The 57,671-nt window shown below is 37.7% G+C and carries 41 protein-coding genes and 1 pseudogene (2 of these 42 running past the window's edge); 26 read left to right on the top strand and 16 right to left on the bottom strand.

Going from position 1 to position 57,671, the window contains the following annotated elements:
* The 5 genes and pseudogenes from NMK36_RS12165 to NMK36_RS12145 form a co-directional block, all read left to right on the top strand.
* Positions 1-1,624: the 3' portion of a tetratricopeptide repeat protein gene (locus NMK36_RS12165; protein WP_072721533.1), read on the top strand. It extends 1,142 nt beyond the left edge of the window; 1,624 of the gene's 2,766 nt are visible here — the last part of the coding sequence; the start codon falls outside the window, past its left edge; the stop codon is at positions 1,622-1,624.
* A 138-nt stretch (positions 1,625-1,762) separates the two neighbouring features.
* Complete coding sequence (locus NMK36_RS12160) at positions 1,763-4,291, top strand: tetratricopeptide repeat protein (RefSeq protein WP_254173823.1); 2,529 nt, start codon at positions 1,763-1,765, stop codon at positions 4,289-4,291.
* Positions 4,292-4,503: 212 nt separating this feature from the next.
* A pseudogene (locus NMK36_RS12155) lies at positions 4,504-6,510 on the top strand (glycosyltransferase family 2 protein); the annotation flags it as partial.
* A gap of 101 nt (positions 6,511-6,611) precedes the next feature.
* The gene (locus NMK36_RS12150) at positions 6,612-10,079 is read left to right on the top strand and encodes a tetratricopeptide repeat protein (protein WP_254173821.1); all 3,468 of its coding nucleotides are present in this window, start codon (positions 6,612-6,614) and stop codon (positions 10,077-10,079) included.
* Positions 10,080-10,184: 105 nt separating this feature from the next.
* Entirely contained in the window at positions 10,185-10,961 is a 777-nt protein-coding gene (locus NMK36_RS12145) for a class I SAM-dependent methyltransferase (RefSeq protein ID WP_254173820.1), read from the top strand.
* A 185-nt stretch (positions 10,962-11,146) separates the two neighbouring features.
* On the opposite strand, the gene NMK36_RS12140 is transcribed toward NMK36_RS12145, so the two are convergent.
* Positions 11,147-15,133 carry an FkbM family methyltransferase gene (locus NMK36_RS12140; protein WP_254173819.1) on the bottom strand — a complete coding sequence of 1,329 codons (3,987 nt, stop codon included), beginning with the start codon at positions 15,131-15,133 and terminating at the stop codon, positions 11,147-11,149.
* 373 nt (positions 15,134-15,506) lie between these two features.
* Between NMK36_RS12140 and NMK36_RS12135 the strand changes: the two genes are divergently transcribed.
* Entirely contained in the window at positions 15,507-16,784 is a 1,278-nt protein-coding gene (locus NMK36_RS12135; protein WP_254173818.1) for a tetratricopeptide repeat protein, read from the top strand.
* Positions 16,785-17,245: 461 nt separating this feature from the next.
* Here NMK36_RS12135 and NMK36_RS12130 read toward each other — a convergent pair whose 3' ends face one another.
* Both NMK36_RS12130 and NMK36_RS12125 read right to left on the bottom strand, forming a co-directional pair.
* Positions 17,246-19,450 (bottom strand): sulfotransferase, encoded by a 2,205-nt coding sequence (locus NMK36_RS12130; RefSeq protein WP_254173817.1) that lies wholly within the window; start codon positions 19,448-19,450, stop codon positions 17,246-17,248.
* 42 nt (positions 19,451-19,492) lie between these two features.
* Entirely contained in the window at positions 19,493-20,563 is a 1,071-nt protein-coding gene (locus NMK36_RS12125) for a glycosyltransferase (protein ID WP_254173816.1), read from the bottom strand.
* Between the two features lie 103 nt (positions 20,564-20,666).
* On the opposite strand from NMK36_RS12125, the gene NMK36_RS12120 reads away from it, so the two are divergent.
* Together NMK36_RS12120 and NMK36_RS12115 are read left to right on the top strand one after the other, a co-directional pair.
* Positions 20,667-22,256 (top strand): tetratricopeptide repeat protein, encoded by a 1,590-nt coding sequence (locus NMK36_RS12120; RefSeq protein ID WP_254173815.1) that lies wholly within the window; start codon positions 20,667-20,669, stop codon positions 22,254-22,256.
* A 28-nt stretch (positions 22,257-22,284) separates the two neighbouring features.
* On the top strand, positions 22,285-22,485 hold the full coding sequence (locus tag NMK36_RS12115) for a tetratricopeptide repeat protein (protein WP_072721548.1): 201 nt from the start codon (positions 22,285-22,287) through the stop codon (positions 22,483-22,485).
* A 354-nt stretch (positions 22,486-22,839) separates the two neighbouring features.
* On the opposite strand, the gene NMK36_RS12110 is transcribed toward NMK36_RS12115, so the two are convergent.
* Together NMK36_RS12110 and NMK36_RS12105 are read right to left on the bottom strand one after the other, a co-directional pair.
* On the bottom strand, positions 22,840-24,537 hold the full coding sequence (locus tag NMK36_RS12110; protein ID WP_254173814.1) for a glycosyltransferase family 2 protein: 1,698 nt from the start codon (positions 24,535-24,537) through the stop codon (positions 22,840-22,842).
* A gap of 12 nt (positions 24,538-24,549) precedes the next feature.
* A complete protein-coding gene (locus NMK36_RS12105) occupies positions 24,550-26,229 on the bottom strand; it encodes an FkbM family methyltransferase (protein WP_254173813.1) in 1,680 nt (559 codons plus the stop codon).
* A gap of 164 nt (positions 26,230-26,393) precedes the next feature.
* Between NMK36_RS12105 and NMK36_RS12100 the strand changes: the two genes are divergently transcribed.
* From NMK36_RS12100 to NMK36_RS12090, 3 genes are read left to right on the top strand one after another with little or no spacing between them, the layout of a single operon-like run.
* The gene (locus NMK36_RS12100) at positions 26,394-26,597 is read left to right on the top strand and encodes a hypothetical protein (protein WP_072721552.1); all 204 of its coding nucleotides are present in this window, start codon (positions 26,394-26,396) and stop codon (positions 26,595-26,597) included.
* A complete protein-coding gene (locus NMK36_RS12095; RefSeq protein WP_190521401.1) occupies positions 26,575-26,910 on the top strand; it encodes a type II toxin-antitoxin system PemK/MazF family toxin in 336 nt (111 codons plus the stop codon). The genes NMK36_RS12100 and NMK36_RS12095 overlap by 23 nt, the downstream gene beginning before the upstream one ends.
* 21 nt (positions 26,911-26,931) lie before the next feature.
* The gene (locus NMK36_RS12090) at positions 26,932-27,393 is read left to right on the top strand and encodes a DUF29 domain-containing protein (protein WP_254173812.1); all 462 of its coding nucleotides are present in this window, start codon (positions 26,932-26,934) and stop codon (positions 27,391-27,393) included.
* Between the two features lie 8 nt (positions 27,394-27,401).
* On the opposite strand, the gene NMK36_RS12085 is transcribed toward NMK36_RS12090, so the two are convergent.
* Complete coding sequence (locus tag NMK36_RS12085) at positions 27,402-27,668, bottom strand: type II toxin-antitoxin system HicB family antitoxin (protein ID WP_254173811.1); 267 nt, start codon at positions 27,666-27,668, stop codon at positions 27,402-27,404.
* A gap of 141 nt (positions 27,669-27,809) precedes the next feature.
* Between NMK36_RS12085 and NMK36_RS12080 the strand changes: the two genes are divergently transcribed.
* The 8 genes from NMK36_RS12080 (at position 27,810) to NMK36_RS12045 (ending at position 36,675) form a co-directional block, all read left to right on the top strand.
* Positions 27,810-28,049: a type II toxin-antitoxin system HicB family antitoxin gene (locus NMK36_RS12080; protein ID WP_254173810.1), complete on the top strand. Its 240-nt coding sequence runs from the start codon at positions 27,810-27,812 to the stop codon at positions 28,047-28,049.
* Between the two features lie 77 nt (positions 28,050-28,126).
* Complete coding sequence (locus NMK36_RS12075; RefSeq protein ID WP_254173809.1) at positions 28,127-30,085, top strand: putative capsular polysaccharide synthesis family protein; 1,959 nt, start codon at positions 28,127-28,129, stop codon at positions 30,083-30,085.
* Between the two features lie 303 nt (positions 30,086-30,388).
* Positions 30,389-31,717, top strand: a complete 1,329-nt coding sequence (locus tag NMK36_RS12070; RefSeq protein WP_254173808.1) for a nucleotide sugar dehydrogenase — start codon at positions 30,389-30,391, stop codon at positions 31,715-31,717.
* On the top strand, positions 31,714-32,661 hold the full coding sequence (locus tag NMK36_RS12065; protein WP_254173807.1) for a Gfo/Idh/MocA family protein: 948 nt from the start codon (positions 31,714-31,716) through the stop codon (positions 32,659-32,661). The genes NMK36_RS12070 and NMK36_RS12065 overlap by 4 nt, the downstream gene beginning before the upstream one ends.
* Positions 32,654-33,232, top strand: coding sequence for an acyltransferase (locus tag NMK36_RS12060; RefSeq protein WP_254173806.1), 579 nt, complete (start codon positions 32,654-32,656; stop codon positions 33,230-33,232). The genes NMK36_RS12065 and NMK36_RS12060 overlap by 8 nt, the downstream gene beginning before the upstream one ends.
* A gap of 18 nt (positions 33,233-33,250) precedes the next feature.
* The gene (locus NMK36_RS12055) at positions 33,251-34,354 is read left to right on the top strand and encodes a DegT/DnrJ/EryC1/StrS family aminotransferase (protein WP_254173805.1); all 1,104 of its coding nucleotides are present in this window, start codon (positions 33,251-33,253) and stop codon (positions 34,352-34,354) included.
* Between the two features lie 165 nt (positions 34,355-34,519).
* Positions 34,520-35,155 (top strand): class I SAM-dependent methyltransferase, encoded by a 636-nt coding sequence (locus NMK36_RS12050; RefSeq protein WP_254173804.1) that lies wholly within the window; start codon positions 34,520-34,522, stop codon positions 35,153-35,155.
* An 11-nt stretch (positions 35,156-35,166) separates the two neighbouring features.
* On the top strand, positions 35,167-36,675 hold the full coding sequence (locus NMK36_RS12045; protein ID WP_254173803.1) for a tetratricopeptide repeat protein: 1,509 nt from the start codon (positions 35,167-35,169) through the stop codon (positions 36,673-36,675).
* A 108-nt stretch (positions 36,676-36,783) separates the two neighbouring features.
* Here NMK36_RS12045 and NMK36_RS12040 read toward each other — a convergent pair whose 3' ends face one another.
* The 4 genes from NMK36_RS12040 to NMK36_RS12025 all read right to left on the bottom strand — a co-directional run bounded on the left by NMK36_RS12040 (position 36,784) and on the right by NMK36_RS12025 (position 40,998).
* Positions 36,784-37,380 carry a class I SAM-dependent methyltransferase gene (locus NMK36_RS12040; RefSeq protein WP_254173802.1) on the bottom strand — a complete coding sequence of 199 codons (597 nt, stop codon included), beginning with the start codon at positions 37,378-37,380 and terminating at the stop codon, positions 36,784-36,786.
* Positions 37,355-37,702, bottom strand: coding sequence for a class I SAM-dependent methyltransferase (locus NMK36_RS12035; RefSeq protein WP_254173801.1), 348 nt, complete (start codon positions 37,700-37,702; stop codon positions 37,355-37,357). The genes NMK36_RS12040 and NMK36_RS12035 overlap by 26 nt, the downstream gene beginning before the upstream one ends.
* A 17-nt stretch (positions 37,703-37,719) precedes the next feature.
* Positions 37,720-40,305 carry a tetratricopeptide repeat protein gene (locus tag NMK36_RS12030; protein ID WP_254173800.1) on the bottom strand — a complete coding sequence of 862 codons (2,586 nt, stop codon included), beginning with the start codon at positions 40,303-40,305 and terminating at the stop codon, positions 37,720-37,722.
* A 147-nt stretch (positions 40,306-40,452) separates the two neighbouring features.
* Entirely contained in the window at positions 40,453-40,998 is a 546-nt protein-coding gene (locus NMK36_RS12025; protein ID WP_254173799.1) for a hypothetical protein, read from the bottom strand.
* Positions 40,999-41,221: 223 nt separating this feature from the next.
* Here NMK36_RS12025 and NMK36_RS12020 point away from each other — a divergent pair, with 223 nt between their 5' ends.
* Both NMK36_RS12020 and NMK36_RS12015 read left to right on the top strand, forming a co-directional pair.
* Positions 41,222-41,833, top strand: coding sequence for a retropepsin-like aspartic protease (locus NMK36_RS12020; protein ID WP_254173798.1), 612 nt, complete (start codon positions 41,222-41,224; stop codon positions 41,831-41,833).
* A gap of 40 nt (positions 41,834-41,873) precedes the next feature.
* Positions 41,874-42,323, top strand: coding sequence for a DUF29 domain-containing protein (locus NMK36_RS12015; protein ID WP_254173797.1), 450 nt, complete (start codon positions 41,874-41,876; stop codon positions 42,321-42,323).
* A 144-nt stretch (positions 42,324-42,467) separates the two neighbouring features.
* On the opposite strand, the gene NMK36_RS12010 is transcribed toward NMK36_RS12015, so the two are convergent.
* From NMK36_RS12010 to NMK36_RS11990, 5 genes are all read right to left on the bottom strand, one after another.
* Positions 42,468-42,827, bottom strand: coding sequence for a nucleotidyltransferase family protein (locus NMK36_RS12010; protein WP_254173796.1), 360 nt, complete (start codon positions 42,825-42,827; stop codon positions 42,468-42,470).
* Between the two features lie 26 nt (positions 42,828-42,853).
* A complete protein-coding gene (locus tag NMK36_RS12005) occupies positions 42,854-43,534 on the bottom strand; it encodes a Uma2 family endonuclease (protein WP_254173795.1) in 681 nt (226 codons plus the stop codon).
* Between the two features lie 26 nt (positions 43,535-43,560).
* Entirely contained in the window at positions 43,561-44,523 is a 963-nt protein-coding gene (locus NMK36_RS12000) for a GDP-mannose 4,6-dehydratase (RefSeq protein WP_254173794.1), read from the bottom strand.
* 136 nt (positions 44,524-44,659) lie between these two features.
* Positions 44,660-45,448: a Uma2 family endonuclease gene (locus NMK36_RS11995; RefSeq protein WP_254173793.1), complete on the bottom strand. Its 789-nt coding sequence runs from the start codon at positions 45,446-45,448 to the stop codon at positions 44,660-44,662.
* A gap of 73 nt (positions 45,449-45,521) precedes the next feature.
* Positions 45,522-49,037, bottom strand: a complete 3,516-nt coding sequence (locus tag NMK36_RS11990; protein WP_254173792.1) for a glycosyltransferase — start codon at positions 49,035-49,037, stop codon at positions 45,522-45,524.
* Positions 49,038-49,194: 157 nt separating this feature from the next.
* On the opposite strand from NMK36_RS11990, the gene NMK36_RS11985 reads away from it, so the two are divergent.
* The 5 genes from NMK36_RS11985 to NMK36_RS11965 all read left to right on the top strand — a co-directional run bounded on the left by NMK36_RS11985 (position 49,195) and on the right by NMK36_RS11965 (position 56,230).
* Positions 49,195-49,428, top strand: coding sequence for a hypothetical protein (locus NMK36_RS11985; protein WP_254173791.1), 234 nt, complete (start codon positions 49,195-49,197; stop codon positions 49,426-49,428).
* A 24-nt stretch (positions 49,429-49,452) separates the two neighbouring features.
* Positions 49,453-51,333: a tetratricopeptide repeat protein gene (locus tag NMK36_RS11980; RefSeq protein ID WP_254173790.1), complete on the top strand. Its 1,881-nt coding sequence runs from the start codon at positions 49,453-49,455 to the stop codon at positions 51,331-51,333.
* Positions 51,334-51,409: 76 nt separating this feature from the next.
* Positions 51,410-53,728 carry a tetratricopeptide repeat protein gene (locus NMK36_RS11975; protein ID WP_254173789.1) on the top strand — a complete coding sequence of 773 codons (2,319 nt, stop codon included), beginning with the start codon at positions 51,410-51,412 and terminating at the stop codon, positions 53,726-53,728.
* A gap of 2 nt (positions 53,729-53,730) precedes the next feature.
* Positions 53,731-55,662, top strand: coding sequence for a tetratricopeptide repeat protein (locus NMK36_RS11970; RefSeq protein WP_254173788.1), 1,932 nt, complete (start codon positions 53,731-53,733; stop codon positions 55,660-55,662).
* Positions 55,663-55,753: 91 nt separating this feature from the next.
* Positions 55,754-56,230, top strand: coding sequence for a TspO/MBR family protein (locus NMK36_RS11965; protein ID WP_072721591.1), 477 nt, complete (start codon positions 55,754-55,756; stop codon positions 56,228-56,230).
* Between the two features lie 64 nt (positions 56,231-56,294).
* Here NMK36_RS11965 and infB read toward each other — a convergent pair whose 3' ends face one another.
* Positions 56,295-57,671, bottom strand: the final stretch of a protein-coding gene (infB, locus tag NMK36_RS11960; protein WP_072721593.1) for a translation initiation factor IF-2. 1,749 nt of this gene lie beyond the right edge of the window; only the last 1,377 of its 3,126 coding nucleotides appear in the window; its start codon lies beyond the right edge, outside the window — the gene reads right to left on this strand; it ends in the stop codon at positions 56,295-56,297.

Raw genomic sequence — 57,671 nt, 5'->3', positions numbered from 1 at the left:
AGCGGTCAGTTACTACCAAAAAGCTGCCCAAATTTACCCCCAATCTATTGAAATTTACCTAAAATTAGGCAATTGTTTATTCAAAATTCAGCAACTTAATGCTGCATTAACAGTTTATCAAATCGCTCGAACGTTACTGAAATCGGGGTCAGAGGTTTCCCTTGTTCAGGAGCTTGAAGTTTATTTGCAATTAGGAAGAATTCTGGAAAAACAGGAAGATTGGGACGCGGCGGCAAACTACTACAACACCGTTTTACAGATACAGCAACAGCCCGGTTTTCAATCTTTACTTTCTAACTATCCTTTAACATTAAGGTTACTGCAAGACTGGGCAAGAACTGAAGTAATAAAGCACCCCCAAAAAGTGTGTGATTCAACCTTAATCTGGCTAAAAAACCATAATTTACAGGATAGTCATTATTATTCCCGATTAGGATTATTAGCTTCTGAGGGAAAAAATAGCCCAGGTTTAGAGAATGGGGAGAAAACTCCCTGTAAAATTCCGACACAATGCGGGGGATTAGACTGTCAACCCTGTCTCAAGCGTGTATTTCAATCTTTCCCCTGGAAAAATTTGGGACATGGAATTCAAAAGTGTGGGATATCAGAGAGTAACATTGCTTCAACCTCTTTGTTTGTGGCGATCATTCCTAATGGACGAGCTTGGATTGTTCCCCAAGAAAATTATTGGATGGTTTGCAAAGCGATCGCCATTATCACACCCGATAACCAACTATTAGCGGATGTTTCACGCGAATATCCAGCCCCGCTTCCCGGTTGTCCCAGTTATGATCCGATGCAGCATCAAGTGTTTCAAACCGAACAGTTACCGCCCCTACAGCAAATTGAGGGACGAGTAGCCGTGTTGTCGGGGTTGTCGGGAAATGTCTATTTTCATTGGATGGTAGATATTTTGCCACGGGTGGAATTGTTGCGTCAAAGTGGAATTGATTTCAACACAATTGATTGGTTTTTAGTGAATAGTCAACAAGCCTCTTTTCAACGAGAAACCTTAACTCGTTTGGGGATTCCGGAATTTAAAATCTTAGAAAGTGATCACTTTCCCCATATCCAAGCCCAACAGCTAATTGTTCCCTCATATCCTGGATATATGGGATGGTTACAACCTTGGGCTATTGATACGTTGCGGCGTTGGTTTTTGCCCAGGGGTGATAATCGGAATTATCCTGAACGCATTTATATTAGTCGAGGAGATGCCCGCTATCGTCGGATTTTGAATGAAAACGAAGTGATTGAATTGTTGCATCCCTGGGGGTTTGTTGTGGTGCAACTGGAGTCGATGTCCTTTTCCCAACAAGTGGCTCTGTTTTCTCAAGCTAAAGTGATTATGGGAGCCCATGGAAGCGGTTTAACCAATATTATGTTTTGCCAACCGGGAACCCAAGTCATTGAATGGGTGTCTCCCCACTATAATCGCCATTATTATTGGGTGATTAGTCAATATTTGGGATTAGAACATTATTCTCTAACGGGAGAGGGCTTTTCTTGCTATCCCCTGCGGGAGTTAATGTATCAAAATTCCTTGACGGAGGATATTTGGGTAAATCTCGTTTCTTTAAAACGGTTATTAGAAATGTTATTTGTAGAAAGAAAACAGGTTTAGGGCTGTGGGACAAGGAGTAGAGTGCATCTAACACTCAGAAGTTAACAGTCAATATCAAAAACTTGATATCAAAAACCCAAAACCCAGTAGAATTAGCTTTGGGAAGATCCCGATTGAGTGTCTGAACTGAAACCAACTATGTTACCTAACGAAATTCGCGCCCGCAGTGTACAGTTTCTCCATCAACAAGCAGAAATCTATTTTAATCAAGGACAATTCGAGGATGCGATGAAGGCTTGCAACCAGTTGTTGCAGATTCAGTCTGATTATGCACCCGGTTGTAAACTGATGGCGGATATCTTACTCCGACAAGGGAAACTGCAAGAGGCGCAGCAATGGTATACCCGGACGTTACAAGTTCAACCTAATTGGGCCGAAGTTCATGCTAATTTGGGCAGTCTGTACGCTAAAGCGCAACAATGGCAACAGGCAATTGCGTGTTATGAGAAAGCTGTCACCCTAAAACCGAATTTTGCAGGTGCTTATCGGAATTTAGCCAGAGTTTGGACACAACTCAACGAACCGAAAAAATCAGCACAAGCCCTATATCAAGCCTTGACCTTAGAACCCAATCAAGCAACGGCAGAAGAATATTTTAACCTCGGCCATCAGTTAGGGCAGCACGGTGATGTCAAAGCCGCAGAAGCTTGTTATCGGACAGCAATTCAACTCAATCCTAATTTAACCGCAGCCCATCAAAGTTTGGGAACCCTTCTTCAAGGGCAAGGTAAAGCTCAGGAAGCCACACAAATCTATCGCCAAGCCATTGAGTTAAATACTCCTCAAGCCCCCTCAGACACCTTAGCCGCAGCCACAGCCAGAACAACCGTGACAGTCGCTTCACCTCAAGATACCTTAGCGGGAGCGATGCAACAACCCATGGTGAAAAATGGGACAACACCTGTAAGCAATCATCCTAGTAATCCTCAAACCTATTTAAAGCAAGCTCAAGCTTATTGTGCCTTAAAAGAATGGGATCAAGCGATCGCAGCTTGTCAAAAAGCGTTACGATTAAAACCCGATTTAGCGGAAGCGTATAAAATTCAAGGCAATGCCCTGCAAATTTTAGGGGAAATGTCGGCGGCGGTTCGCTGTTATTCCAAGGCCTTAGAAATTCAACCCCAATATCCTGAAGTTTATGCGAATTTAGGCAGTTTATATGCTCAAGAAGAACGGTTAGAAAAAGCAGCTTCTTATTATCAACAAGCGGTTAATTTAAAACCCGATTTTGCTGGGGTTTATCGCAATTTTGCCAAGGTTTTAACCCAGATGGGGCAGTTAGAACAAGCCTCACAATGCTTGGAAAAAGCCTACAGTTTAGAACCAGAAAAAGCCACACCCGAAGAACATTTTAATTTAGGAAATACCCGCTTTAAACAAGGTCGATTAGACGAAGCGATCGCCGCTTATCAACAAGCCTTGAAATTAAATCCTCAGTTAGCGGGAGCCTATTATCAGTTAGGTCAATTATATTCTACAAAAGCAGAACTAGATGCAGCGATTCAGGCTTACCAAAAAGCCTTAGAATTAGAACCATCCCGCTTAGAATTTTATTATGGGTTTGCGGATTTCTTCAGCCGTCAAGAATGTTGGGATGACGCCATCAGAGTTTATAACCAAATTTTAGGATTAGATGCTAATCAAGCCGTTGCTTATTATAAAGTCGGGGAGATTTTTAATCGTCAGTGGCGGTTAGAGGAAGCCGTTAACCTGTATCAGAAATCCATTGCTTTAAATCCTAAATTAGTATCTTCCTATTATGGATTAGGAAAAGTTTTAGTTAAACAAGAAAATTGGCAAGATGCTGTTCAAGTGTTGCGCCAAGGAATACAAATGAATCCCAGTGGAGATGCAGAAGCTTATAAAGGTTTCGGAGATGCACTTGCCAAAATTGGGGAACGAGAAGAGGCAATTAAAGCTTATCAAAAATCTGCTGAACTTGATAGTAATAATGCCGAAGTTTATCAAAAATTAGGGGATTTACTGCGAGATCAGGAACGATTTGAAGAAGCCATTATTGCTTATAATCGTTCTATTGAAATTGATCCAACTGTGTTTTGGACACAAAACAATTTAGCCGATATTTTCTTTAAACAAGAACGGTGGGAAGATGCAATTGCAGCTTATCAAAATGCGATCGCTTTAGATTCTAGCTATTCGTGGTCATACAATAGTTTAGCCGATGCCTTAGTTAAATTAGAATGCTGCGAAGAGGCAATTCCTGCTTATGAACAAGCCATTAAACTCAATCCTCAGTTTCCTTGGTCTTACTATAATTTAGGGGAAGTTTTAACTCAATTAGAACAGTGGGAAGAAGCAGTTGTAGCTTATCGAGGCGCAATCAAAGTTCAGTCTGATTTACCCAATATTCAGGAAAAACTCGCCGATGCGTTGAGAAATCGAGCTAAATTAGATTTACAGGAATCCTTGGGATATTATTATCAAGTGATTCAAGAAAACCCTGATCACGTTGCTGCTTATCATAAAGCCATTGAGATTAAACCCGATGATCCTCAATTGTATATTCAATTAGCAAATACCTTAGTCAATCATGATCATTTGGATGGGGCTATTGTCTTCTATCAAATGGCATTGCAATTAGAGCCAGAACATCCCGAAGTCTTACAAAAATTAGAGGGAATTGTCGAAAAAAAAAAGCTAGGTTAAATCCTTACTTTTCTTCCTCTCAAACTCAATCTGAATATGAACAACTCTATCAGGCGTGGTTGAAATATAATTCAATTCGTAGTGAGGCGTTCACGCCTCATAGCCCTGAAGGGCTTACTACAAGTAGTGAGGCGTTCACGCCTTATAGCCCTGAAGGGCTTACTACAAGTAGTGAGGCGTTCACGCCTCATAGCCATAGCCCTGAAGGGCTTACTACGAAAGATTTCAAATATCAACCCCTGATTAGTATTATCATGCCTGTTTATAATACCCCGGAAATATTTCTACGGGAAGCCATTCAATCGGTATTAGATCAGGTTTATTCTAATTGGGAATTGTGTATTGCAGATGACGCTTCGACGGCTTCCCATGTCAAACCGATATTAGAAGAATATCAACAGCAAGATAGCAGAATTAAAGTCATTTTTAGAACTGAAAATGGTCATATTTCAGCAACTTCTAATTCAGCCTTAGAGTTAGCAACGGGAGAATTTATCGGGTTATTAGATCATGATGATGTTCTCACTCCCGATGCGTTGTATGAGGTGGTTTCCTTACTGAATCAGCATCCTGAAGCGGATATGATTTATTCCGATGAAGATAAACTGAATGAAAAAGGAGCATTAACAGGACATTTCTTTAAACCAGATTGGTGTCCTGATTCGTTTTTATCTCGAATGTATACCTGTCATTTCGGAGTTTATAGATGGCAAATTATTAATGAAATTGGAGGATTTAGAATCGGATATGAAGGCAGTCAAGATTATGATTTAGTTCTGCGATTTACTGAAAAAACAGATAAGATTTTTCATATTCCTAAAATCCTTTATCATTGGCGAATTCATAGCAGTTCTGCTGCTGGAGGAACAGCCGCGAAACCCTATGCTTATGAAGCAGCAAAACGAGCATTACAAGATGCAATTGACCGCAGAGGAGAACCCGGAATTGTTAAGGATGTTCCGATTTATTTAGGACATTATCAAATCCGCTATAAAATTTTAGATTACAAGCGGGTGAGTATTATTATTCCCACAAGAGATTTAGGAGAAATCTTAAATCGTTGTTTGGAATCTATCTTTACTCTTAGCATTTATCCTGATTATGAAGTGATTGTCATTGATAATGGAAGTACCGAATCAGAAACCCAAGAAATTTTAAAAAAATGGCAACAAAAAGAACCGACTCGGTTTAAATTTTATCGGTTAGATATTCCCTTTAATTTCTCTAAAATTAATAACGATGCTGTACGTCAAGCAACTGGGGATTATTTGCTATTCTTAAATAATGATACTGAAGTGATTCATCCTGATTGGATTGATGCCATGGTTGAACAAGCCCAACGTCCTTCAATTGGTGCTGTTGGCGCGTTATTGCGTTATCCTGATAAAATTGTTCAACACGCTGGTGTTGTGGTGGGAATTGGTCATTTTGCAGCCCATAGTCACCGCATGGCACTTGAAACAGACCCCGGATATTATGGTCAAGTTATTTCTATCAGTAATTATTCAGCAGTTACCGCAGCTTGTTTGATGTGTCGGCGAGAGGTATTTGAACAAGTGGGGGGGTTTGATGAACAGTTAGCCGTTGCTTATAATGATGTAGACTTTTGCTTAAAACTGGTTGAACAAGGCTATCGGAATATTTATCTTCCTCACGTTGTTTTATATCATTATGAATCCAAGAGCCGAGGTTATGATACAACACCGGATAAATTACAGCGATTTATGCAGGAAGTTACTATAATGCGACAAAGATGGCAACGTTATGTTGACCATGATCCCTGCTATAATCCTAATTTAACGTTATCAAGTTCTAATTATGGATTAAGGCAATTTGCTGAGGTAGAAATTAGCGATGTGTCTCTAAAATTTGATGACCAAGTGTTAGACAATTGTTCAATCGATGAACCCGAAATTAAAATTTATACGGGAATTAGTCAAATTCGGTTTAAAGGATGGGTACTTGGACAACAGGAGAAAGTAACGGCTGTTCAAATTATTGGGAATCACGGTCAAGTGATTAAGGAAATTCCCGCTAATTTTTACCGTCCTGATGTTGCTACTCTACATCCTGAAAACCTCCATTCGGAATTTTGTGGTTTTTGTGAAACCCTTGAACTTATAAATCTATCTAACCAGACGGAATTGTTATTTCAAGCTGTTCTAAACGATGGAACTTATGCTAAATTTGGACAAGTGAAGCTAAAAATCAACCCTTAAATGTAGGGTGCGTAAGCGAAAGCGCACGCGCCAAAACAGCTTTAACAGATCATCTAATAAATTAGTTAATTCACATTAGGAATATTAAGGAAATATCAACAATGTTATCTAAATCCAGCAACTTCAAAACGGCTACCCATTTGCTAGAAGAAGCGAATCAATTGAAACAATCCGGTCAGTTACAAGCTGCCATTATTGCTTATCGTCAGGCTGCACAATTAAACCCTAAATTTCATTGGATTTATCATAATTTAGGGGAAGCGTTAGCAGAAAATAATCAACTATTAGAAGCAATACAAGCGTTTCAGCGTGCGATTGAATTAAATCCTGATTCACCTTGGTCACAATACCAATTAGCAGAAGTTTTATTAAAATTGGGTAATTTACCCCAGGCAATTAATGCGTTAAATGTGGCAATTACCATTAATCCCAATGTGACCGAATTTTACAACAGTTTAGGGAAAGCCTTATTTAAACAAGGTGAATTAGAACAAGCCATTACGTCCTATCAAAAAGCTCTTAAACTTAACTCAGAAGATGCCATTGCTTATCAATATTTAGGAGAAACCTTAGCTCAACAGGGTCAACTGGATGAAGCAATAGATTCTTGTCGAAAAGCGATTGATCTCAATCCTAGTTTAGGAAATGCTTATCAAACATTAGGAACAGCATTAGTCAAAAAAGGATTATTTGAAGAAGCATTAAATATTTTATTAGAAGCTATAGAATTTAATCCTAAGTCGCCTGAAATTTATCATGCTTTGGGAGATGTATCCGCTCATTTCCAACAATGGAATAAAGCCATTGACTATTATTCTCAAGCGATTCAGCTTAAACCCAATGTAGCTATCTTTCATCACAATTTAGGGAACGTTTACGCTCAACTCTATCAATGGGAAGATGCGATCGCTGCTTATTCTCAAGCCATCGCCCTCAATCCTGAGTCAGCCGATTGTCATCAAAGTTTTGCAGAGGTTTTAGCTAAATTAGAACGTTGGGATGCTGCGATTTCTTCCTATTCCAAAGCCTTAGAATTAAATCCTGATTTAACCAATATTTATCCGCGTTTAGCAGAAGCATTAAAACAGCGAGGAACCCCCGCCGATTTAGAAAAAGCAAATCAATATTATCAAAAAGCTATTGAATTTAATGCTGATGATCTGGACGCTTATGAAATGCTGCTAAAAACTCAACCCAATAATTTAGAATTGTGTTGGAAATATGCCAATTTGTTATGGAGTAAAAATCAGCGTGAACAAGCTTTGATTTATTATAAAAAAGTCAAAGAAGCTAACCCCCAAGATTTTGAAATGTTAGTAAAATTAGGGGAAGCTTTTGTAAGGATGAGTCAATTTGATGACGCGATCACCACTTACAAAAAAGCATTAGAAATTAACCCTAACTCAGCCGATGTTTACCACCGCTTAGGGGAACCATTAGAAAAAAATGGTCAACTGGAAGAAGCTGCTAAAACTTATCAAAAAGCTATTGAATTAAACCCTCACTTTTTTGGTTCCTACCATAATTTAGGGGATATTTTGCAACGTCAAAAGGAATTTGAACAAGCTGTTTTAGCTTATCAAGAAGCCATTAAATTAAATCCTGGTTTCCATTGGTCTTATCATAATTTAGCGGATACATTAGAAAAACAAGGTAATGCAGAAGAAGCGATCGCAACTTACCGCAAATGCTTAGAAATAAACCCTAATTTTGGTTGGTCACATTGTAACTTAGCAACAGCACTCGCCAAACAAGGGAAAATAGAAGATGCACTCCATCATTATCGACGAGCAGCCGAACTAGATCCCGCATTAGGAATTGATTTGAATGGGTTAAAAGATGCACTGTTAGACCGGATTTTAGTAGAAGATTATATGTATAAACTCTGGCGAGACAAGAATTTTCCCAGAGCAGCAGATTTAATAAAAATGGCAGAAACCATTGAATTATTCCGGTATAAACCCGTATTTAGCGTGATTATGCCTGTTTATAATACCCCGGAAGAATTTCTGCGAGAAGCGATAGAATCGGTAATCAATCAAATTTATCCTTACTGGGAATTTTGTATTGCGGATGATGCGTCTCCCTCTCCTCATGTTAAAGCAATTTTAGAAGAATATAAAGCCAAAGATTCTCGAATTAAAGTGAGTTACAGAACTGAAAATGGTCATATTTCAGCAACGTCTAACTCCGCCCTAGAATTAGCAACGGGAGAATTTATTACGTTACTGGATCATGATGATATCATTACTCCCGATGGGTTGTATGAAGTGGCTTTATTATTAAATCGGAATCCTAATTTAGACATGATTTATTCTGATGAGGATAAAATTAGTCCCAATGGTAACTTAATTAATCCTTACTTCAAACCGGAATGGTGTCCAGAATCCTTTTTATCGCGGATGTATACCTGTCATTTAGGAACCTATCGACGGTCGATTATTGAAGAAATTGGAGGATTTAGAATTGGATATGAAGGCGCACAGGATTATGATTTAGTCTTAAGATTTACCGAAAAAACCCAAAAAATTGCTCATATTCCTAAAGTTTTATATCACTGGCGAATGCACTCCGGCTCAACGGCAGGGGGAAGTGAAGCGAAACCTTATGCTTATGAAGCGTCTAAAAAAGCGATTCAAGATGCCTTAGATAGACGGGGAGAACACGGAATAGTATCCGGGGTTCCTGGGTTCTTAGGACATCATTTAGTTCGTTATGAAATTATCAATTATAAGAAAGTTAGTATTATTATTCCAACGCGAGATTTAGGGGACGTATTAGACCGTTGTTTGGAGTCCGTTTTTACTCAAACAACCTATCCTAATTATGAAGTAATTGTCATTGATAATGGCAGTGTTCAGGATGATACGTTTAAAGTATTTTCTAAGTGGAGTTCTCAGGAACCATCCCGGTTTAAATGTTATCGCTTAGATATTCCCTTCAACTTCTCAAAAATTAATAATTATGGCGTTAGTCAAGCCACAGGGGATTATTTGTTATTCTTAAATAATGATACAGAAGTGATTAATCCCGACTGGATGAATGCAATGGTTGAGCAAGTCCAACGGCCTCAAATTGGTGCAGTGGGAGCATTATTATTATTCCCTGATAATACCATTCAACACGCCGGCGTTGTAATGGGATTAGGGGGTGTTGCAGGTCATGGATATTATGCCATGTCTTCTGATATCCCCGGATATTTTGGCAATGTTGTTGGGTTTAATAATGTTTCTGCGGTTACAGGTGCTTGCTTAATGTGTCGGCGAGAAGTCTTTGAACAAGTCGGAGGGTTTGATGAACAGTTGACGGTTGCTTATAATGATGTAGACTTGTGTTTAAAAATGTTAGATCAAGGCTATCGCAATTTGTATTTACCTCACGTTACCCTTTATCATCATGAATCCAAAAGTCGGGGTTATGAAGATACACCGGAAAAGAAAGAACGTCTAAAGCGAGAATCGAATATTATTGAAGGACGTTGGAAAAAGTATATTGATAATGATCCTTGTTATAGTCCTCACTTGACAAGAGTTTGTCAAAACTTTAGTATTAAAGTTCAGGATAATTAGATAAAATATTGTATAGGGGGAACTCTTTAAAATAAAATCCTCCGAAATATATTTTTTTGATTTCCTAAATTTCACTTTATTATCTTCTTAGTTAAAGGTCTTTTCATGAACATTCTTGATCAGTATATTAAATCTGCACCTAGTGCCCAAAATTGCTTAGATATTTTTAGAGGTGAATGGGCATCTAGGTTCCCAGGAAAATTTTCTTCTCTACAAGCGGGACAAACTCCTCTTTTTGAAGATACTCGAATTACTTGGGCAGTTGAGCAGTTTGGAAAAATTCAAGATCAGAATGTTCTTGAACTGGGCCCACTAGAAGGCGGGCATACTTATATGTTAGAACAGTTCGGTGCAGCTTCTATTACGTCTGTAGAAGCTAATACTCGTGCTTATCTTAAATGTCTAATTACTAAGGAAATTTTGAGTTTAAAAAAAGCTAACTTTATCTGTGGAGATTGTATAGAATATCTTAAAAAAAATCAACGTTTATTTGATATTTGTTTGGCTAGTGGTATTCTCTATCACATGATTAATCCAGTAGAATTGATTGGGTTAATTGCAAAGGCCAGCTATAAAGTTTTTATTTGGACTCATTATTATGATAAAAATATTATTAATAGCCAGCCTAATTTATCTGTTAAATTTACAGATCAGTTTACCCATGAATATCAAGGGTTTTCTCATAGCCTTTATCGTCAAGAATACACGAGAGCTTTAGATTATGCAGGATTTTGTGGTGGAAGTCTGCCCCATAGTCATTGGATGCAGCGTGAAGATATCTTATCGTCCTTAAGATATTTTGGTTTTAAAGATATTAGAATTAATTTTGAAGAACTTAATCATCCTAATGGCCCTTGCATGGCTATTGTTGCGATTCGATAATTTGTACTAATAAAAGCCTCAAACGCTTTCCAACTTATCCTGTATTTGGTGGTGTTGTCATCCTTACTAAAAAAGTTAGAGATGTAAATTATGACAAGTTTTTATGGGATGTAATATTAGATTATAAAAAAACCGTCTGAGCTTAATGTAAACTAGAGACGGTTTTAATCAATCTTCTGAATCTATTAAACTAGAGCAGATTGATCAGCTTTAGATTGTTGGTGCTGATTAAGTTGCCAATGAGCTTCTTCTAATTCTGCTAAAACTTCATCAAATTGAGCTTGTGCTCGCTCTAATTCTTCTCGAATCTGATTCAACTCAGATTGAGCTTGGTTCAACTGGTCTTGGGTTCGCTTTAACTGAGTCTGACTGTTTTCTAATTCTTGTTGGAATAGAACCGAAGACTCGGAATTTAATTCTTGCGTTTGCTTTAGATTATTTTGCCAAAGTTCTAATTCAGTTTGCTTTTTATATAACTCTGTTTTTAAGCGCCATTGCTCTTGCAAAATCTGAGCAATTGGAGATTGGGAGATTACAGACTCAACAGCTTTTTTTAACTCAGGGACAAAACGTTGAATTGTCAAATCTTCTATGTTGTTTTGATCAGCAGCTTCAAACATCCAATTTCGAGGTTGCTCAGTGTCAGAACGTCCTCTAAACATTTTTTCTTTGTATTCTTGCAAAGATTTAATGATGTAATGGTTGATTACTAACTGCTTCGCTGAATGAGAGGGAGAAAACGGCCCGCTCATCGGTTCCTTATTTTCTGTTACCGCTAGTTGGTTATTTACATAGATAAAACAGTGAGGATCTTGAACTTTTAAAGTTTTTTCAGGTTGCACAATTGATTTCACATGGAAATTAACAGTTAACCCATCCTCTCCCCTTCGAGTAAAGTTTTCTACCTGTAAACCTTCGGGTTTAATCTTGTGACCGGAAGAACCAAAAATTAACCAGTTCACTGTTACCCCTGGATAGTCTTGAAAATCTTCTAAGATAGCTTTAATGTCATTCTTTTCTGTAGGAACTAAAAATTCATCCAGATCAATAAAAGCGATCCATTGCGATTCTGTTTTATACTTATCTAAACAATCTTGATAAGCTGGAATTTGCCCAGGACGAATTAGCCACTCATGCCAAATTACTTCTCCTGATTGAATATAAGGTTTAACCAACTCAATAACATGATCGCTGCTGCCGTTGTCATAGAGGTAAAATCTTTCCACACCCACTAATTTATGAAACTCTAACCATTCTATTAAGTATGGAGCTTCATCTTTGAGAATTGCACAAACACTTAGAGTGCATTTTTTTCTACTAATAATTTGATCGGGATTATCTCTTAATAAAGGTTCACTATTCCAGGGGTCATAAGGAATTAACTTTTTATATTTAAGATGAGGACGGAAGAAAAACTTACAGCGTTCATTGAGCATGGAAGCTGCAAAGGAAAAGGTACTATTGGAAATCGCTAAAATGTCACATTGACTTAAAATGTAAAATTCAGGATAAAAAGGTGCTAGGGGTAATTCTACTCCTAAATCTTGAATCGTAACGGGATTATAGTCAACAAAATCACCGACTACATTTTCAATTTCATCACTTGCAATAAACAGTACAGGTTGTTCTAAAGTTTCCCATAAACCCTTTAACCATTCTCGGTACCATTCACTAGGAGCAATACGAAGATAGGGGACATGATGGCAAGCCCAGCTATAATCTCCTCTTCTTAAGTGTAAACCAACAATCGTTTTCCCTTTGGCTCGAAGTCGATTCATGGCTTCTTCCATTTTCTCTGTAATACTGGAAACAGGATGAAACCAAGATCGAAACCAATTCTGATATTTGGAATAATATTGAGTGTGCAGTTGAAAATACCCACGAACATCTACATTTTTCAAGGGAGTTGGTGAGTTCAAAATAAGCATTTCTGAACCTTCAAAAGACTGTTCGTGTTCCACTGCATCTGGAAGTTGCCGCGATATCTGAGATTCTTGATGGCCAAAGAGATAATGACCTACCCATCGAGGAATCTCAAGATGTAAGTCATGGGTTTGAGCATAGATTTTCAGAAAAGCGTAATCAAAGATCTGATTGCCAAATCTCGCTATCTCAAAAGCGGACATGGTAATGACAGGTTTCTTCACATAGAAAGCATCACCCCAATCTGGATGATGAGTTACTGTCTTCACTCGATTAAAACCATAATAATCTAAAAATTCATCTAAATCATCTATCAAGGCAGAACCTTCATAAAGCTGTTTATAATTCACTTCTGTATTAATAGCTTCTATATAAGTGAGCCAGTGAGTTGCACCTTGTAAAGCTAACAGTTCCGCACCTTGAATATCAATATTAAGAATATTAAAATCCGAAGGATTTAATCCTAATTCTTGTAATAAGGTATCTAGGGTTTTAGCCTCTACTGTAACCTGATGAGTTTCTACAATATCTGGATAGATATTTTGATGATGCTTTAAGGGTAAAATTGAGCTACTTTGATCGAATGAAGTAACGCGAAGATTAATCATGCCATTTTGATTGCTAATAGCGCAATTTACAGCTTGCACATTAGGATAGGCAGCAACATTAGCTTGCAAGCGTTCAAATACGGCAGGATTAGCTTCGATAAACAAAACCTTTTGTACTCCCATTGCTTGATAAGAGCTAATTTCTGTTCCTTCATGAGCTCCAACATGAACGACTCCGCGTGGAGTAATAGAATATTGGTGACAAAGTTGCTTCAAATCAAGCATTTGGGCAGCTTGACCTAATAGATTAGCTTGAAACCGTTCGTTAACGGCGAGGAAGTTGCTACCTTCATAGTTTTCATATTCAGGTTTAAAGTTTGGCAGATAATGCAGACGATCAGGTAAGATTTTAAAAATTGAGTATCTAAAACTTTGTAAATAGCTGAAAACTTCTTTTAAAGTTGTTTTTGCATCTAAATAAGTGCCTCCATATTCAAATTGAAGGTAATCTATTTTACCTTTACTTAAATATATTTCTGCTCCTCGCAATACTTCAAGTTCATGTCCGCTTACATCAATTTTGATAAAATTGATTCTCTTAATTTGTTGTTGATAACAGTAATTATCAATTGTGTTTCTCAAGATTTTAATCTCTTGCGGATACTGAAGAATTCCTATATTTTCTACAGATATTCTACGATGAAATGTACTTAAAGCGGGATGATTTAGATAATGGTAAAAGGTTTGTATCCCCGGTTGGCTAGATATCGCAAAACTATTCGGTATTATTCGGCTATTTTTGAATTTACTTGCTAAATTTTTGATTAAAGTATTATAATTGTTAGGCAAAGCCTCAAAAAGATGAATTTCAGGATCGGTAGAGTTCCTTAAAACTTCTTGAGTCCAATGCCCTAAATTAGCCCCAAGATCAAAAACGATAGAACCGGGCTGAATAAATTTTTGAATAACTTGGCTTTCACCACTTTGTTGAAAACTAAAATCAACTTCTTCTACTTCGTCTGCTACTGGTGTTTGTTCTTCTATTAGATTCTGTTCAGGTTGGTTTTCAAATGAGATTGGATAAAAAAGCCTTTTAGGATTTCTCATATATTGTTCCCAGGCTTTTGTATTTCCATTTTGGCAATACTCTGCTAAGACAGTTCTAGCATATTCTGGAACAGAAATAATAGCATCTTCTATAACCACAATATATGGGCTTTGCAAGGAAAGTAACTCTTGAACAATTGTATGAATAGCTGGCCATCTATCTATACCATGAGGGTGGGGTGGTGGAGATAGAAATAACCTAGCATCATCAATAAAAATAAAGTGTTCCCACTGAGAATTCTTAATAATCTTTAGCTCTTCTAATAAGGGACACGGATCTTCTTGACCCGCCGTGATTCCCTCTGACCAATGAGCATCTAACCAAAAAAGACTAGAGCCATTAAGTTGCGGTACTATTGATTTTAAATGTTCTTTGGTATGACCATAACAAAAATTTATATTAGCAATATGTCCATAATTCCTTACAGTGGATTCATAAAGGTGTTGAGATAACTCAATAGTAAATACATTGTTAAAGATTTCAGAAGCCCAAACAGCCGTTGTTCCTTGAAATGTACCTGTTTCAATAAAGGTTTTGATCTGATACTCTTTTTGCAAAAGAGCCATGATATTTTGGCAATTTCCTAAACCCATTTTTTTGATATTCCTCACGAGTGTGTATTGGTTCCAGATGCGATTATACTAGATGAAGAAAAACTTACAACCTAGTAATTATTTTATTACAAAATAACGTTAACGACCTGTTTGATGGATTAAACGTGAATCTTAGTCAGTTATTGCTCATTAAGATGCTTTTAAGCTGGATGGGGTTCCTAGATTAACACAGAACAGGTATAGTAAAAAAAGGTTTTCACCTGCATTAGTAACAAGCCTAGCCAAAGCGCGTGGCAAAAATAGCTCTTAGATACTACAAGTTCAGTAGATCATATCACAGCTAATTCCTGTTACTGCTCAAGTCTGCTAACCTTTAACAGATGTCCATTTTAGACTAAAACAGTAAAATATTATGAATAGTTTTTTACAGCCTAGTCAACAAACATTTATAAGTCATTTTGACCAAGCCAATAAATACAAACAACTTAACCAACTCGATCAAGCTATTACAGCATACACTCAAGCCATCACCGAAAAACCCAACTTTTCCTGGTATCACCACAATTTAGGGGAAACCCTGGCTCAACTGGGTCAGCTTGAGGAGGCGATCGCAAGTTACCAAAAAGCCTGCGAACTCAATCCTAACTCGGCTTGGTCTTACTATAACCTGGGAGAGATCCTAGAGCAACAGGGGAGAATCCCCGAAGCAACGGATGCCTATCGCCGTGCTGTGGAACTCAATCCTGATTTTTATGAGTTTCAGCAAAGCCTGGGAAAATTGCTCTGCCAACAAGGACATTTTTCAGAAGCCATCAGTTCCCTACAAACCGCACTTGAACTGGAACCCGATGCAACCTCCTGTTATCACTATTTATGGGATGCCTTTGCTCGTCAAGGACGGGGAAGCGAAGGCATTGCTTATTTGCGGAAAGCCGTTGAAGTCAGTCCCAACAACTGGGAACTTTATCAACAGTTGGGAGAAGCGTTAGAAGCTCTAAACCAAATTGAGGAAGCCCTTGAGTCTTATCAACAGGTGATTAAACTAAACCCCAAATCATCCTGGACTCATTATAAGTTAGGCTTGATTACCAGAAATCAAGGCAAAATGCAAGAGGCGATTACCGATTTCCGTAAAGCCACAGAAATTGACCCTCAATTCGCCATTTATTATCACTTTCTCGGACATACTTTATCCCTAACCCACCAATGGGAAGAGGCAATTACCTCCTATCATAATGCATTGGAACTGGCACCTGATGCGGCGATTATTTACCAACATTTGGGGGATGCTTTAGCGACGATACAACGGTGGCCACAGGCGGTTACTGCCTATCACCATTCCGTTGAACTTGATCCAAATTCCTTGGAAGCTCAAGATCATTTAGGGTTTGCCCTGGCTCAACTGCAACGTTGGGATGAAGCGGTTGCTGCTTACCGTCGCGCCTTAAATATCAGCGAATCTGATGTTGTTTATCAACATTTGGGGGAAGCGTTGCAAAATCGCTCTCCCTTACAACCTCTTCCCCAAGCTGCTAAAGCGGACTTAGAAGCAGCAGCCCAATGTTATCGCCGAGTCCTTGAATTAAATCCGAACTGGGTATCTACCTACCAGCTATTGGGCGATGTTTTAACTCAACTGGGGGAAACAAAAGAAGCTGAACTTTGTTACCATCGTGTCCAGAAGCCCTAAAACCTGGACTTCAGCCTTAACGTTCCGCCTGGGTAGAGACGTTTCGTCAGCACCCCGCTCTAAAGAGACGGGGCTTCATGCCTCCTCTTTGGATAGCTGACCAGCTATAGTCTTAATTGACTACGTTATCGGCAAGTGTTCAAGAACCCACCAATAGATGCGTAGCTAGTCTGTTGCTCTGGAACTTAAAAGTTAAACAGTTTTACGAGGGGTAAAATAGTGCTTTTGAGATAGTTACCGACCGATAACATTGGCGAAGCTAACATTACCCTAGCAATAGGAGTGGGAGAAATCCCAAAAAAACCGGGAATCGGCAAATAAAACAATTTTTGTCGGTTCCCAATCCAATATTCACGGGGAATAAATTCCCCTGAGTCGTGTTTCCTCTCAGGTCTGAAGACGCTGAGTTTCCACACTCCCATCCTACTTTTATGAAACGTCTCTACGGGAGCAGTCTTAGCTTAATTTAAGTTATGATTTTCTGCCCCACTCAGAGCTATTGGTTCAGATTCAGGCTGTTCTGGAGTGGCTGGATAACTTTTAATGAAAGGTAATGGCATTGTTTTTTTGACCATCATTTGGCGCATTAACTGTTGCCATTCCTCAGAATGGGTTAAGCTTTGGGAATCTAGTTCAAAGCCTTGGGCTAAGGATAATTTAGAAAAGGTTTCTAACCAAGTCAAAATTGTTTCACTTGGAGAGGTTTTAGTTAATTTCAACGCTTGCTGAAGATGCTGTTTCATTAAAGGTAATTTACCATTTCGGTAAGCATTCCAAGCATCCCAAATTAATAAGTTGTAGTTAATTTCGCTTTCTGGTTTGGGATCTTCAGCCATTGTTTGCTCTAAGCGTTGCCGTTCCTGCATTTGTTCTAATTGAGCTTGGGATTGAGCTAATTCAACTTGGAGTTCGTGCAGTTGAGCTTGCGATCGCTTCAAGTCGGTTTGCAGTTGATGAATTTGAGCTTGTTTTTGTTTTAAGTCTCGTTTAGTTTGCTCGTATTGTGACTGAGTTTGAGTCAATTCCGTTTGCACTATTTCTAATTGAGATACCGATTGTTCTAATTGAGAATGGTATAAATCTAACTCTCCTTGCACTTGATACAGTTGGGAATTTGAGCGTTTTAAATCCCGTTTTAGTTGTTTAACTTGATTAGTTGCCTGTTGCAAAGCTGCTTGTTCTTGGTGCAGTTGAGTTGTTTTTTCTTCTAGTTCTTTTACGGTTTGATACAGTTGAATTTGAAAGCGTTCTTCTCGCTTTTGGGTTTGTTGTAACTGCATCATTAATTGACTCAATAAAGCTTCAGCTTCATAAATTTTAGCTTCCGATTCCCCAAGTTGAGTTTTATACCGTGTTAAATCGTCCTGAACTTGAGGCCAGTTTAGTTCATAATATTCTAATTCTTCCTGAGTTTGATGTAATTGGGATTGATACCGCATTACATCAAATTGAGCTTGACTCAGTTGAGTTTTAGCGGTTTCTAATTCAGTCCGAGTTTGGTTGAGTTGAGTATGAGATTGTTGTAAAACAGACTCGGTTCGTTGTAACTGGGTTTGAGATTTTTCTAAAACCGTTTCGGTTTCTGTTAGTTGAGCTTGAGATTTTTGGAAAGCTGTTTCGGTTTCTGTTAGTTGAGCTTGAGATTTTTCTAAAACCGTTTCGGTTTCATGTAATTGCAATTGAGATTGATCTAATAAATTTTCTGCCGTTTTTAATTGAGTTTTTGTTTGCTCTAACTCAGTTTTAATTAATTGAGCTTCTTGGACTTCAGCTTGTTGGTCTTGCAATTGAGCTTTTAAGGATTTATTTTCCTGTTCTAATCGACGCCCATTCGCCCAATCTTGAAAAGCCCAAGAGCGATACAGAGATGGTTTTAATAAGTCTTGCCAAGAAAAGTCTGGTGTTTGTTCAGGATGCCATGCTCTCCCTTCAAGTTCCTGATACAATTCAATGGCTTCAGGAAAATAATAGTCAATTAAAGTCGGTTTCTGACTGTTTGAAGAAATCTCAGTTTTTAATAAAGAAGGATCGTAAGCAGTGGGTGCTGGATAACTTAACTCAACGTTAAACTTTTGATTAATAGTATCAATATAGGCAGTTTGGTTTTGAATAATTGTGTGTAGATTGGTTAGCAAACAACGATGTTGCTCTTGATTATAAAAATTCAGGATTTTTTGATTATAATGCTGCCAATATTTGATGGCTAATTCAGGTTGAGTTTGAAAGATTTCATCCTGTCGCCGATACAGGGAATCTGCCACTTCCCAAGGAGAACGATAAATTAATAAAAATTTTGCTTCGGGTAACAGTTTTGCCCAAAATTCTAAAAATAGAGTAGTTCTAGGTTCTTTCCATCCCCAAACAGAACTTAAAGCATTTTGTTCGATGAGTTCTTTAGCTCGGTCAACAAATTCTTCTTTAATTTCCAAATTGTCCTGTAATGTCCAACCTGCACTACTGGCTCCTTGTGAGTCAAGAATATTCATGTGAAGGTGATAAAAGTCAATATTCTCAAAATGACCTTTTATATTAACGTGATCTGCACCTAATAAATTTCGGCCTATATGAACCCCTGCGCTCTGAAGAATAGATGCGGTTAAGGAAGTTCCTGAACGGTGCATTCCGGTGATAATGAAAGCAGTTTGTTCTGGGTTTTGCTTTTGCATAGATTTCCAATAAATTAAAGGGTGAGAGTTGAGGATTAAGGTTTACCAAATTTCATGAATATTATCGAGAATCTCTAAAAAAGCTTGACGCTCTTTAACGAGATCATGTTCATGAGCGGTTTGTTTAGCATGGGTTAACATTTCCCAAATTTGAGTTTGAGAATATTGTAAGGCTTGTTGGATCGCCTTCAATAAACTTTCTATCGTATACTCAGGACGTAAACAATTTCTACCTGAATGACAAAAGGAACGATTGCCAATACAATCTGGACAAATCACCAGTGTTCCAACAGCCATTCCTTCTAAAGCCGGAAGGTAAAACCCTTCACCTTCTGTTTGGTTCGGAAGAAACAAGGTGATTTTGGCACGGTTTAGCTTTTGTAGATATTCGGTTCTGGGAAGTTGTGTCGTCAGGAGTTCCACGTTCTTCCCTATTTTTTCTAATTCTATCTTTAAGGTTTGTCCCAATTCCGGTTCTTTTAAAGCGGCAATTAAAATTTTATCCTCTTTTTGATGCCAATCTATTCCTTGAGGAATTAAGTTCAGATCCAAGCCACAAGGAATAACAAATATTTCTCCATTCACTTGATCAGTGGCTTCTAAATACGTTTTGATCTCTGTGCTGACACAAATCCGAATCGCTTTATACTTGAGAAAGGGATAACGGGGATTATCAGGATAAGCGTGTCGAACGTGCTGAATTAAATTAATAATCGGAATGGGAGAATTGTTTTTATAGCGTTCATTGAGCAACTGCCAATCTAACCCTTCCATAAAAATTATATCAGAATATTCTAACGGTTGCGATAATATCAATTTTCGCTCTAAATTTAACCAAGGATTACTAGCATCCCAACTGCTTTGAGGCGTAAAATAAATCAAGGGAGAATAGCGTTGGGAAAATTGGACATGATTAAAATAATCCCAAACTTTTAAATGTCCCCCTGTGAACCCTCCATAATCTCGGTAAAATAAAAATGACTGACGTGCAGGTAGAGGCAGAGTTGAGGGAGACTGCCAAGCGTTCATTTTGACTTCAATTTCTTGTAGCCAAGATTGCGATCGCTCTAACTGATATCTAATTTGTTGTAATTTGGAGGAATGAAATTGCATAAATTCCTGTACAATCCAAAACAGGTATTTTATTGTAATTCTTAACTTCCCTGAAGTCGCCCTCAACTCTTATTGAATCTTAAAATTAACCGAGAATACAGGCATGAGTGTTAGCTATTTTGAAACCGCCAATCAACAGTTACGGACAAGTCAGTTTGAACAGGCCATTCAAACCTATGAACAAGCGATACAGGAAAATCCGACATCCCCTTGGAGTTACTATAACTTAGGAGAAGCCCTCAACCAACAGGGAGATGTCCAAAAGGCGATCGCAGCTTACCAAAAAGCCATTGATCTCAACCCCAATTCCCCCTGGTTTTATGACCGCTTAGGCAGTGTGTTGACTCAGCAGGGTAATTATAGCGAAGCAATCACTTGTTTCCACAAAGCCCTCGACCAAGATCCGAGCTTTCATGAATTTTACACGAATTTAGGCGTTGCCTTAACCCAACAAGGCAATTTTACAGAAGCGGTTACTCAATTTCAGAAGGCGTTAGAGCTTAAACCCAACAACGGGGAAACCCACTATTATTTAGCACAAGCTTTTGCTCAACAACATCAATGGCAAGATGCTCTTTCTGCCTATCATCAAGCGTTACAAATTAATCCTTATTGGCCGGAGTGTTATTTGGGTTTAGGTGTGATTCAAGAACAACTACATCAAGCCGATGAAGCCGTGAGTAACTATCGTCGTGCTTGTCAACTGAATCCGAATTTAACCGAAGCTTATCAGCGCTTGCAAGATATTTTAAACAGTCAAGAACAATGGCAAGAACTCATTAATCTTTGTCGTCGCCGTTGTCACGTTAATTCTAACTCGGCGGAAGCTCATTATGATTTAGGCTCGGCATTAGTTCAACAGCAAGAATGGGAAGAAGCAACAGTTGTTTTGCATCGCGCTTGTGAATTGAATCCTAATTTTGCAGACGCTTATCAACAGTTAGGAAAAGCGTTAGCTGCACAAAATCAATGGCAAGAAGCCGTAACAATTTATCGTCGTTGTGTTGAACTGAATCCTGATTCTATTCAAAATCAACAAAGTTTAGCTCAAGCACTGGTTCAAGTTCATCATTTAGAAGAAGCGATTACCGTTTATCGTCAAGCTTGTGATTTAGGAACTGCCTCAGCCGAATTATATGAGCAATTAGCACAAGCTTTAGCCCAATTTTATCAATGGGAAGAAGGGATTTCTGCCTATCGTCAAGCCTTAGAACTGAATCCAGAAAATCAGAGCACTATTGAGTTTGGGTTACAACAACTTTTAGGCAAACAACGCCAATTTGAAGAAGCGATCGCTCAATATCGTCGTACCCAAGAGTTTATTCCTGATTCCTTTGAATCTTATCAAAATTTAGGACAATCTCTCCGACAACAAGGCAACATTGAAAATGCGTTAGTTGCTTTACGTCGCGCTTGTGTTCTTAACCCTGCATCTCCCATTGCTTATCATCTTTTAGGTCATACCTTTGCTATGTTGCAAAAGTGGGATGAAGCGATTAGTTGTTATCGTCGCGCTTGTGAGATTTATGACCAATCACCCGATATTCATTTACACTGGGCAGAGGCTTTAGAACAAAAAGAAAATTATCAAGATGCCCTTGCTTATTTCCAAAAAGCCATTAACCTCAGACCGGATTTTGATCTCGCTTATGAAGGGATTAGCCGTGTAATTTCAAAAAAAAAACAACGTTAATTTAGATCCCCTCTCCCGATATGGAGAGATGTTACAAAATAGTCCCAATAATCCTGAGATTTATCAGGAGTTGGGACAACAATTACATCGTCAAGGCTATTTGAAAGAAGCGATTGATTGTTATCAAAAAGGAATAGAACAACAAGGAGAACCGATTCATTTATGGTTTTATCGGAATTTGGGAGAAGCATTAATCAGTTATCAGTCATCAGTTATCAGTCATCATTGAAGGGGGACTCTGAGACAATTCTTTCCTTCTTCCTATTCCCACGAATTATTCATAAGAATATATTATTATTAATTTATGATTGTTTTGAAATTTAAAACAAAGAGACTCCAACCGGATTTTTTATTGAAAATAATTTTCAAATAGTTGACGAAATCATGGGGGTTGTGGTAAGCTTGAAAAAACACTACCCAAGGGGTTAGTCTGTCTATTTGTAAAAATGACGGCTAGAAGGCTATAACTTCGTTCAAGATTAAGCAAAATTTACAATATTCCGGCTCGATTCTCAATTCCCGATGCACGAGTTTTTGTAACGGAAGATTAAGACAAAATTCGAGACTTGACAAAAACATATTTTTATGCGTTAACCCTGAAAGGTTGGGTCTGGTGAAAATAGCGGTGATAACAATGAATGAATTTTGCCTTTTGGGGTTCATCAGAAATTAAACTGGCTAACCATTGGAAGGTTTGAGTATAAGCGAGACAGTCCAGAGGACGCATCCAAGGTTTAACGGTTGGACGGGAAAAATAGTTCTGGAGGAGTTGCTCAGACTCGGCTGCTATTAAATTAATCTTTTCAACCGTTAACGGTTTAGGCTCCAAACTGCAAATTGTCGGTTGTTCCAAACAAACCGCCGCTGCTCCTCTTGAAGATAAATTTAATAATAGATCAAGGATAGCAGCTTGTTCAGACAGTTGGGGATTAAAGCCACCATAACGCTGTACCCAACTGCGCCGAAATAAAATCGTGCTAGTGCGGATAAATTGCCACAGCGTCGGTAACATCCAGCCATGAACGCCGTGCAAGCCTTCTCGTCCTTGTAATACTGACCCAAAGGCAAGGAGGTTGATGTTGTGATCCCGAAAACTAGACGGGGTTTTCCAAGAACTGAAAACCATTTCTAAAGACCCTGCTTTCTGTTCAAAGCAAGCCACTTGTTGAGCGAGTTTGTTGGGTAAAAACACTTCTGGAGGATGCAAAAATGTGATAAATTCCCCTTCCGCAACTTCCAAACCCTGATTATAAGCGGCTACAATTCCTGAAGACGGTTGATGGATATAACGAATTAAGGGATATTCTCTGGTTAATAGCGATCGCATTTCCCCTATAGAATTATTATCATCAACAACAATAATTTCAAAGTCTGTAAAAGTTTGTTGGTAAACACTATCAATGGTGGCAGGTAGAGACGTGCCATGGCGCGTCTCTACACAGGTGGTGGGAATAATCACACTCACTTTAGGACTAAGGTTAGAAGAAAGGGGAGTCAGGTAAATTGTCGCATCAGCACTATTTCCCGCAAAATGATTTTGAAGAAAAACTTGATTGTGTTGCGCTTCGGTTCCTTGAAACGCTTCTAAACGATGTCCAGGTAGATGATGATAGTCATGATTTTGATGAATTGCAGTAATTATCTGGCTGGCATTAATCACCGGAATATTCTGTTTGAGTCCTTCCCCCACCATCCAGTTATCCCAACCTGCTCGTCCAATGGCAAATTCTGGCAGTTGGGAAAATAAAGGTTTAGGGAAAACGAAATAATCTAATGCACCAACACCACTGAAAGTTCCAGCTTGATGAAGGCGATCTCGTAAATTTCGTTCCCAATTAGGATTATTATAATCGATGGAATCAGTAATATCCAAATTCCAACGTCTTCCTAATATTAAAAATTGCGGGTATTGGCTGACAACTTGTTGAACCGTTGGTATGAAATCCCTCGTTAAAATAATATCCGAATTAACATAAGTCAAAATCGGGTAAGTGGCTTGTTGGGAAGCTTGGAAAAAAATACTATTTAATAGAGGCGTTCCTTGAGCATTAACGTTGATATCAGGAATATAACGTAAACCGAACTCTATGGCCGTTTCTTCAGTTCCCTGATCAGTTCCCAATAAGATAATCTCCGGTTGCGGTTGCAATTGTAACCAACTTTGAATAGCATTCCGTTGAATTATCCGAATCTGACCTCGAAACGGTTTAGGGACTGCAAAAATCGTGATTGTTAACGTGGGTTGAATATTAGGATAAATTGATAAAGGGGTAGCTGTCACAATTGCTCCTGATTAATCTTCAAGGGTTTCTGCAAGAACTTTTGCCAATAATTTAACCATTGCTGCATTATCAGATTTTGATTTTTTAGTAACAGTTATTTCTGGTTTTTGTTGAGCTTGAGTTAAGAGCATTTTAGTTTGTTCGAGTTCGGTTTGCAGTTTAGTGAGTTCTTCTTTCTGTTGATGGAACTGAGCAACATATTGTTCTAACTCAACCTGAACTTCATCGAGTTGAAATTGAGTTAACTCTAATTCTTCTCGAACTTCATGCAGTTCAGAACGGGACTGATCAGATTCTTTTCGGGTTTGTTCGAGTTGAGATTGAGATTGTTTGAGGTCGGTTTGAGATTGTTGGAGTTGAGTTTGTAATTGTTGGTGTTGAGACTGAGATTGTTGGAGTTGAGTTTGTAATTGTTGGTGTTGAGACTGAGATTGTTGGAGTTCCGTTTGTAATTGTTCGAGTTGAGACTGAGATTGTTTGAGGTCAGTTTGAGATTGTTGGAGTTCCGTTTGTAATTGTTCGAGTTCCGTTTGTAATTGTTCGAGTTGAGACTGAGATTGTTTGAGGTCAGTTTGTAATTGTTCCTGTTGAGATTGAGATTGTTTGAGGTCGGTTTGAGATTGTTGGAGTTGAGTTTGTAATTGTTCGAGTTGAGTTTGAGATTGTTTGAGGTCAGTTTGAGATTGTTGGAGTTCCGTTTGAGATTGTTGGAGTTCAGTTTGTAATTGTTTGAGGTCAGTTTGAGATTGTTTGAGGTCAGTTTGTAATTGTTCCTGTTGAGATTGAGATTGTTTGAGGTCGGTTTGAGATTGTTGGAGTTGAGTTTGAGTTTGTTTCAGGTCGGTTTGAGACTGTTCTAACTCGACTAACATTTGATCCCGTTGGGATTGTAACTCAGTTAAATTTTCTGTACTCTGTTGTAGTTGAACTTGAGTCTGCTCCAACGTGACCAAAACCTCTTGGTACTGGGACTGTAAAGTTTCTAGCTGTTCTTGGGTTTCCTGAAGAAGTTGGGAGGTTTGGGATAAAGGTTTAACCGGATTAACTACGTCCTCAGTTTCAAGGGTTTGACGGACATAGAAGGCTTCTCCCCAAGCGGGATGGTAGGGACTGACTTCTGCTACCCGTTGAAATTGATAATCAGCAAGGAACTGATCAACTTGTTCTACTAATGCACCTCCTTCAAATAGTTCCTGATAATGAACAGTGGTATAAACAGCATCCAGGGTATTGAGAAGTTGGTTAGCACCTTCTAACGCCAAAAGTTCAGCGCCTTGGATATCAAGAATCAGGATATTAAAGTCAATGGGAGACAGATGGAGTTCTTCGAGAAGACTATCCAAAGTACGGGAGGGGAGGGTGAGTTGTTGAGTTTCTTTGATATTTGGGTAAATTTCGCTGTACCGTTTCCACAGTAGGATGGAACTGCTAGACTCAAGGGAAGTTAGATGGAGGGTAACGGTGTCATTATGGTTGGCAATAGCAGCTTGGACGACTTGAACATTAGGACTCTCAGCAAAGTTGGTTTGTAGGCGTTCAACAGTGCTGGGGTTGGCATCAATGATCAGGGTTTTAACCGTGTCGGGAAGGTTAAGCCGTTTAAGGGTTTTACCATCGGAAGCACCAATAAAAATAATCCCGCGTGGGGCTATGCTGTGTTGTTGGCAGAGGTTGGAGAAGTCGAGTTTCATGGAGGGGTGGTTGGAGTTGAAAGATGAACGGGTTTTATTGTATCAGGGAGTCGAATAGAACCAACAGAACCCGCTAATAACTGCTTTTATCCTGTTATTTAGAGGTCAAGATATTTTGCGTTCGCGTAGATGTTATCGTGGGGTATGATTTATAAGAGGTAAGTATGTTAAAAACGTTTTGGGGTACAGTTAAACAAGGGAAAATCGAATTGCTAGAGCCATCAGAGTTAGTGGAAGGAACGCAAGTGCTAATAACTCTGATTCCTGATGATGAATCTGAATTTTGGCTTCAAGCAAGTAAGATTTCGTTAAATGCAGTTTGGGATAACGCTGAGGATGATGTTTATGCCGAGTTGCTCAAAAAATGATGTCATTCTGGTTCGCTATCCGTTTTCAGATTTGTCTAATTCAAAGGTCAGACCAGCAGTTGTGGTCAATGCCCCACATCCATCTCAAGATATTTTGATTGTCCCTCTAACAAGCAAAACAGAATCCTTGCTTGATGGGGAGTTTTTGCTTTCTGATTGGTCGGCAGCAGGATTAAATGTACCTACAGTGGTGAAGCGGGGTTTATATACAGTTCATGAAAGCTTAATTATTCAGGCGATTGGCAAGCTATCTGATGAAGATGCAGAACGTTTAGAGCAGTCTTTGCAAGCTTGGTTAGGATTAATTGAATGACTAAATTAAAGGAGCGATGTTATGAATTCTGAAACAGTTTCACAATATGAACAAGATTTTTATGGCTGGACACAGTGGCAAGTCAAAGTATTAGCAGAGAAACAAATATCAGAATTGGACTGGCAAAACTTACAGGAGGAAATAGAAGCTTTAGGGAGACAGGAGTATCGAGAATTGGTCAGCCGTCTCAGTGTCTTGTTAGCTCATCTCCTCAAATGGGAATATCAACCCGAAAACCGTTCTCGCAGTTGGTTTCTGGCCATCAGGGAACAACGCCGCGCAGTTAATCGCCATTTTCATCGTAATCCTAGCTTAAAGTCTCCCATTGTTGATGCTTTAGAAGATGGCTTTGAGGCAGGGGTTGATTTGGCACTACGAGAAACAAACCTGCCATTGAGAACTTTTCCAGCCAAATGCCCATACAAGTTTGAGGAAGTTCTCGCAGATAGTTTTATTTGCGATACTAGCCAAGATTGGGAATAATTAAAGCTTTAAACAAAGGCGGTTGAAACCGCGTCTACACAAACTAGAGTTTCTAGCCACAGGGAATGGTTAGCATCAGCAACGCAGAGATTTAGAGGCAAAGCTCGTCCTAAATCCTCATAAATCTCAACCACAGCAGCTAGAGCATCCTGAACATTGGCCAGAGCTTCCTCAACGGTGTCACCCTCGGTCAGAAGTTCTGGTAATAATGGGGATGTGACCGTAAATCCCCCTTCAGGTTGTGGTGAGAGCAGTAATGGAATCTTATAAAGCATTTTCTGTAGATTCTCCTCTCTCTCAACTCGGGAAATAAACCCCTATTATAATCTATAATTAATTAACAACAAGTTGTGAATTGCTCAAAAAAGGTTGAATTGTAATACTTTGACAGTTAAATTATTAAACAGGTGAGAATAATGACTAATTCAGTTCAAGGGATTTATAACTATACGGTTATTTTTGAAAAAGAACCGGATGGAGGTTATCATGCTTTCTGTCCTGTGTTCAAAGGTTGTCATAGTCAAGGGGATAACTTTGAGGAAGCATTAGTTAATATAACAGAGGCAATGGAATTATATATTGATAGTCTTTTGGCTGATCAAGAACCAATACCCGAAGACAACCTAATTATCAAACCGATCAAGATTTCTGGATGAAGTTGGAATAATGATAAATAGGGATAGGGATGATAAAATTAGGAATATTATTAAATTTTTGAATTCTTTAAGTTACTATGAATCAGTCGCCCTTAACAACTCCTGTCGTTTTGATGCTTTTTAAAAGACCTCATACGACCCAGCAAGTTTTCCAGGTAATTAGACAATTACAACCCCGTCAGTTATTTGTCATTGCTGATGGCCCTAGAGTTGAATATCCTGAAGAAGTTGAAAAATGTGCAGCAACAAGGGCTATTATTGAGCAAGTAGATTGGAATTGTCAGGTTTTCAAAAATTACTCAGATATTAATTTGGGCTGTAAAAAACGGGTTTCTAGTGGGTTAGACTGGGTTTTTGAGCGGGTGGAAGAGGCGATTATATTAGAGGATGATTGTGTACCTGACCTGACATTTTTTTACTTTTGTCAGGAGTTGTTGGAACGATATCAGGATGAGACTCAGGTGATGCAAATTTTAGGCGAAAATACTCACGGTTATCAATCTCAGAAATATAGTTACTATTTGTCCTGCTATACATTTTACTGTGGTTGGGCAACTTGGCGTAGAGCATGGAAATTGTATGATGGCAGTCTGAAGGTTTGGCCGAAACTTCGGGAAACTAAGTGGTTAGATAATTTACTAGGAAATGAACGGGCGGTTCAGTATTGGTCGAAGATATTTGACCTGGTTTATGAGGGGTTTAATTCTTGGGGATGGGCGTGGAGTTTTACTTGCTTTTTGCATCAGGGTTTGTGTGTTGGATCAAATGTTAACTTGATTTCTAATATTGGCTTTGGAGTAGATGCAGCCCATACCACTAACGAGTTTGATGAAATTGCCAATCTGCCGTTAGAAGTTGTTTCGTTCCCCTTAAATCATCCGACTAAATTGGTTCGTGATTCGGAAGCAGAGAGAGTAATAGATCATCATCGATTAAGTGGAAGACAGTATTTTCATGGGATTAGAAAGCAAGCTTTAGAGAAACTGAATACAGGTAATAACATAGAAGCTTTGCAATTGTTTGAACAGTGTATTGCGTTTCGTCCTGATCAAGTCGGGTTATATTACGGAAAGGCTGTTAGTTTGGCGAGGCTGGGTAGAATTAATGATGCAATTACGGCTTTAAAAAGTTTAATAGATATTATTCCTAATCATCACAAGGCAAATCTATTTATTAGAAGAATACAAACCGAAGTATCTGGTTCGGTAATTGATATAAGTCAAGATAAATTATCGGTTTATTTGCAAGATATAGTGACAGTGAGTTTTTCGTATAAGACAGCATTAAACAATAAATTAGCTTCCGTTAATTCACAAAAATGGTTGATTTACACAATGGGAAAAGTAGCATCTACTTCCATTTCAAACTCCTTAAAGAAGTATGTAGGAGATGCCAATGTTTATGATATTCATTTTTTAAACGAAAGTTTTATTAGGAACAACTTAGATAGAGGACATTGCCGAGATAGTTTGTTTGTATTAAATAATTGGTTAAATCAGCATCTTAAAATTATATCTCTTGTCCGAAATCCAATCGAAGTTAATATTTCAGGGTTCTTTCAAAATATAGAGAGATACTATCCAACCCTGACAAAAATACAGATTAGTGAGTTAGATGTTAATGAAATGATTGATAAATTTATCAGTCTTGATCCAACTTATCCTTTAAAATGGTTTGAAAAAGAGTTTCGAGATCAACTGGGTTTTGATATTTATGCGACTCCATTTTCTAGACTGGGATGGAAAACTTATATTCACAATAAATATCATATTTTAGTGATGCAAGTGGAGTTACAAGATGCTGAGAAAGAAAATATTATGAAAAATTTTGCTCAACTAGAAAAATTCAAGTTAGAAAATCATAATTTAACTTCCCAAAAATGGTATAATAAAAAATATTTAGAATTTAGGATGAAGTTGGTCTTGAGTCGAGAATATATCAAGAGATGTCTATCGTCTCAGTATGCACAACACTTTTACACAGAAGAACAAATCGAAAAATTTTATCAACTCTATCCATCAAAAAAACATGGTTAAAATGGGAGTCTATGCAAACCTGATTTCAAGTTCTTTGGGGTGGGTTGTGGTGAGTCACTCAGTTGTGGGTAAAGATAACCTTGGCAGATTTGAGTGCGTGCGATCGCGTAATTGTGGGATAATAGGGATACTGGAAGTTCGATCTGGTGAGTTTATGAATGTCAGTGAGTTGATTAGAAGTGCTAACCGACTAAAACGGGAAGGGAAATTAGATGAGGTGATCGCGTAGGGTCTCGGAACCAGAATCGCATTCTGTATTCAAGCTAATTCAACCGCAAATTCAATCTTAGAATTACCAATTCAATGAATAATATAAATGAGTCTTTGGAGTCAATCAAAGATAAGATAAAAAATCACACTGCGACCCTCTCAGTGGTGGGTTTAGGATATGTGGGTTTGCCTTTTGCTGTTGAAAAAGCTAAGGTAGGTTTTTCGGTGGTGGGTATTGAACAAAATCCCATCAGAGCCGAGAAAGTTAATCTAGCTGACAATTATATTAGTGATGTCAAAGATGAGGAATTAAAGCAAGTTGTTGCTAGGGGGAAATTGAAGGCAGTGACTAATTTTGATAACGTGGCTGACTCTGATGCCATTGTTATTTGTGTTCCCACCCCGTTAACTAAGAATTTAACCCCGAACTTGAGTTACATTGAATCAGTAACCAGGGAGATAGCGAATCACTTACGACCCGGCCAGTTAATCACTCTTGAATCTACGACTTATCCAGGCACGACTGATGAAGTAATTAAGCCAATTTTAGAAGAAGTGAGTGGATTAAAGCAAGGGGAAGATTTCTTTCTGGCTCATTCTCCTGAGCGGGTTGACCCTGGAAATAAACGTTATACAACCCATAACACCAATAAAGTGGTTGGGGCATCCGATGCTAATTCTTTGGATGTTGCGGTTTTATTTTATCAGCAAACTATCCTTAATATTGTTCCTGTCAGCAATGCTAAAGTGGCTGAATTAGTCAAAGTCTTTGAAAATACCTTTAGAGCCGTTAATATTGCCCTAGTAAATGAATTGGCTATTTTATGCGATCGCATGAACCTCAATGTTTGGGAAGTGCTAGACGCTGCGAACACCAAGCCGTTTGGGATCATGCCCTTTTATCCAGGGCCTGGGGTGGGAGGTCATTGTATTCCCCTTGATCCCCACTATCTGGAGTGGAAAGCAAAAGAGTTTAACTTTAATACCCACTTTATTGCCTTAGCGGGTGAAGTCAATCGCCAAATGCCAGAGTTTGTCAGGCACAAAACCTGGCGGGTCTTAAATCAAAAAGGGATGAGTGTCTCAAAATCTCAGATCCTGATCATCGGTGCCGCCTACAAAAAAGATATTGAAGATTGGCGAGAGTCCCCAGCAATTGTTGTGATGGAGTATTTACTAGAGGATGGAGCCACTCTATTTTATCATGACCCCTATGTACCGAGTCTTAACATTGGAGAGAGGACACTATCTTCGGTAGAATTAACTGATGATGTGATAGCTTCGGCTGACTTGATCTTGATTTTGACGGATCATAGTCAAATTGACTACTATCACCTAGTCGAAAAAGCACAAGCGGTTTTAGATACTAGAGGTGTTACTCGACAGTTAAAAGATCATGAGGAAAAGGTAACGTTACTGTGAATCAAGTCATTGTTGTTGGTGCGGGGAATTGGGGCAGAAATTTAATCCGCAATTTTCAGGATTTGGGCGCTCTCGCAGGAGTCGTTGAGGTGAATCCCGACTTAAGGAGTAAGATCGCAGCAACTTATCCAGATTTACCCCTCTATGAGAACTATCAACAAGCGTTGACAGAGACTGTACCTGCCGTTGTCTTAGCTACACCTGCTTCAACCCATTACCAACTTGCTCTCATGGCACTAGAAGCAGGTAAGGATGTCTTTGTTGAAAAACCGATGACATTGCGAACCGAAGAGGCTAGGCATTTAGCTGAATATGCGGAGCAACAGTCACGCATCCTGATGGTGGGTCATCTGTTACTTTATCAACCTGCAATTACTTGGATGCAGGAGTATTTAGCCAGTGGTAAGGCAGGAAAAGTCTTTCATGTGATGACTCAACGGGCTAAACTAGGGAAAGTTCGTCGAGAGGAAAATGTATGGTGGTCGTTTGCTCCCCATGATATTTCCGTTGTCTTAGAGTTACTCGGTCAACCTCAGCTTAAACAAGTCCGGGCGAGTGGCCAAGCTTTGTTACAGCCGGGAATTGAAGATAATGTTTATGTTGATCTTGAGTTTGAAGGAGGACAAACGGCTCATATTCATTCTTCTTGGTACTGGCCAACCTTAGAACGAAAAACAATTGTTATTGCTGAAAAGCAAATGCTCGTTTATGACGAAGTATCCCAACAAATTACCGTTTATGACAAAGGAGTGGATGAAAATTTAAACAACCGTGATCAAGGCAGTTATCAGGTGGAAGTGGCTGATACTCAACCTTTGAAGATTGAGTGTGAGCATTTTCTAGACTGTGTTAAAACTCGTCAACGTCCCCATTCTGATGGCTGGAATGGAGTTGCGGTAGTAGAAATTTTAGAGAAAGCGACGGAGTTATTAAAACATGGCTGACTATTTTGTTCATGAATCAGCTTATTTGGATGATGGGGCAAAAGTGGGAGAGGGAACTAAAATTTGGCATTTCTGCCATGTAATGGGTAAAGCCAAGATAGGAAAAAATTGTTCTCTCGGTCAGAATGTGTTAGTGAGTAATAATGTAGTTATTGGGAATGGGTGCAAAATTCAGAATAATGTGTCTCTTTATGAGGGTGTAATTCTGGAGGATTATGTGTTTTGTGGCCCCAGTATGGTATTTACCAATATTAAAACCCCTCGTTCTGAGTTTCCTCGCAATACCAGTAATGATTATTTAACTACTTTGGTAAAACGAGGTGCAAGTATTGGGGCAAATGCCACGATTGTTTGTGGAATTACGTTACATGAATGTGCGTTTGTGGCGGCGGGGGCAGTTGTCACGAAAGATGTTCCAGCATTCGGAATGGTGGCGGGAGTACCTGCTAAACTGATCGGTTGGATGAGTGCTTATGGGGATGTTTTGGAGTTTGATGCTGAGGGGTACGCTGTTGATTCCATTGGGGTAAAGTATCAAAAGGTTTGTGCTGTTGAAGTTAAGCAAGTTTAAGGGAAGGAAAACAAAAAAATGAGTCAGACTAAGATTCCAGTTTTAGATTTAAAACCTCAATACGACAGTATTAAAGGGGAGATTCAGGCTGCTATCAATCGGGTGATTGAGTCGGGTCAGTTTATTATGGGGCCTGATGTTAAGGCGTTTGAGCAGGATGTGGCGGCTTATCTGGGGGTTAAGTATGCTATTGGTGTTAATTCTGGTACGGATGCTTTGGTCATTGGTTTACGGGCTGCGGGGATTGGGGAAGGGGATGAGGTGATTACGACTCCTTTTTCGTTTTTTGCAACGGCAGAATCGATTAGCAATGTCGGGGCGAAGGTGGTATTTGCGGATATTGAGGCTAGTACCTACAATATTGACCCCCAGCAGATTCGGGCTAAGATTACTCCCCGGACTAAGGCGATTATGCCAGTGCATTTGTATGGACAGGCAGCGGCAATGACAGAGATTCAGTCAATTGCCCAAGAGTACGGATTGAAGGTGATTGAGGATTGTGCTCAGTCCTTTGGGGCGAGATATGATGGCAAGCCGACGGGAACGATTGGTGATGTGGGTGCTTTTTCGTTTTTCCCGTCTAAGAATTTGGGGGGTTATGGCGATGGAGGAATGATTGTTACGGATGATGAGCAAATTGCGGAAGTTGCTGGGATGTTGCGGGTACATGGAGCGAAGAAGAAGTATCATAATGAAGTGTTAGGATATAATTCCCGGTTGGATACGATTCAGGCGGCGATTCTACGGGTGAAGTTGCAATATATTGATCAGTGGAATCAGGGGCGGCGCAGAGTGGCTGAGGTTTATAATCGATTATTGGCAGATGTCGAAGGTGTGGTGACTCCGGGTTTAGCTGAGGGCTATGTGTTTCATCAGTACACGGTTAGAATTACAGGAGGAAAACGGGATCAGGTTCAACACTATTTAACTGAACAAGGAATTGGCACGATGATCTATTATCCCATACCCCAAGACCAGTTACCTGTTTATAAAGGACAGTATGAGGCTTGTCCAGTGAGTGATTTGGCAGCTCAGGAGGTTTTGAGTTTACCGATTTGGCCGGAGTTGAGGGAGGATGTGATTCAGAAGGTGGTTGAGGAAATAAGAGTAAGAGTTAACTGAGAATCATATGAATTTGAGAGAGGGGGATAACTAATTTTTTTCAATATGATTATCTTACTCTCTGTGCTATAAAAAGTTAAACAAATAACAGCTTATTTGTAAAATTTATGACTAATAGCTATACCTTCTAAAAACTAAACTATAGACCAATATAAGGCTTAAATTATGGGACAAGAAAGAGATGCTAATTTTTATAACAGCGTTTATCAAAGTTCAGAAAAGTATAAGAGAAAACCTGAATTAATCGAATATTATTATGAAGTGTGGTGCGAAGGCATTAATCAAATTAAAAATTATGTATCTCAACCAAAATATATTATGGACTTGGGTTGTGGCCCTGGTCACTTTGCTTCATTATTAGCTTCAAATTTAGATACTCTGGAGAAATATGAGGGGTATGATTTTTCAGATACAGCAATTAACATGGCTCAGTCTTTGGTTAGCCAAGATGATAGGTTTAACTTCTATGAACAAAACTTACGAGAGTTTGATTTTCCCAAAAAAGATAATTTGGTCGTAACTATGTTTGAGTTTTTAGAACATATTTCATTTGACTTAGAATTAATTAGTAAAATTCCACCAGGCACATGGACTTTATTTAGTGTTCCTTCTTATGATAGTGCTGGTCACGTCAGATGGTTCGATTCTTTGCAGGAAGTTAAAAATCGCTATGAACCCTTGATAAGGATTGAAAATGTTTACATTTGCAAAGTCAAGAAGAATCAAATATATGTGTGTATTGGTCGGAAGGTGGGATTAGAAAAACCAAGCGAATTAATTAGAATGATTCAACAATTTTAATTTTAATAAAAATGAAGACCAATTTTAAAAAAAATTCTATAAAGAAAGCCAATCAGCTTAAAAGAGAAGGTCAATTCGATGAAGCTCTGGTCGAGTATAATAATTTGGTCAAACAAAACCCTAGTTTTTCTTGGGGTTATGTTGGATTGGGAGAAATTATGCTTCACAAAGGACAACTAGATAAAGCTATTATGTTATTTCGCAAATCCTTAAGTATCAATCCTAAACTGGCTTATTCTTATTATAAAATTAGCGAAGCCTTGATAAAAAAAAATCAATTTTATGAGTCAATTGTCGAGCTATGTAACGCCACACAAATAAAGTATAATCATTTATGTGTTCAAAAAATTTTTGATTTGATTGTCTCCGATATTGAGCTAAAAGCAATCAGAAATCATAATAATCTATGCGAAATTGCAAGAAAAAGTTTGTTACAAAAAAATTATAATAAGGCTTTTGAAATTTGTGCAGATATTATAGCTTCAAACTCGGGGTTGGATAATATTTTTCAAATATTAGCAGAGGTTAATAAATTTAGTTTTCAGGATGAAAGAGGAGAAGTGTTTTCAAAAGTAGTTCCCTATATTCGTCACGTTCTAGCTCGCCCAATTATCCAAACAGTATGGGGTAATGTAGTAGAGGATATTCCAGCAACTTTATATAATTCAGAGTTTACAAATCAAAATAAAATCAACAAAATTGTTTTATACACTTGTGTTTGGAAGCGCTCGGAGTTAACAAAAATTGTTTTATCTTATTACGCAACACTAAAAACAAAGTTGTCAGACAAAATTCAGCTATACCTGTTAGCAGTTGGCTCTGAAGGAGAAAAATCCAGACAACTTTGCGAATCTTGTGGATTCGATTACCTGGAATATCCAAATGAACCCCTAAGCTCTAAGTGGGAATATGGTCTAAATCATTGCGTTAATTACGACCCAGATGCAGTCATCATTGTTGGTTCTGATGATTTGGTTTCTCAAAATCTGATTGAGTTTTATGATGATAAACTACGAGAAGGCTTAGTATGTATGGGCCTAAAGAATGCTTATTTTTTTAATGCGATAACTCAACAGCTATTTTTATGGAAGGGATATGATAGCTCAGATGTCAGGCGCTTCGGCGAAACCACTGGTTTGGGAAGATGTCTTTCAAGAATTTTGCTTGATAAACTGAATTTTAGCGTATGGAAAGACATCAAGATAAACAGTACGCTAGATAAAGTAATGTCTCAAAGGCTTCTGAATTTGGGTCTGTATCCCCTAGATTACGAAAATTTAATATTAGTCCAAGTAGACGATAAAAAATATATTAAAGTCGGTCATTGCAGTTTTGATTTAAATTCAATTAATGCTTTTAGTATTGATATAAAAACGGAAGTAAACATTACGCCTTTCATCACACTTCTTAAATCCAGCCAAGCTACTACATTAGATAAAGAAAGTTCTATGGAAATTCTGAAAAAGTATTTGCCACTTGATACATGGGAAAGAATTCTAGCTTTGGGTCAAAAACTTTAAATAATATCAAATCCGGTGGACGACTTCGTGCTGCCGACCATATTTGATATAACTATTACGTCTAACGAGCCCAAAAGTTATGTTATAACTAATTAGCCAAACTTGATACTATTTTCTTGCCCAAGCAACTGCAAACTGAGTTAATCCTTGCTTGGCAAGTTGCTCATCCAGAATCATCATTACCCGTAAGAAAGCCTCATGGGTAGGGTCGCTGATGTCAAAGTTTCCAAATAGGCCGTCAAGTGCTCCGTTATAAACATGGCCGCCAGTGAGACGTATTTCTGCATCAGGGAATACTTCTTTGATTGAACTCAAAATTCTTCCTGAATCAGCACATTCAGAAGGATCTTTGGTTGCTAGTGCTACTGGGTCAACGTTGCTACATCGGATTGGAAAGTTCACCCCAGGCTTACATGGATTTACAAGGAAGTTAGGATTAGATGACAACGCCGCTCTGATACTAGATTGGATATTTAATACTTCCGTTGAATACTGCATTCGAGTAGGGCCAACATAATCATCAATGACAATCACTCCTCCTTCGACCAAGCAATCTTTCGACCATTCCAAAGCAAGTCTGACATCCATCATATGGTGTAGTGCATGACTCCAAAAAACAAAGTCATATTTTCCTGACGAATTTATTGCAAAGACATCTGATTCATGGAAATCGATTTTCTTAGTCAACCCCCCTTTTAGCCGCATCCTCCCTACCTTTCTCAATCCTTTTCGGACTTAGATCATAACAATCAAAGTGAGCCACAGAACCGTCCTCAATGATCTGCATCTCTTTGCTACCTATTCCACATGCTACAGATATACCTGATTTAAAGCCACCTTTGGGAGATTGATCTTGAATTAGTTTCCTCGTTCCTGCCCATAAGCCCGAACAGGGATATCCAAGGATAAGTCTGTTAATATGCTCGTGAACGATGGGATTTTTCCACCAGTTTAGTCTAATATTTCTGCCTCTGTTGGATTCCCAGTGCTTTACTATGGCATCTTTTGATTCAATGATTTGATTCATTAGTTTTCCTTTAATTCCTATGTTAACAGTTTAAGGGTAAGTGCTTTCTTTTCAGCTACATATTTTTTATCAGCTAATCGCTTCTCTGTTTTCCTCATCACTTTTTCTATATACTCACTGCTTTGCTCCTGGTCACAGGAGTATACTAATGAAGATTCAGAAATTCGTCTAATAAAATATGGCAAACCATTTTCAGAATAAAGGTTTATCTTCATGGCTTTTGCTCTCAAAATAAAATCTAAGGTTAAATTCTCTCCATCTATGAAGAAAAATCCTAGCCTTTCAAGAGTAGAATAAAGAGCCAAAAAATTTTCATTCCCTCTTGTAGATGTACCGAGAAAATTATAACGGACATTCTCTCTGCATAAGGATTCTAGTATAATGTTATTATCTAAGGTTTTCGATTGAGTAGAATCACTAATATATTGATTACACAATATAATGTACAAGTTCTCATTGCTCTCATTACAGTACACATTCTGAGTTTGTAGCTCTTGAAATTTTGAATAATAGCTATTTAAAAATCCTAGAGGCATAATATCATTTGGCTCAACAAATAGAACCAGAGAATCTCTTCTCCAAATTTTTAAGAGAAGCGAATTTTTCATCATGTATTTTCCGTAGTTTTGGGGATGAAAGTAAAACTCTACATAAGGCGCATATTTACGAGTAAGCTTTCGGTTTTTTATACATCTATCTGTGGCAACTAAAATTCTTACATCAGGACATTGATCAGGAATAGATTGATTAACTATCGAATCAAGGCATTCTTGTAAGTAATCGTTATCTTCAAAAGCACTTATAACTATTGCCAAAGGTGGATTTCGACTTGATTGAATAAAAGTTTTATCATCTTTCAAGCCATACCCACCTGCCTTTTCCCTTTGAGTGGTAGTGATTATATGGTTAAACCAATATTCTTTTTGGGTATTTTCTGTCAGGTATTTGGCTACACGATAATCTCCTCGCTTCCAAGGTTCCCAAGTAGGGATAACATCCGTTGAATGGCAAAAACCGATCCCGGACATATCTCTGTTAACTGGAGTTCGCTTTTCCCAGTTAATATCAGAGGGGACAATTAAACCATCAGGGAAAAGAACTCTCCAAAAGATTAGTTCGGCTTTAGTTTCAAGAATTATAGATGCCAACTCTGAAAGAGAGTCATCCGAGGCAAAGCAATCATCATCATCCAAATAGATAACGTAACCAACACGAGCATATTCTAATAGTTGGTTTAAATAGATATTATAAGGGAACCACACTCCATACTCTGAACTTTTGCGAGGAGGAAGTAGTGGTTCCCCGGTATGTTTCTCCAGTGGAACTATTGTGCAAGCATGACCCTGTATATAACCAATATTTTTTTCGTCATCTACACCAACGATTATATTTACATTTTTGTAAGATTGATTATAAATAGATTTCATACAATCGTGAAAATAATTTGGCCTTCCACTGGTACGAATAATTATATTAAATAAAGGAGTCTTATCAATCCACTTTCTTTTACATATATTTAATAGTTCTCCTTCTGTTTTTACAACTGATATGGTCGCTTTGGAAAATCGACTGTACCAAGCATAAAATGAGTTTACGGATGGATCTAGCTCACGACAGATTTTGGAAAATATAACGTTTTCACCTCCAAAATATGAGCAAAGAATACCAAATCCTCCATTGCTGGAAATAAACCTCTCACATCCCGCATAAATTCTACACTGAAGTTCATTAACTGAACTGTTGGGATAAAGATTCATGATGTCTAATATAGTGATTACATCCTCAGAAAAATCTGTGACTATATTCATTTCATTAAGGTGCATTGGCTCTGCATCATCTTCATACGAGGGGCCAAAGAAAATTTGATTCACATATACTATCTGATAATCTTTGTGGAAGATTTCAAAAAGTGTACGAAGCGTTTTGGGATTAATATAATTTATCGGTTCTCCTTCCCACTCAGAGTTATATCGATTGCAAATAACTAAAGTTGGCTTTGAAAAACGAATGGCTGTATTTTGATAGTATTTCTTAAGAGGAGGCGGAGAAAAAAGGTTCCAGTCTAGCTGGCGTTGATGGATATGGATATTAGGAAAGCGAGACTCCTGAAGCTTTTGAACATTGCTCCAAGATCGCTTTTGCTCTAACTCTATATGTGATGGGCTGAAAAAATATAAAGGTTTTGTATCTTTACCTGATATTGTCTGCTTTAAAATTTTCTGTTCATACAGATAGTAGGCATACGGTAAAACGGAAATCAGTTCATACCCAAATTCCGGCAGTCCCGAATGTACAACTTTTTGTATCTTTGACAGTAAAAGATCATCATGTTGAAGTTCCTGTTTCTTTGTACCCTGTTTATCCAATAAAAACCCTAATTCATGATTCAACCAACCCGCCGAGGGTTTCAACTCAATTGCTTTCCGATACATCTCAACTGCTTCATCCAACCGCCCCAACTTCCCCAAGGTTTCCCCTAAATTCTGATAAGCAGCATAAAACTGCGGATTTTGAGTGATCGCTTTTTGATAAGCGACCACCGCTTCTTCTAACTTTCCTTCTCTTAACAACTGATTTGCTTGCTGAAAGGCTGTCACCGTCATAGATTTCACTCTAAAAACTAAGGGTTGCTTGCCAGGGGGTTGGTAAACTTAAAGTATCCTATCACAATCTCAACATTAAAATGGATAGGAGGAACTTGCTACAGGACAATTCACAGCCTGAAAAGTTCCTAACTTTTAACCATTTAGCTATGTACGGTTCTGTAAATTGGTCTTCACCGTGTGTACAAATACCTTAGAACGCTCTAAATCCGCTTGAATTCGTTGTAACTTCAACTGTATGCCCTCTAACCCTGAGTCAGCATCCTGTTGAGGTAAGGCAACCCCCATAATAGAGGAGTCTGATCCCAATTTAACCCTGACTTCTGCCATCTTAACCAAACTCTGATCCCGTAAAATCCCATATATTGTTAACTGGTCTTGCTGATCAATGATTTTACTCAAATCTAGGGTGGCTCGAAACCCACTAATTCCTGCTTCTGCTACTTGAGGATAACTAATCAGAACATCAGGACGAGGAACATTCACCGCAATGGTTTTTAGCACTCTCCCCTGAGCTACAACTTCAACGGCGATCGCCGGAGACATTTTCCCCAAAACCCAACCCCGAAACTCAACCGCCTCTGCATCAATTTGGCTTCCGGTTTCTGGTGCGTCCAGATTAAACGCCAATAACCCTTGACAATCGATGAGAGGAACATTAATCACTTCTAAAATATCAATTAGTTTTTTCATTTCAGGGTGCTAAATCCTTAGTTAGTCGTCAAAACTGACCTTGTTATTTTACCTAATTGTAGGGCAAGATCAAAGCCAAATTGTGTTGACTACTATAGACTGAATCGGATTCTGGCTTTGGGACAACGCGACTATGCCATTAACCTAATTATATGCTAATCTTAGCTTATCATCTTCAAGTATTCAACTTTTTCTGGATATTATTCAAGGGAGAGCATTAATAATGGAACCAGAATATGCAACAACTAATGATTGGTATAAAGCCAATCGCCCCAAATTAAAAATATATCGGGGTCAGTGGATCGCTTATACGAATAAAGGGGTGATTAGTCATGATCGAGATTATGACAAAATGAAGAGTGGCATCGCTCCAAGCTTATCAAGCCTAGATTATGTAATTGAGCGTATATTTGAAAGCGAGTTTGTAGAACCTATCCGCTTTTATCCTGTGAGAATGAGAACATTAAAAGCTCACGATTGGCAACCTAAGTATGAGTTAATAATGAAGTCTCAGAACGCAGTGAAAGTGAAAATACTTGTTGATTCTGGCGCTGAACTCAGTTTAATCACCAAGAAATTAGGGAGGGATTTAGGTTGTGCTAAGGCGGAAGGAGAAATTAATAATAAAGCAGAAGGAGTTGGTGGCAGTATTGAGTATCTATTACGACAGGTAGAAATACAATTGGATGGTCATATTTTTACCGCGCCTGTCGCTTGGGCACAAACGGATTTTTGTGAGGAGATTCTTCTAGGTAGGGAGGTCGTGTTTGATTTGTTTGATATAGAATTTAAGCAAGCTGAGGAGACGATTATTTTTAAATGGCGTGGCGGTTAAGTATAGGTGGATAATAATTTCACAAAATAGAGGTGATTTAATGAATAATATTGAGAATTCTAGTCTTTATGAACAGGATTATTATCTCTGGTTACAAGACACTTATCAAAAGTTAGAAAAAAAAGATATAAATGGACTGGATTTAATACATTTAATGGAGGAAGTATTGGCTTTGGGGAATGAACAAAAACGTAAGGTTTCTAGTTATTTGAGACAATTACTAATTCATTTATTACTTTACCAATATTGGGAATCAGAACGAGAGCGTTGTGGTAAAGGTTGGCAAACTGAAATTGATAATTTTCGCTTTGAATTGGAATTATTATTAAAGTCTAAAACTTTGTATAATTATTTTTTACAGGAGATGGAAGAAATTTATCCCAAAGCCCGAAAGCAAGTGATTAAAAAAACCGATCTTCCGGCTGCAATATTTCCTGAATATTGTCCTTTTAAAGCTGATCAATTGTTGGATTCAGATTTTTTACCCTAACCCTCGTCAACTGCCCGATTAAGTCTCGAACCCTTGAAAAATGGGGCGGGTTTAGGGAGATTATTGGTGAATCCTCAAAATTGTCTCGAACCCGCCCCTACAACCGTTACAGCTTTTGAGCTTGTAAATCAACCGTAAGAAGAACTAAGGTATTTTTATCCATAGGATTCCTTGTTGACGAATGCGGTTGGCAAAATGACATTGATTAAGCCGAATAATATCTACATCCCTTGCTAAATGTTCTGAGAGAAAACTAATTGCTGAAAAAAAGTATTCAGGATTAATCTGTTCGACAGCAACATCAATATCTGATTGATCATGAAATCGGTTAGACTCAGTTACAGAACCAAAAATATAAGCTTGTTCAATTCCATATTTAGCTCCAAATTCTTCTAACCATTCTAACGTTTTATTTAACAAAAATTGTCGTTCTTTTTCTAGTCTAAAACGCTTATTTGATAAAATTTCATCTAATTTAGCTGTATTAAAAGGAGTTTTGCTCATAATAGATGGGTTTAAAATCAACTATTTTAACACAATTGACGGATAAATTCTTGATGCTCAACACTTTCTATTCCTTCCTGTAATTTTTTTAATACCTCAGCCAAATTCCCTTCTAAAAGCGATCGGATCTCCAACCATAAACCAGGAAATACTTGACTTTTAATCACCCCCTCCTGATCAGGTTCTAAAGGCATATATTCTCCTTCCTGAAGTTTCCACCAACAAATTTGGCGTTCATAAACCTGCCATACTAAATATTCTTTTACACCATTGCGTTGATAAGCTCTTTTTTTATCATAAAGATCATAAGCCACACTACTAGCTGCAATTTCCACAATTAATTCTGGAGATCCTTCAAGATAATCATCCTCACTAATATGGCATTGTCCTCCTAAATTGGGATCAATCAATAAAATAGCATCGGGTTGGGGTTCGTTTTCTCCATCGAGTCGGACAGTTGTATTATCGGCGGCTAAAACCCCAGGAGTTGCTGCATAATAAACCCCTAACCAGGTATTAATTTGAGCATGGGGTTCTCCATGACTACGAAAACGTAATGGGGAAGCCATATAAACTACTCCTTCAATTAATTCTGCTTTTTGATGATTTGGCATAGCTTGGTAACGCCGTTCAAATTCTGGACGAGTTAAGCGATCGCCATTTTCTAATGGAAGAATTGTCGTTTTTAAGGGTGTATAATTAGGCATAATTTTATTGTTTTAATTGTTTTGGATTAATAGGGAAGCCCTGAATGGCTTACTACCATCATTCTAACAACATCTGGCATTTTATATTGTGCTTTCCATCCCAACTTCTGTTCTGCCTTAGTGGGATTTCCTCGACCCACCGCAATATCCGTAGGTCGTAATAAATTACTATCAGATTCTACATAATTTTGCCAATTTAACCCCACACAACTAAACGCCACTTCGACAAATTTTTCTAATGAATAAGTTTCCCCGGTTGCAATCACATAATCATCGGGTTCTTGCTGTTGCAACATTAAATACATGGCTTCTACATATTCCGGTGCCCAACCCCAATCTCGTTGAATAGAAATATCCCCTAAATACAGTTTCTGTTGTTTTCCGGCTGCAATATCAATCGCTGCTTTAATAATTTTTTGGGTAACAAATCGTTCAGGACGCAGGGGTGATTCATGGTTAAATAAAATACCCGAACAGGCAAATAAACCATAAGCTTCTCGATAGTTTGCAACTTCCCAAAAAGCGGTAGCTTTGGCAACAGCATAAGGACTTCGGGGACGAAAAGGAGTATTTTCATCAGCAGGAAGTCCTTTAGTATCTCCAAAACATTCACTAGAACTGGCGTTATAAAGTTTAATTTTGGCTTTGGTAAATCGAATCGCCTCTAATAAATTTAAAGTTCCAATTGCCATACTTTCTAACGTTTCTACAGGTTGTTCAAAGGATAACCCGACTGAACTTTGACCTGCTAAATTATAGACTTCATCCGGTTGAATTTTGGTCAGGATTTGTAATACACTTCTAAAATCCGTCAGACTCATGGACTCTAATTTAATTTTTTCTCGAATTCCTAGAGAAGATAAATTTCTAAAGGAAGACATTTGAGCATCCCGTGATGTGCCACAAACGGAATAACCTTTTTTTAATAAAAGATCCGCTAAATAAGCACCATCTTGTCCCGATACGCCACAAATTAATGCTTTTTTCATAACTAATCTACTATTTTAGGTGTATAGTTTGATCCCCATAAATCTTAATAAATGAGGATTTTGAACTTGACTATTTCTCTGTGATCAATAAGATGAGTGGAACAGGTATCTTACCTATTAAAACTATAAAATTTAATCATTCAATTTGATCAGGATCAATCCCCGCAGCCCGTAGTAATTCGACTAAACGATTAGCTTTTTGTTCTGCTTTGTCTGCCCGTTGGCGTTCAGTTTCTGCCCGTTGGCGTTCAGTTTCTGCCCGTTGACGTTCAGTTTCTGCATTTTCTTGGGCTGTTTTTTCTCGTTCTTGACTATTAGGCAATAGTTCCCCTTCTAAGGTTGCCCAGCGTAACCAAACAGTATTAATATTATAAAATATTCCTGACCAGCGAACTAATTTCAAGCCTAATTTCTGGCTTTCTAACTGTCCTTTAGTATCTAGTTCTAGGGGTTGATAATCACCTCCGTCTAAACGAAATCCTTGCCAATCTTGGGGATTAAATGGATCATACCAAAAATATTCGGTGACTCGCATTTGATTTTGATAAATTAATTTTTTCTCGTTTTTATCCCGTTGTGCGGTACTTTCAGAAAGTAGTTCAATGACTATATCTGGCCCTTTTCCTTCTTCCCAAATCACCCAGCTTTTTCGTTCTTTACGAGGAACATCTAAAACAATAAAAACATCTGGCCCTCGAAAGTCTTGATTGCGAACTTGGGCGAGACTATAGTAAACAAACATATTCCCCCCAATATAAATATCTTGATCTTGTAAAGCATGACTAAGGGGTTCTATTAATAAGTCCATTTGCAGTTTATGGCGTGCTGTTTCCATCGGAATTCCATCATCACAGGGGAGTTGATCTTGGGTAGGAGGCAGTTCAATTTCTGGAATATCTAATAGGATTTGAGTAGGATTTGACATAGCTTAAAGTGGATTTATGTATGGGGTTTTCATCTTAATATAACATTTTTTCAGGAAGGGATAGGATGGCTAACTAAGAACGAATACCGAGGAGGGTTTCCATCAGGTATTTCCATTGAGAAGATTGGGTTAGGGTTAAGGTGTTTAAGGGTTGATTTTTATAGGTTGAGAGTCTGAAAAAATCCTCGACCCAATCTAATAGGGTTTCGGTAATAAATTCCGAGGTTGAAACCTTTAAGGATGCTTGCAGGTATTTTAACATATCGGTTTGATTATTTTGGGTATAGGCAAACCAAGCATTCCACAGACAGGAAGCATAATTTAACTGTTGATTTAATTGTTTAATTCCTGTTTTAATTTGGGGTTGATTGGCAAAGTCAGAATCAAATTCTGCTTCTAGGGCTTGTTTAATAATAGTTAGGGTTTGTTTTAACATCCGGTCTTCTTTAAACAGTTCTTCCGCCCGTTGTTTAGATGCTACACCCATTTTAGATAATAATAGAGGATTAACAGCTAATTCTTGCAGGGCTTGAACAAGATCAGTTACCGTTTTTTGAGGATCAATATTAGGATTAGTTAACAGTTTCCCGGTCTCTCCTAATCCTTCGGGAATACCCCCCGCAGCCGAGGCAATAATGGGTAATCCTTTTGCCATTGCTTCCATAATTGCAAAGGAAGGAGCGGCTTCGGCTAAGGAGGTTAATACAAAGATATCACAGGCATCTAACCAGTCAGGAATATCCCACCGTTGTCCTAAGAATATCACGCGATCGCTAACACCTAAATGCTCAACTTTTTCTTTTAATTCCGGTTCTAAATTGTGATCACTTCCTTCTCCTGTTCCTGCCCAGACAAAGTATAATTTTTCCCAGATTTTGGTATGTTTTAATTGAGCGATCGCTTCTAATTGAAACCGATGTCCTTTAATGGGTGCTAACCTTGCCGTTGTTAAACACATAATCCCATCTTCAGGAATCCCTATTTCTTGGCGCAACCGTTGACGATTTGCTAAATTAGGAGGAGCAAAATATTTTTCTGATCGCCCATAATACACCACATTTCCTTTATCTTTAGGTAAGCCAAATTTCTCTTGTAAAATGTTAAGATGTTCATAGGCTGCGGTATTAAAAGTCCGAGCTAATCCATATTGATATAAGACTCCTTTGGCATAGGGAACATTATCTCCCATAGTAAAATCAATGTGTTCTGGCATAGCTAATCCTATCGCCATCATATAGGGAATATTCTGTTGAATTGCCACTTGTTTAGCGGCAAAATGGGAGTAAGGCCAGCCATCACTAAAAATAATAAAATCGGGCTTTATTTCCTGATAAAGAGTTTCTGCATCTTGGGTATTTCTGAGAATTCTCGGTAAATCTTTACTGGTACTATAGTCTAACCAATATTGCTGAATTCCTAACTCTTTTTCTTCCTCAACTAAGGGGTTATAATGTTGGGGTCTAACGGCTGTTACCCGATAGCCTAATTTAGCTAATTCACATAAAATCAAATGATCATATTGTGCTAAACCTCCAATACCGGGATCATCAGTATTCATTAACATAATATGAGGTTTATTAGTGGCGGGTGTTAATTGAGGTTTAGATTCGGTGCTGAGTTTTGGATTCATAATTTTATTTAAAACGGATTGCCATTCCTGAGATTTAATTAAAGCATAAGTATCGATTTTTTCTCCATAGTCTGCTGCAATATTTTGAAACGCATCAAGCCATTGAGAGATGGTTTCAGTTAGAGGAGAAAAAGTATATTTTATAGAGTTTTCTAAACAATATATCATTAAATCAGGATAACCATCTCGATACATTCGCCAAGCTAACCAGACCCAGCGCTCATAACTTTCTTTTCGATGTAATTTACGAATTTGATCAGGAAGATTTGGATGATTAAAAAATTGATTCATAACAATTTCAGTATTTTCAATAACTTTTAATCCTCCTGACATTAAGTTATGATCATGTTGACGATAACAGGCATGAATTTCTTTAAACCAAACGGTTTTACATCCCATTAAAGAAATGCGTAAAACAAAATCCAAGTCTTCTGTAGGAGGATAACGATGATCAAATCCTCCAACTTTTTCCCACCATTCTCGCCGCAAAATCATAGCACTCGGACGCACACACTTATGTAAAACCCAAGTTTCTAAATTTAATTCCGGTGCGTTTCCCCAAGGCGTAATGACACTCACTCCGATGCCTTTCTGATTAACAATACACCAGCCACTTTGAACTAAATCAATAGTAGGATCATTATCAAAAGTAGCAACCTGTTCCGCTAATTTTTGAGGTAAGAAAAAGTCATCTCCATCTAAAAAAGCTAAAAATTCTCCTTGAGCAATTTTACAGCCATGATTTCTAGCTTTTGCTGCTCCTTGATTGTTTTGATAGATATATTTAATTACAGGTAAAAAAGGTTTTAAAATTTGTTGAGTTTTATCCTGAGATCCATCATCAATAACAATGACTTCATAATTTGTATAAGTTTGTTCAAGAACACTCTTAACACATTGTTCAATATATTGATCACAGTTATACGTCGGAATAATGACACTAACCCTAGGTTTAGTTTGAGGAATTATTTTAGAAATTAATTGTTTCCAATCTTGTAAATTATAGAAATTTTCGAGTTCCAGTTCATAACCATAAGCAAGACAATAACCCATGAACCGATGTACCCAATCAGAAATTGTAATAGCTACGGTATAAGGAGTATAGGGTAAAGATTTTTGGAGAAATTCAGCCATTTGCTGAGGATGATGGGTATGATATAAATGCCATGCCATCCAAGTCAAAGATTCATATCGAGTTAGTTTTTCAAGTTGACGAATTTCATCCGGTAAATTAGGCTGACCAAAAAATTGATCTTGAACAGCTATCATTAAATTGGCTCGTTCTTTAGCTTTTGTATTAGAAACAGTTTCTTGATGTTGTCGATAATTCACGGTAATTTCTGGCAACCAAATCGCTGAATATTCACGCAATGCTAAACGCCAAATAAAATCAACGTCATCCACACCGTTAAACCGAGAATCAAATCCCCCTATTTGCTGCCAAGCTTCTCGCCTAAACATCAATGCGCTGGGTAAAATGGGGGTTCTAGTTACCCAAGTTTCTAAGGTTAAATTCGGTAAATTATGCCAAGGTTCAATATCAGAAATTCTATTATTATTTTCATCGATTAAACGCCAACCACTATTAACAATTTCTACATCAGGGTTAGCCTGAAAACAAGCAACTTGATGGGCTAATTTTTCTGGCCAAAACATATCATCTTGATCCAGTAATGCAATAAATTCTCCTCTAGCTTCCTGAATTCCTCGATTTCTAGCGGCTGCAACTCCTTGATTAGGTTGAAAAATGTAACGAATTAGAGATTGATTCTGACATTTATCGATATAATGTTGTATAATTTTATCTGTATTATCTGTTGAACCATCATCAACGATAATAATCTCATAGCTGGAGTAGGTTTGACTCAATACACTGTCAATAGCTTGACTTATGTAGCGATCGCCATTGTAAACCGGAATAATAACGCTAACTCTGGGTGCGGATTCTTGGATTGACATAAAGGGGTTTGAAATCAATATATTATGATTATAGGTAAAATGTGTTCAGAAACCAACTCTTTAAAAACTAAGCGACGAGTTTAGGAAAAGATGGGTAAATCCAAAGTTCGTGCTAAACCTGCATTGACAAAAATTCTAATTAAAAAGAGGAAGAAATATGTCAAAAGGTAAATTACCTGATTATAGCAAGGGAAAATCTATTCAAACGTTCAAACCCGTTAAATGGACTCCAATTAAACTGATTTTATTCTTAATCTTTGTATTTGGGCCCTACGGTGCTTTATTATATGTAGCTAGTGGGATTTCTCAAGTTTTATTGATCTATTTGCTGGCGATTCCCACAATTGCTGGTTTGATGTTTTATATCGTGTACCGATTAACAAAAGATTAAATTTAATCCCTTTTATATTGAATCATGTTTGATTGTTACTCCACTGTCAACTCAGAAATTTCTGTATCAGATTTATATCAACAAGCTGAAATCTATCACCAACAAGAAAACTGGGAAGATGCGATCGCACTTTACCAAAAAACTATCGAACTCGATCCCAACTTTTCTTGGGCTTATCATCAACTCGGAGATATTTTTTCTAAACAAAGTAAATGGGGGGAAGCTATTGTTGTTTACCATCAAGCTATTGAACTCAACCCAAATTTTTCTTGGTCTTATCATAACTTAGGAATGGCTTTACTTCAACAAACACAATGGGATCAAGCGATTTTAGCTTATTCTAAAGCGATTGAACTCAATCCAGAGTTTTGTTGGTCTTATTATTATTTAGGGGAAGCTCTATATCAACAACAAAACCAACAAAAAGCGGTTTTTGCTTATTTCAACGCTTGGAAACAAAATCCCGATTTATTAGCAAGTTTAAATCGAATTGGAGAAGTTATTCAAGACCAAATTCAAGCGGGATCAGATGCAGTTATTGATGACTATTATTCAAAAGTAAATGAACCTTCTGATTTATCTCAATGGCTGCATTTTTTACCGACTGATTTTGAGCTTTATGTAAAAGTAGCAAAATATTTAGCTGAAAATAATTATGAGGATGGTGCTATTATTTTTTATCGAATTGCTTTATATCTCCAACCTGATCATTTAGAGCTTGCTCAACAGTTAGAAGCCATTTTAGAGCAAAAAACAGCTTTAGAAAGAGTAGCGAATGAATGTCGTTTGGCTATTCAAGAAAACCCTAATGATCCCGAATCTTATTACAATTTAGGGATGGCTTTATCTCGTCAGCAGCAAAGAAGTAAATCCGTTAATGCCTATCTTAAATTTTTAGAACTTAAACCCGATCTTTTTCTATGGAATTATCAAACTATTGTAGAGTTAATTGATCAAAATAATTCTCTCGATACAGCCATTGATATTTACCATCAAGCGATTGCAAAAAATCCAGAATCCTGCATTCTTTACTTAAATTTAGCCGTATTATTAACCCAAAAAGGGGATTTATCAACAGCTATAGAATATAATTCTATTGCAGGTCAAAAAATCATTCCGCAATTTCGTCCCGAATGGCAACCTATTACAGATACTTTACAACCCGTTAATCATCTTGATTTTTTAATCATTGGAAGCCAAAAAGGGGGAACAACTTCTTTAAACTATTATCTATCGGAACATCCAAACGTGATTTCATCCATGATTAAAGAAATGCCGTTTTGGTCAAATCAAGTTCATCGAGGTTTAGAATGGTATTTTTCTCATTTTCCTCCCATTCCCCCAAACTATCACTGTTTAGTCGGAGAAGCAACCCCCATTAACTTTAATTCTCCAGAAGTCGCTAAATATTTAGTACAATTTTTCCCAAAAGTAAAATTAATTCTTCTGTTAAGAAATCCGATTAATCGAGCTATTTCACACTATTATCATTGGGTTAGTTTAAAATGGGAACACCGTTCTTTTGAAGAGGTAGTTCAACAGGAGATAGAACAATTGCAGGATCAAACGCTTGATTTTTGGACACAACTCACCCTATATCAATTTCAAGGATATCTTGCCAAAGGATTATATATTCATTTCTTAAAAAAATGGATGGAAATTTTTCCCAAAGAACAATTTTTGATTTTAAAAAGTGAAGACTTTTATGCAAATCCTGATCAGGGAACAACACAAGTTCTTCGATTTTTGGGTTTACCGGAATATCATTTACAAAAATATCCTCAATATAATACCAGACCTTATTCCCCCATTTCCCAATCAACACGCGCCTTACTCCAGAATTATTTTCAACCTTATAATCAGCAGTTAGAGGAGTTTCTGGGAATGCAGTTGAACTGGAATTAGATTAAATTTATGTTGTAATCTGTGTAGCTAAATTTAGAGAAGAACCTATTTAAACTTAATTTTTTATTGTATAATTATGACCCAATCAGAAATTATCAAAAAAGCTGAAATTCATATTAAACAAGGCCAATTAGATGAAGCAATTAATATTTGTAAAATTGCTTTAAAAAACAATGAAAATTTGGGCGACGCTTATCGATTAATGGGAATTGTAATGCAGTTAAAAGGGAACTATCAGCAAGCTGAAAATTATTATCAACAAGTTTTAGTATTACAACCTAATCAAGCAGAAATATATGCCAATCTAGGTATAATTTATGCTGAGAAGCAAAAGTGGAAATCTGCTACAGATTATTATCAAATGGCAATAAAAATTAATCCTAATAATACAAGATTTTATAGAGATTTAGCCAATATTTTTACGACAACCAATCAAACGGAACTCGCCAACGAATGTCAATATCAAATTTTAATTAGAGAACCTGATAAAATTAAACCGGAAGACCAGTTTAATTTAGGAAATAAATTTTTAGACAATGACAAAATTGATCAAGCAATTGTTTGCTATCGTTACGCCATTCAATTTAATCCTACCTTTTATCATCCTTACTGTCAATTAGGGTTGGCTTTAAGTCAAAAAGAACATTTTAAAGAAGCAATTTTAGCCTATCAAAAGGCCATAGAATTAAATCCTGATTTTAGCTGGTCGTATCAAGGTTTAGGAGACAATTTAAGTAAGCTACAACGCTTTGAAGAAGCAATTTTAGCCTATCAAAAAGCCATAGAATTAAATCCTGATTTTAGCTGGTCGTATTATGGTTTAGGAGACAATTTAAGTAAGCTACAACGCTTTGAAGAAGCAATTTTAGCCTATCAAAAAGCCATAGAATTAAATCCTGATTTTAGCTGGTCGTATTATGGTTTAGGGGAAGCTTACCAATCGGTTAAACAGGAAAAAAAAGCAGTTTCTACTTATCGTCATTTTATTGCTATTAATCCTAATATTGCAGCAGCTTATTTTAATTTAGGAATAGTTTTAAAAGAATTGAAACAATGGGAAGAAGCGTACATTGCTTTTAGTAATTGTCTAAACATTAATCCTGATTATCCTGACTTAAATTCAAACTTAGTAGAAGTGCATTCTAATTTAGGAAATTGGGAAGAAGCAATTTCTTATTTATTGCAATGGTTAAAACGACACTCAGACGATTTTGATAGTTATGTTAAATTGGGTTTAATTTTAGAAAAAATGGGTCGAACGTTAGATGGAGATGGATGTAAATATTTGCAAATCATCCCTTTTGATGTACTTAAAAAACACTTGAATTTATCCCCTGATTTACTAATAAATATTCAGGATTATCCTCTGGCTCAAAAAATATCGATTTATCCTCAAAGTTTGGTAATTTTTAATCCTCCAAACGGAATATTGGGTGAACCTAATTTTAGGTTGTTTCCTAACTCTATGCTATCCCCAGAAGCGTTTGTTGCAGTGATCCCTAATGGACGAGTATGGGGAGATGCTTTAACATCTGCTGTCATGACTTCAGAACACCAATTAATTAAGGATTTATCAACAGGTTGTAGTGAGTTAGTAATTAGTCGTGATCAATTACCAGAGCCTTTAGAATTAGAAGGAAATGTAGCTTTTTTATCAGCGCAATTCGGATTAATTTATTACCATTGGATGTTTGATATTATAGCCCGTTTGCATTTATTAGAGAAAGCTGATTTTGATTTTAATAAAATTGATTGGTTTGTCGTTAACCGTCACCAATCTCCTTATGAAAAAGAAATGCTAAAGCTGTTAAATATTCCTGAACATAAAGTGATTGATAACTGTATCTATCCCCATGTAAAAGGGTCAGTATTATTAGTTCCATCTTTTGTTCAGTGGAGTTATTTAAAATCCTCAAAATGGGCAGTAAATTTTATTAGGAATAAATTTCTTTTTTCTGGTATTAATACAAATAATTATCCTCAGCGAATTTATATAAGCCGCGAAAATGCTAACTGCCGAAAAGTCATGAATGAGTCGGAATTTTTACCCTTTTTAGAAACATTAGGTTTTCAAACAGTGTGTTTAGAACATTTACCTTTTCAAGAACAAGTTGGTTATTTTGCTAATGCAGAAATTATTATTGCACCCCATGGGTCAGGATTAACTAATTTAATCTTTTGTCGTCCTAATACAAAGGTGATTGAATTTTTATTTCCTCAATGGGAGACTTCTTATTATTGGCAACTTTGCAATATAGTTAGCTGTGAATATTACTGTTGTGTCGGTGAATCTGTGGATGAGGTCGAATTAAATTCTATTCCCATTTTTGACAATATAAAAGTTAAGCCTTATAATATTATTAAACTTTTAAAAATGGCAAAGGTTATTGAATAATAATGAGCTATTTTAACGATAATAATACCAGAAATGATTTACAAACAGCAGAATCTTATTTAATTTCTGCAAATCATTATTTAGAACAGGGAACCCCTGAACTAGCTTTATCTTTCTATAATCAAGCCATTGAATTAAATCCTGACAATGACCAGATTTATTATAAATTAGGTCAAGCTTTAATGCAGTTAAAACGTTATGAAGATGCCATAAATGCTTATTCTAAATCTATTCAAATTAATCCTAATTTTCCTTGGTCTTACAATAGTTTAGGAGAAGTATTAATTAAATTAGAACGCTGGGAAGAAGCGATCGCAGCCTATAGCCAATTTATTAAATTTAATCCTAATTTTTGTTGGGCTTATTTTGGTCTAGGGGAAGCTTTTTTTAACTTAAACCAGATAGAAAAATCCATTGATTATTATAAAAGAGCAATTGACCTTGAGCCTATAAATTGTTGGATTTATATTAAATTAGGAGATGCTTTCTTTAAATTAAAACAACAAGAAAATGCAATTCAATTTTATTCTCAAGCAATTCAGCTTAATCCAAATATAGATTGGTTTTATGGAAAGTTAGCAGAAGTTTTTTTATCTCAGAATCAGTTAGAAAATGCAATTCAAGCCTACCAAAATGCCATAAATATAAATCCGCAAAGCGGGTATTATATCGCCATTGGTAAAATTTTAAGTCAACAGAAACTATGGGATCTTGCTTTAGATTATTTAATTAAAGGATTACAATTACAGCCAGATTATCATGAAGCATATTATTGTATTTCTACTATTTTTAAACAAAATAATCAACCATTAGATGCTATTCTTTGTGAGGTTCATCATCAATTACCAATTCCTTTAATTCAAAAAGTATTTAATTTATCAGATGATTATTTTATTACGACTCCTACAGAAAAAAATTCAACTAAAATTCCAGTTTATCTACCTAGTAATATCAAACTTACTCCCCCTAAATTAATCGAAGGAAGTCTCAACCCTCATTTTCAATTAACCTCAATTCATTTCCCGGAAACCTTTGTTTATAGTATTCCTCAAAGCCAAGTTTGGGCGGATACATTAACCAGTGCTGTTCTCAATTCAGAGAATCAATTAATCACAGATTTATCCACCGGAAGTGCAGCTTTATTAGTTAATTCTCCTCATTTTATTGCGTCACGAAATATCGGTGGAACAGTGGCATTTTTATCGGTTAAATGGGGTGAAAATTATTATCACTGGATGTTTGATATTATTGCTAGATTGGATTTATTATTACGACATTTTTTAATTGAAGAAGTCGATTATTTTGTTGTGAATCGATGCCAATTCAACTATGAATATGAGACATTGCAACTATTAAATGTTCCCCCAGAAAAAATTATTGAAAGTTCCCAAAATCCGGCTTTAAAAGCAGATAAAATTATAATTCCTTCCTATTCTCATGCAACGTCCAGAACTCCTCAATGGGCTTGTAATTTCTTGAAAAATTTATGTCTCAATTCTCAAGAAAACTTAGAATTATTGCCCTTAGAAAGAGTTTATTTAAGTCGAAGTCAGGCATCCTATCGTCAAGTCGATAATGAAGCAGAAGTAATCTTATTTTTACAGCAATTTGGGTTTACCGCCTTGAGTTTAGAAACTTTATCAGTTAGACAACAAGCCTATTATATGGCAAATACTAAAGTCATTATTTCTCCTCATGGAGCCGCTTTAACCAATTTAGTTTTTTGTTCCCCAGGAACTCAGGTCATTGAGTTTTTAATGCCAAATTGGACGCTATCTTGTTATTGGGAATTAAGTAATATTGTGGGTTGTGATTATTACTGTTTATTTTCTGAAGCAGCTAATGCCAATTGTTCTCCTACGGATGGATCTCAAAATATTAAGGTCAATTTGGATTCTCTTTTAAAATTAATGCAATGGGCTAGAATTGTTTAGGGATAGGGCTTAATTTTCAGGCTTTTGGGAGATTTCACTCATAACCAACTAATATAAAATAATCAGAATAAGGTTAAAAGGGTCAAAAATTATGATTAAATCTTGGATGGTAATTGGAGGAGTAGCTTTTCTCGTCGCCTTAGCCAGTAATATCCTTTTGACCCCTAATGACATCCGATGGTTTAATCGTTTAACTCGTCCGGGTTGGTTAACCTTTGAAAAAGCGATTCCTTTAATTTGGACAATTGTTTTTATTGGGGGGGCTTGGTCAGCCATTTTAGTTTGGGAAGCCGAACCCCAAACGCCTCAAACTTGGGTGTTAATGGGGTTTTATCTATTAGTAGAATTAGTCATTTTGTCCTATACCCCTGTGATGTGTAAGACGAAAAGTTTACGAGTTGGAACCATTTTAGGGGGAACCGGTTTTATTTTAGGGTTAATGTTGATGATTAGTGTTTGGCCCATTTCTCAGACCGCAGCCTTTTTACTGCTTCCTTTTGTTTTGTGGAGTCCGATTGGAACCTACACCACCTGGGCGATGATCCCACTCAATCCCGCAGACGCTTAAAAAAGCAACAACCACCGATTATTACTGGAATAAAAGGTGGTTGTTCAACCCTGAGAGATAAAGATTATAAGGTTAGGGTACGACGTTTCGTGGTCATCCGATAAGCTTCAATGATATCGCCCATGTTCCAGTCGTTGAAGTTATCCAAGGCAATGCCACATTCATAACCGGCATTGACTTCCTTGGCATCTTCTTTCATCCGTTTCAGGGAGTCAAGAGCGCCTTCATGAACGATTTCGCCTTTACGACGGACTCGGACTTTACAGTTACGGATCACTTTACCGGAGAGCACATAACAACCTGCTACCGTACTGCGTCCAACCGGGAAAATTGCCCGAACTTCCACTTGACCCAGAGCTTCTTCCACCAGTTCCGGTTCTAATAACCCTTCCATCGCTGCTTGAACATCATCTAAGAGGTTGTAAATGATGTTGTAATCGCGGATATCCACCCCAGCGCGATCAGCGGCTTGCCGTGCACCATGAGCCAAGGTGGTATTAAATCCGAGTAAAACGGCATCACTGGCGGCGGCTAAGTCAATATCCGTTTCCGTAATTTCACCCGGTGCGGCTAAGAGCAGTTGCAGTTCGACTTCTTTCTGAGGCAGTTTTTTCAAGGCATTGACAATGGCTTCCACCGAACCTTGAACGTCTGCCTTCAGGATTAAGTTTAGTTCCTTCAACTCACCTTCTTGAGCACGAGCCGAGAATTCACTCAGACTGATCCGACCTTTGGTTAAGCGGGTTTGTCGTTTTGTCTCAGCCCGTGATGTTGCCAAAGCCGAAGCTTCTTTCTCGTTCTCAAACACATCGAATTCATCACCCGCCGCTGGAACATCCCGCAGTCCTAAGACTTCAACCGCAAAGGAAGGACTGGCTTCATCGACGCGATCCCCTCGATCATCCACCATCGCCCGGACTTTACCCAGCACCGAACCCGCAACAACGATATCTCCGACGCGCAGAGTTCCGTTTTGGACTAATAAGGTTGCCACAGGGCCACGGGATTTGTCCAGGTGAGCTTCAATGATTGTTCCTTTCGCGGCTCGGTTGGGGTTGGCATACAGATCTTCAACCTCAGCCACTAACAAAATCATCTCTAACAAGGTATCGAGATTTTCCCCTTTGATCGCACTGACGGGAACCATAATGGTGTCACCGCCCCATTCTTCAGGAACCAGAGAAAATTCGGTTAACTCCTGTTTCACCCGATCCGGCTGGGCACCTTCTTTATCAATTTTGTTAATGGCAATGATCATCGGGACTCCCGCCGCCTTAGCATGGCTAATGGCTTCAATGGTTTGAGGTTGAACCCCATCATCGGCAGCCACCACCAAAATCGCCACGTCGGTCACACGCGCACCCCTGGCCCGCATCGCGGTAAAGGCTTCGTGACCCGGAGTATCCAGGAAGACCACTTGCTGAGTTTTACCTTCATGTTC

The organism is Planktothrix pseudagardhii (assembly GCF_904830925.1).
GTDB classification, from domain to species: domain Bacteria; phylum Cyanobacteriota; class Cyanobacteriia; order Cyanobacteriales; family Microcoleaceae; genus Planktothrix; species Planktothrix tepida.
This window is presented reverse-complemented; position numbering and strand designations above follow the sequence as displayed.

What these genes read in the sequence shown, in the direction of transcription:
- NMK36_RS12160 (WP_254173823.1), top strand. Translation starts at nt 1,763, where the DNA reads ATGTTACCTAACGAAATTCGCGCCCGCAGTGTACAGTTTCTCCATCAA.
- NMK36_RS12150 (WP_254173821.1), top strand. Translation starts at nt 6,612, where the DNA reads ATGTTATCTAAATCCAGCAACTTCAAAACGGCTACCCATTTGCTAGAA.
- NMK36_RS12145 (WP_254173820.1), top strand. Translation starts at nt 10,185, where the DNA reads ATGAACATTCTTGATCAGTATATTAAATCTGCACCTAGTGCCCAAAAT.
- NMK36_RS12140 (WP_254173819.1), bottom strand. Translation starts at nt 15,133, where the DNA reads ATGGGTTTAGGAAATTGCCAAAATATCATGGCTCTTTTGCAAAAAGAG.
- NMK36_RS12135 (WP_254173818.1), top strand. Translation starts at nt 15,507, where the DNA reads ATGAATAGTTTTTTACAGCCTAGTCAACAAACATTTATAAGTCATTTT.
- NMK36_RS12130 (WP_254173817.1), bottom strand. Translation starts at nt 19,450, where the DNA reads ATGCAAAAGCAAAACCCAGAACAAACTGCTTTCATTATCACCGGAATG.
- NMK36_RS12125 (WP_254173816.1), bottom strand. Translation starts at nt 20,563, where the DNA reads ATGCAATTTCATTCCTCCAAATTACAACAAATTAGATATCAGTTAGAG.
- NMK36_RS12120 (WP_254173815.1), top strand. Translation starts at nt 20,667, where the DNA reads ATGAGTGTTAGCTATTTTGAAACCGCCAATCAACAGTTACGGACAAGT.
- NMK36_RS12115 (WP_072721548.1), top strand. Translation starts at nt 22,285, where the DNA reads ATGTTACAAAATAGTCCCAATAATCCTGAGATTTATCAGGAGTTGGGA.
- NMK36_RS12105 (WP_254173813.1), bottom strand. Translation starts at nt 26,229, where the DNA reads ATGAAACTCGACTTCTCCAACCTCTGCCAACAACACAGCATAGCCCCA.
- NMK36_RS12100 (WP_072721552.1), top strand. Translation starts at nt 26,394, where the DNA reads ATGTTAAAAACGTTTTGGGGTACAGTTAAACAAGGGAAAATCGAATTG.
- NMK36_RS12095 (WP_190521401.1), top strand. Translation starts at nt 26,575, where the DNA reads ATGCCGAGTTGCTCAAAAAATGATGTCATTCTGGTTCGCTATCCGTTT.
- NMK36_RS12090 (WP_254173812.1), top strand. Translation starts at nt 26,932, where the DNA reads ATGAATTCTGAAACAGTTTCACAATATGAACAAGATTTTTATGGCTGG.
- NMK36_RS12085 (WP_254173811.1), bottom strand. Translation starts at nt 27,668, where the DNA reads ATGCTTTATAAGATTCCATTACTGCTCTCACCACAACCTGAAGGGGGA.
- NMK36_RS12080 (WP_254173810.1), top strand. Translation starts at nt 27,810, where the DNA reads ATGACTAATTCAGTTCAAGGGATTTATAACTATACGGTTATTTTTGAA.
- NMK36_RS12075 (WP_254173809.1), top strand. Translation starts at nt 28,127, where the DNA reads ATGAATCAGTCGCCCTTAACAACTCCTGTCGTTTTGATGCTTTTTAAA.
- NMK36_RS12070 (WP_254173808.1), top strand. Translation starts at nt 30,389, where the DNA reads ATGAATAATATAAATGAGTCTTTGGAGTCAATCAAAGATAAGATAAAA.
- NMK36_RS12060 (WP_254173806.1), top strand. Translation starts at nt 32,654, where the DNA reads ATGGCTGACTATTTTGTTCATGAATCAGCTTATTTGGATGATGGGGCA.
- NMK36_RS12055 (WP_254173805.1), top strand. Translation starts at nt 33,251, where the DNA reads ATGAGTCAGACTAAGATTCCAGTTTTAGATTTAAAACCTCAATACGAC.
- NMK36_RS12050 (WP_254173804.1), top strand. Translation starts at nt 34,520, where the DNA reads ATGGGACAAGAAAGAGATGCTAATTTTTATAACAGCGTTTATCAAAGT.
- NMK36_RS12045 (WP_254173803.1), top strand. Translation starts at nt 35,167, where the DNA reads ATGAAGACCAATTTTAAAAAAAATTCTATAAAGAAAGCCAATCAGCTT.
- NMK36_RS12040 (WP_254173802.1), bottom strand. Translation starts at nt 37,380, where the DNA reads ATGCGGCTAAAAGGGGGGTTGACTAAGAAAATCGATTTCCATGAATCA.
- NMK36_RS12035 (WP_254173801.1), bottom strand. Translation starts at nt 37,702, where the DNA reads ATGAATCAAATCATTGAATCAAAAGATGCCATAGTAAAGCACTGGGAA.
- NMK36_RS12030 (WP_254173800.1), bottom strand. Translation starts at nt 40,305, where the DNA reads ATGACGGTGACAGCCTTTCAGCAAGCAAATCAGTTGTTAAGAGAAGGA.
- NMK36_RS12025 (WP_254173799.1), bottom strand. Translation starts at nt 40,998, where the DNA reads ATGAAAAAACTAATTGATATTTTAGAAGTGATTAATGTTCCTCTCATC.
- NMK36_RS12020 (WP_254173798.1), top strand. Translation starts at nt 41,222, where the DNA reads ATGGAACCAGAATATGCAACAACTAATGATTGGTATAAAGCCAATCGC.
- NMK36_RS12015 (WP_254173797.1), top strand. Translation starts at nt 41,874, where the DNA reads ATGAATAATATTGAGAATTCTAGTCTTTATGAACAGGATTATTATCTC.
- NMK36_RS12010 (WP_254173796.1), bottom strand. Translation starts at nt 42,827, where the DNA reads ATGAGCAAAACTCCTTTTAATACAGCTAAATTAGATGAAATTTTATCA.
- NMK36_RS12005 (WP_254173795.1), bottom strand. Translation starts at nt 43,534, where the DNA reads ATGCCTAATTATACACCCTTAAAAACGACAATTCTTCCATTAGAAAAT.
- NMK36_RS12000 (WP_254173794.1), bottom strand. Translation starts at nt 44,523, where the DNA reads ATGAAAAAAGCATTAATTTGTGGCGTATCGGGACAAGATGGTGCTTAT.
- NMK36_RS11995 (WP_254173793.1), bottom strand. Translation starts at nt 45,448, where the DNA reads ATGTCAAATCCTACTCAAATCCTATTAGATATTCCAGAAATTGAACTG.
- NMK36_RS11990 (WP_254173792.1), bottom strand. Translation starts at nt 49,037, where the DNA reads ATGTCAATCCAAGAATCCGCACCCAGAGTTAGCGTTATTATTCCGGTT.
- NMK36_RS11985 (WP_254173791.1), top strand. Translation starts at nt 49,195, where the DNA reads ATGTCAAAAGGTAAATTACCTGATTATAGCAAGGGAAAATCTATTCAA.
- NMK36_RS11980 (WP_254173790.1), top strand. Translation starts at nt 49,453, where the DNA reads ATGTTTGATTGTTACTCCACTGTCAACTCAGAAATTTCTGTATCAGAT.
- NMK36_RS11975 (WP_254173789.1), top strand. Translation starts at nt 51,410, where the DNA reads ATGACCCAATCAGAAATTATCAAAAAAGCTGAAATTCATATTAAACAA.
- NMK36_RS11970 (WP_254173788.1), top strand. Translation starts at nt 53,731, where the DNA reads ATGAGCTATTTTAACGATAATAATACCAGAAATGATTTACAAACAGCA.
- NMK36_RS11965 (WP_072721591.1), top strand. Translation starts at nt 55,754, where the DNA reads ATGATTAAATCTTGGATGGTAATTGGAGGAGTAGCTTTTCTCGTCGCC.